This is a genomic window from Burkholderia sp. MSMB1835, assembly GCF_001526365.1.
In the GTDB taxonomy this organism is placed as follows: domain Bacteria; phylum Pseudomonadota; class Gammaproteobacteria; order Burkholderiales; family Burkholderiaceae; genus Burkholderia.
The window spans coordinates 1-55,248 of the sequence record NZ_LOYP01000029.1 but is presented as its reverse complement, the minus strand read 5'-3'; the positions used below and the strand labels follow the sequence as shown (position 1 = coordinate 55,248).

General features: G+C 62.7%; 60 protein-coding genes, 4 tRNA genes and 1 rRNA gene (1 of these 65 only partly in view). 6 read left to right on the top strand and 59 right to left on the bottom strand.

Going from position 1 to position 55,248, the window contains the following annotated elements; all coding sequences use genetic code 11:
• A protein-coding gene (locus WS96_RS12635; RefSeq protein ID WP_059832883.1) for a hypothetical protein crosses the window boundary here: on the bottom strand, positions 1-623 show its 5' portion. It extends 31 nt beyond the left edge of the window; 623 of the gene's 654 nt are visible here — the first part of the coding sequence; its start codon is at positions 621-623; the stop codon falls past the left edge of the window.
• On the bottom strand, positions 623-1,546 hold the full coding sequence (locus WS96_RS12630) for a hypothetical protein (RefSeq protein ID WP_059832880.1): 924 nt from the start codon (positions 1,544-1,546) through the stop codon (positions 623-625). The genes WS96_RS12635 and WS96_RS12630 overlap by 1 nt, the downstream gene beginning before the upstream one ends.
• Positions 1,547-1,772: 226 nt before the next feature.
• On the opposite strand from WS96_RS12630, the gene WS96_RS12625 reads away from it, so the two are divergent.
• Positions 1,773-4,160, top strand: a complete 2,388-nt coding sequence (locus tag WS96_RS12625) for a penicillin-binding protein 1A (protein ID WP_156443625.1) — start codon at positions 1,773-1,775, stop codon at positions 4,158-4,160.
• 81 nt (positions 4,161-4,241) lie between these two features.
• On the opposite strand, the gene cyaY is transcribed toward WS96_RS12625, so the two are convergent.
• Entirely contained in the window at positions 4,242-4,568 is a 327-nt protein-coding gene (gene cyaY, locus WS96_RS12620; RefSeq protein WP_059832877.1) for an iron donor protein CyaY, read from the bottom strand.
• Between the two features lie 36 nt (positions 4,569-4,604).
• Between cyaY and lptM the strand changes: the two genes are divergently transcribed.
• Positions 4,605-4,883 carry an LPS translocon maturation chaperone LptM gene (lptM, locus tag WS96_RS12615; protein WP_034209742.1) on the top strand — a complete coding sequence of 93 codons (279 nt, stop codon included), beginning with the start codon at positions 4,605-4,607 and terminating at the stop codon, positions 4,881-4,883.
• Positions 4,884-4,965: 82 nt separating this feature from the next.
• Here the strand turns inward: lptM and msrQ are convergent, their stop codons facing one another.
• The 5 genes from msrQ to WS96_RS12590 all read right to left on the bottom strand — a co-directional run bounded on the left by msrQ (position 4,966) and on the right by WS96_RS12590 (position 11,107).
• On the bottom strand, positions 4,966-5,652 hold the full coding sequence (gene msrQ / locus WS96_RS12610; protein ID WP_059832874.1) for a protein-methionine-sulfoxide reductase heme-binding subunit MsrQ: 687 nt from the start codon (positions 5,650-5,652) through the stop codon (positions 4,966-4,968).
• Positions 5,653-5,672: 20 nt separating this feature from the next.
• Positions 5,673-6,668, bottom strand: coding sequence for a protein-methionine-sulfoxide reductase catalytic subunit MsrP (gene msrP / locus WS96_RS12605; RefSeq protein ID WP_059827647.1), 996 nt, complete (start codon positions 6,666-6,668; stop codon positions 5,673-5,675).
• A gap of 159 nt (positions 6,669-6,827) precedes the next feature.
• Positions 6,828-8,018 (bottom strand): c-type cytochrome biogenesis protein CcsB, encoded by a 1,191-nt coding sequence (gene ccsB / locus WS96_RS12600; protein WP_059832871.1) that lies wholly within the window; start codon positions 8,016-8,018, stop codon positions 6,828-6,830.
• A gap of 4 nt (positions 8,019-8,022) precedes the next feature.
• Positions 8,023-10,236 carry a cytochrome c biogenesis protein ResB gene (locus tag WS96_RS12595; protein ID WP_059832868.1) on the bottom strand — a complete coding sequence of 738 codons (2,214 nt, stop codon included), beginning with the start codon at positions 10,234-10,236 and terminating at the stop codon, positions 8,023-8,025.
• 217 nt (positions 10,237-10,453) lie between these two features.
• On the bottom strand, positions 10,454-11,107 hold the full coding sequence (locus tag WS96_RS12590) for a c-type cytochrome (protein ID WP_011546640.1): 654 nt from the start codon (positions 11,105-11,107) through the stop codon (positions 10,454-10,456).
• Between the two features lie 214 nt (positions 11,108-11,321).
• On the opposite strand from WS96_RS12590, the gene yihA reads away from it, so the two are divergent.
• A complete protein-coding gene (yihA, locus tag WS96_RS12585) occupies positions 11,322-11,981 on the top strand; it encodes a ribosome biogenesis GTP-binding protein YihA/YsxC (protein WP_034209737.1) in 660 nt (219 codons plus the stop codon).
• Positions 11,982-12,234: 253 nt separating this feature from the next.
• Positions 12,235-13,233: a porphobilinogen synthase gene (gene hemB / locus WS96_RS12580; RefSeq protein WP_034209736.1), complete on the top strand. Its 999-nt coding sequence runs from the start codon at positions 12,235-12,237 to the stop codon at positions 13,231-13,233.
• Positions 13,234-13,363: 130 nt separating this feature from the next.
• Here the strand turns inward: hemB and dsbD are convergent, their stop codons facing one another.
• The 36 genes from dsbD to recQ all read right to left on the bottom strand — a co-directional run bounded on the left by dsbD (position 13,364) and on the right by recQ (position 37,213).
• Complete coding sequence (gene dsbD / locus WS96_RS12575) at positions 13,364-15,208, bottom strand: protein-disulfide reductase DsbD (protein WP_059832866.1); 1,845 nt, start codon at positions 15,206-15,208, stop codon at positions 13,364-13,366.
• Complete coding sequence (gene cutA / locus WS96_RS12570; RefSeq protein ID WP_059832863.1) at positions 15,201-15,527, bottom strand: divalent-cation tolerance protein CutA; 327 nt, start codon at positions 15,525-15,527, stop codon at positions 15,201-15,203. The genes dsbD and cutA overlap by 8 nt, the downstream gene beginning before the upstream one ends.
• 202 nt (positions 15,528-15,729) lie before the next feature.
• The gene (gene rplQ, locus WS96_RS12565) at positions 15,730-16,125 is read right to left on the bottom strand and encodes a 50S ribosomal protein L17 (protein ID WP_006477175.1); all 396 of its coding nucleotides are present in this window, start codon (positions 16,123-16,125) and stop codon (positions 15,730-15,732) included.
• Positions 16,126-16,274: 149 nt separating this feature from the next.
• Positions 16,275-17,252, bottom strand: a complete 978-nt coding sequence (locus WS96_RS12560; RefSeq protein ID WP_006477176.1) for a DNA-directed RNA polymerase subunit alpha — start codon at positions 17,250-17,252, stop codon at positions 16,275-16,277.
• Positions 17,253-17,376: 124 nt separating this feature from the next.
• On the bottom strand, positions 17,377-18,000 hold the full coding sequence (gene rpsD, locus WS96_RS12555) for a 30S ribosomal protein S4 (protein ID WP_006477177.1): 624 nt from the start codon (positions 17,998-18,000) through the stop codon (positions 17,377-17,379).
• Positions 18,001-18,154: 154 nt separating this feature from the next.
• Positions 18,155-18,556 carry a 30S ribosomal protein S11 gene (gene rpsK / locus WS96_RS12550; protein ID WP_004197937.1) on the bottom strand — a complete coding sequence of 134 codons (402 nt, stop codon included), beginning with the start codon at positions 18,554-18,556 and terminating at the stop codon, positions 18,155-18,157.
• Positions 18,557-18,584: 28 nt separating this feature from the next.
• Complete coding sequence (gene rpsM / locus WS96_RS12545) at positions 18,585-18,950, bottom strand: 30S ribosomal protein S13 (RefSeq protein ID WP_006400641.1); 366 nt, start codon at positions 18,948-18,950, stop codon at positions 18,585-18,587.
• 38 nt (positions 18,951-18,988) lie between these two features.
• Positions 18,989-19,105 (bottom strand): 50S ribosomal protein L36, encoded by a 117-nt coding sequence (rpmJ, locus tag WS96_RS12540; protein ID WP_004199844.1) that lies wholly within the window; start codon positions 19,103-19,105, stop codon positions 18,989-18,991.
• 20 nt (positions 19,106-19,125) lie between these two features.
• Complete coding sequence (infA, locus tag WS96_RS12535; protein ID WP_004521905.1) at positions 19,126-19,344, bottom strand: translation initiation factor IF-1; 219 nt, start codon at positions 19,342-19,344, stop codon at positions 19,126-19,128.
• A 7-nt stretch (positions 19,345-19,351) separates the two neighbouring features.
• Entirely contained in the window at positions 19,352-20,701 is a 1,350-nt protein-coding gene (gene secY / locus WS96_RS12530; RefSeq protein ID WP_006482915.1) for a preprotein translocase subunit SecY, read from the bottom strand.
• Positions 20,702-20,743: 42 nt separating this feature from the next.
• Positions 20,744-21,178: a 50S ribosomal protein L15 gene (gene rplO, locus WS96_RS12525; RefSeq protein ID WP_006482880.1), complete on the bottom strand. Its 435-nt coding sequence runs from the start codon at positions 21,176-21,178 to the stop codon at positions 20,744-20,746.
• Positions 21,179-21,204: 26 nt separating this feature from the next.
• The gene (gene rpmD, locus WS96_RS12520; protein ID WP_006400644.1) at positions 21,205-21,387 is read right to left on the bottom strand and encodes a 50S ribosomal protein L30; all 183 of its coding nucleotides are present in this window, start codon (positions 21,385-21,387) and stop codon (positions 21,205-21,207) included.
• Positions 21,388-21,402: 15 nt separating this feature from the next.
• On the bottom strand, positions 21,403-21,921 hold the full coding sequence (gene rpsE, locus WS96_RS12515) for a 30S ribosomal protein S5 (RefSeq protein WP_006752931.1): 519 nt from the start codon (positions 21,919-21,921) through the stop codon (positions 21,403-21,405).
• A 14-nt stretch (positions 21,922-21,935) separates the two neighbouring features.
• Entirely contained in the window at positions 21,936-22,301 is a 366-nt protein-coding gene (rplR, locus tag WS96_RS12510) for a 50S ribosomal protein L18 (RefSeq protein WP_006477183.1), read from the bottom strand.
• A 12-nt stretch (positions 22,302-22,313) separates the two neighbouring features.
• Entirely contained in the window at positions 22,314-22,844 is a 531-nt protein-coding gene (rplF, locus tag WS96_RS12505) for a 50S ribosomal protein L6 (RefSeq protein WP_006477184.1), read from the bottom strand.
• An 18-nt stretch (positions 22,845-22,862) separates the two neighbouring features.
• Positions 22,863-23,258, bottom strand: coding sequence for a 30S ribosomal protein S8 (gene rpsH / locus WS96_RS12500; protein WP_006477185.1), 396 nt, complete (start codon positions 23,256-23,258; stop codon positions 22,863-22,865).
• A 14-nt stretch (positions 23,259-23,272) separates the two neighbouring features.
• The gene (rpsN, locus tag WS96_RS12495) at positions 23,273-23,578 is read right to left on the bottom strand and encodes a 30S ribosomal protein S14 (protein ID WP_006482884.1); all 306 of its coding nucleotides are present in this window, start codon (positions 23,576-23,578) and stop codon (positions 23,273-23,275) included.
• A gap of 7 nt (positions 23,579-23,585) precedes the next feature.
• On the bottom strand, positions 23,586-24,125 hold the full coding sequence (gene rplE, locus WS96_RS12490; RefSeq protein WP_006482882.1) for a 50S ribosomal protein L5: 540 nt from the start codon (positions 24,123-24,125) through the stop codon (positions 23,586-23,588).
• A gap of 16 nt (positions 24,126-24,141) precedes the next feature.
• Positions 24,142-24,450 carry a 50S ribosomal protein L24 gene (gene rplX, locus WS96_RS12485; protein WP_006477187.1) on the bottom strand — a complete coding sequence of 103 codons (309 nt, stop codon included), beginning with the start codon at positions 24,448-24,450 and terminating at the stop codon, positions 24,142-24,144.
• Positions 24,451-24,459: 9 nt separating this feature from the next.
• Entirely contained in the window at positions 24,460-24,828 is a 369-nt protein-coding gene (rplN, locus tag WS96_RS12480; RefSeq protein WP_006482918.1) for a 50S ribosomal protein L14, read from the bottom strand.
• Positions 24,829-25,137: 309 nt separating this feature from the next.
• Positions 25,138-25,410 carry a 30S ribosomal protein S17 gene (gene rpsQ / locus WS96_RS12475; protein ID WP_006477189.1) on the bottom strand — a complete coding sequence of 91 codons (273 nt, stop codon included), beginning with the start codon at positions 25,408-25,410 and terminating at the stop codon, positions 25,138-25,140.
• Positions 25,407-25,601: a 50S ribosomal protein L29 gene (gene rpmC / locus WS96_RS12470; RefSeq protein ID WP_006400652.1), complete on the bottom strand. Its 195-nt coding sequence runs from the start codon at positions 25,599-25,601 to the stop codon at positions 25,407-25,409. The genes rpsQ and rpmC overlap by 4 nt, the downstream gene beginning before the upstream one ends.
• A gap of 9 nt (positions 25,602-25,610) precedes the next feature.
• Complete coding sequence (gene rplP / locus WS96_RS12465; RefSeq protein ID WP_006482873.1) at positions 25,611-26,027, bottom strand: 50S ribosomal protein L16; 417 nt, start codon at positions 26,025-26,027, stop codon at positions 25,611-25,613.
• A 2-nt stretch (positions 26,028-26,029) separates the two neighbouring features.
• A complete protein-coding gene (rpsC, locus tag WS96_RS12460; protein WP_006482899.1) occupies positions 26,030-26,830 on the bottom strand; it encodes a 30S ribosomal protein S3 in 801 nt (266 codons plus the stop codon).
• Between the two features lie 11 nt (positions 26,831-26,841).
• Entirely contained in the window at positions 26,842-27,171 is a 330-nt protein-coding gene (gene rplV / locus WS96_RS12455; RefSeq protein WP_004199272.1) for a 50S ribosomal protein L22, read from the bottom strand.
• Between the two features lie 12 nt (positions 27,172-27,183).
• Entirely contained in the window at positions 27,184-27,459 is a 276-nt protein-coding gene (gene rpsS, locus WS96_RS12450) for a 30S ribosomal protein S19 (protein ID WP_004199273.1), read from the bottom strand.
• Between the two features lie 10 nt (positions 27,460-27,469).
• A complete protein-coding gene (gene rplB / locus WS96_RS12445) occupies positions 27,470-28,297 on the bottom strand; it encodes a 50S ribosomal protein L2 (RefSeq protein WP_034209733.1) in 828 nt (275 codons plus the stop codon).
• Positions 28,298-28,299: 2 nt separating this feature from the next.
• On the bottom strand, positions 28,300-28,614 hold the full coding sequence (rplW, locus tag WS96_RS12440) for a 50S ribosomal protein L23 (protein WP_004199275.1): 315 nt from the start codon (positions 28,612-28,614) through the stop codon (positions 28,300-28,302).
• A complete protein-coding gene (gene rplD, locus WS96_RS12435) occupies positions 28,611-29,231 on the bottom strand; it encodes a 50S ribosomal protein L4 (protein ID WP_006477192.1) in 621 nt (206 codons plus the stop codon). The genes rplW and rplD overlap by 4 nt, the downstream gene beginning before the upstream one ends.
• Positions 29,231-29,881, bottom strand: coding sequence for a 50S ribosomal protein L3 (gene rplC, locus WS96_RS12430; protein ID WP_006482922.1), 651 nt, complete (start codon positions 29,879-29,881; stop codon positions 29,231-29,233). The genes rplD and rplC overlap by 1 nt, the downstream gene beginning before the upstream one ends.
• A gap of 178 nt (positions 29,882-30,059) precedes the next feature.
• Positions 30,060-30,371, bottom strand: coding sequence for a 30S ribosomal protein S10 (gene rpsJ / locus WS96_RS12425; RefSeq protein ID WP_004199280.1), 312 nt, complete (start codon positions 30,369-30,371; stop codon positions 30,060-30,062).
• 284 nt (positions 30,372-30,655) lie between these two features.
• Positions 30,656-31,846: an elongation factor Tu gene (tuf, locus tag WS96_RS12420; protein ID WP_006482910.1), complete on the bottom strand. Its 1,191-nt coding sequence runs from the start codon at positions 31,844-31,846 to the stop codon at positions 30,656-30,658.
• A 42-nt stretch (positions 31,847-31,888) separates the two neighbouring features.
• Entirely contained in the window at positions 31,889-33,991 is a 2,103-nt protein-coding gene (fusA, locus tag WS96_RS12415) for an elongation factor G (RefSeq protein ID WP_034209731.1), read from the bottom strand.
• Between the two features lie 123 nt (positions 33,992-34,114).
• The gene (gene rpsG / locus WS96_RS12410; RefSeq protein ID WP_034209730.1) at positions 34,115-34,585 is read right to left on the bottom strand and encodes a 30S ribosomal protein S7; all 471 of its coding nucleotides are present in this window, start codon (positions 34,583-34,585) and stop codon (positions 34,115-34,117) included.
• 172 nt (positions 34,586-34,757) lie between these two features.
• Positions 34,758-35,138 (bottom strand): 30S ribosomal protein S12, encoded by a 381-nt coding sequence (gene rpsL / locus WS96_RS12405; RefSeq protein ID WP_006400662.1) that lies wholly within the window; start codon positions 35,136-35,138, stop codon positions 34,758-34,760.
• Positions 35,139-35,365: 227 nt separating this feature from the next.
• A complete protein-coding gene (recQ, locus tag WS96_RS12400; protein WP_059832860.1) occupies positions 35,366-37,213 on the bottom strand; it encodes a DNA helicase RecQ in 1,848 nt (615 codons plus the stop codon).
• A 299-nt stretch (positions 37,214-37,512) separates the two neighbouring features.
• Here recQ and WS96_RS32285 point away from each other — a divergent pair, with 299 nt between their 5' ends.
• A complete protein-coding gene (locus WS96_RS32285; protein ID WP_230624983.1) occupies positions 37,513-37,704 on the top strand; it encodes a hypothetical protein in 192 nt (63 codons plus the stop codon).
• A 95-nt stretch (positions 37,705-37,799) separates the two neighbouring features.
• On the top strand, positions 37,800-38,093 hold the full coding sequence (locus tag WS96_RS12395; RefSeq protein WP_059832858.1) for a hypothetical protein: 294 nt from the start codon (positions 37,800-37,802) through the stop codon (positions 38,091-38,093).
• 576 nt (positions 38,094-38,669) lie between these two features.
• Here the strand turns inward: WS96_RS12395 and WS96_RS12390 are convergent.
• The 15 genes from WS96_RS12390 to rrf all read right to left on the bottom strand — a co-directional run bounded on the left by WS96_RS12390 (position 38,670) and on the right by rrf (position 55,191).
• Positions 38,670-38,864, bottom strand: coding sequence for a hypothetical protein (locus tag WS96_RS12390; RefSeq protein ID WP_059832855.1), 195 nt, complete (start codon positions 38,862-38,864; stop codon positions 38,670-38,672).
• 312 nt (positions 38,865-39,176) lie between these two features.
• Complete coding sequence (gene rpoC, locus WS96_RS12385) at positions 39,177-43,418, bottom strand: DNA-directed RNA polymerase subunit beta' (protein ID WP_034209727.1); 4,242 nt, start codon at positions 43,416-43,418, stop codon at positions 39,177-39,179.
• A 21-nt stretch (positions 43,419-43,439) separates the two neighbouring features.
• A complete protein-coding gene (rpoB, locus tag WS96_RS12380; protein WP_034209726.1) occupies positions 43,440-47,546 on the bottom strand; it encodes a DNA-directed RNA polymerase subunit beta in 4,107 nt (1,368 codons plus the stop codon).
• 381 nt (positions 47,547-47,927) lie between these two features.
• Entirely contained in the window at positions 47,928-48,302 is a 375-nt protein-coding gene (rplL, locus tag WS96_RS12375) for a 50S ribosomal protein L7/L12 (protein ID WP_006482911.1), read from the bottom strand.
• A gap of 63 nt (positions 48,303-48,365) precedes the next feature.
• Entirely contained in the window at positions 48,366-48,863 is a 498-nt protein-coding gene (gene rplJ, locus WS96_RS12370; protein ID WP_059832853.1) for a 50S ribosomal protein L10, read from the bottom strand.
• Between the two features lie 304 nt (positions 48,864-49,167).
• Positions 49,168-49,866, bottom strand: coding sequence for a 50S ribosomal protein L1 (gene rplA / locus WS96_RS12365; protein WP_034209724.1), 699 nt, complete (start codon positions 49,864-49,866; stop codon positions 49,168-49,170).
• On the bottom strand, positions 49,867-50,298 hold the full coding sequence (rplK, locus tag WS96_RS12360) for a 50S ribosomal protein L11 (protein WP_006477201.1): 432 nt from the start codon (positions 50,296-50,298) through the stop codon (positions 49,867-49,869).
• 141 nt (positions 50,299-50,439) lie between these two features.
• Complete coding sequence (gene nusG, locus WS96_RS12355) at positions 50,440-50,997, bottom strand: transcription termination/antitermination protein NusG (protein ID WP_006400672.1); 558 nt, start codon at positions 50,995-50,997, stop codon at positions 50,440-50,442.
• Position 50,998: 1 nt separating this feature from the next.
• Complete coding sequence (secE, locus tag WS96_RS12350; protein WP_006753590.1) at positions 50,999-51,379, bottom strand: preprotein translocase subunit SecE; 381 nt, start codon at positions 51,377-51,379, stop codon at positions 50,999-51,001.
• 42 nt (positions 51,380-51,421) lie between these two features.
• A tRNA-Trp gene (locus tag WS96_RS12345) sits at positions 51,422-51,497 on the bottom strand.
• A 59-nt stretch (positions 51,498-51,556) separates the two neighbouring features.
• The gene (gene tuf, locus WS96_RS12340; RefSeq protein ID WP_006482910.1) at positions 51,557-52,747 is read right to left on the bottom strand and encodes an elongation factor Tu; all 1,191 of its coding nucleotides are present in this window, start codon (positions 52,745-52,747) and stop codon (positions 51,557-51,559) included.
• Between the two features lie 66 nt (positions 52,748-52,813).
• Positions 52,814-52,888: transfer RNA gene (locus WS96_RS12335), tRNA-Thr, on the bottom strand.
• 22 nt (positions 52,889-52,910) lie between these two features.
• A tRNA-Gly gene (locus WS96_RS12330) sits at positions 52,911-52,984 on the bottom strand.
• 47 nt (positions 52,985-53,031) lie between these two features.
• Positions 53,032-53,117: transfer RNA gene (locus WS96_RS12325), tRNA-Tyr, on the bottom strand.
• 1,961 nt (positions 53,118-55,078) lie between these two features.
• Positions 55,079-55,191, bottom strand: a 5S ribosomal RNA gene (rrf, locus tag WS96_RS12320).
• Positions 55,192-55,248 lie beyond the last annotated feature (57 nt).

The following is a 55,248-nucleotide window of genomic DNA, read 5'->3' as shown; positions in this document are numbered from 1 at the left end:
GACATCGCGTCGTGCCAGCGCAACTGCACCGAGAAAAGGAACGGCATCCCGGCCGCGGAAGCCGGCGCATCCGACGCAGGCTTCAACGTCTCGATATCGATCCGCCAGTCGCGCTGCTCGCGCGCCATCGCGGCGAGCCACCGCGCAGCCGCCCGGTAACTCGCGGCGCGCGCGTCGAGCACGGCGCCGGTCGTCGTCATGCGCAGTGCGTCGAGCCGGACATGATCGGCGCGCACTTGCTTCAGGGTCGCCAGCAACCCTGCCACGCGCCGGTAAGGCGCGGCCAGCGCAGCCGCCTGCGCTTCGCGCTGCGCGATGGCGGCGGCGGCATGGGCGGCGCGCGTCGCAACGGCCACTTGCGGCTGCAACTGCCGCAGCCGTGCCTCCACGCCGGCGCGCTCGGCGTCCACTCGCCACCGCGACAACACGGCGGCGCCCGTCCACAGGCCGGCGCCGAGCATGCCGAGCAGGATCGCCACACCGCACTGCGCGGCCCGACGGCGCCGTAACGCCTGCGCCAATCGTTCGCGGTACGGCAGCAGGTTGAAGTCGCCGAATATCGCCCGTCCCGCCTGCCCGGCCGCCACCGCCCCGCCTCCGTTCGCCGCCACGTGATCGGCCATCATTCCCACACCCCGCGCAACGCCAGCCCGACTGCGACGGCAAACGCCGGGCCGCCCGGCATGCCGGCGCGCGCGCACGGCTGGCCGTCCCAGCCCGTGCAGTCGAACGGGAGCGCCGCCGTGCCGAGCACGTCGCCGATCTCGGCGACGGACGTATCGAAGCGGGCGATAGATCGCTCGTCCCCGGCAACGAGTACGCACCGCACGGCCCCGAACACACGTCGGCGCAACGCATCGGGAAGTGCCTCCGGCAACGTGCCGGACAGCGCGAGCGCCGGGGTGGTCGACGGGCCCTCGATTCGCCAGCCGCGCACGCCCGTGTCGCAGAACCAGAGCGCCGCGTAGGCGCCCTGCGCGTCGAGTTCGAACTGCGCGGCATAGCGCAGCGCGCGCAGCACGGCGGCCGACTCGCCGTCGATCACCGTCAGGTCGATACCGGCCTGGGCGGCCACGTCGATCCGCCGCTCGAGCAGCGCCAGCGGCGCCACCGCCACCGCGATCTCGCCGGACCGCGCGCCGCCGTAGTGCCGCCAGTCGAACGCGAGACTGTCCGGCGCCAGCCCCGAGATGCGCTCGGCCGCCTGCCGCGCGGCATCCGGGATGTCGCCGCGCCCGGCCAGATCGAGCGTCGCGGTGCGCATCTCGTCGTCGTGCAGCGCCATCACGCCGTGCGCGTCGCACCGCACATCGGACGCCGACAGCCGCGCCACGGCTGCCGCCAGCGACCGCGCGACCGCCGCCCAGCGCGCGTCTTCCGGCCCGTCCGCCAACCCGACCGGTTCACGCTCGAGCCCCTCGACGCGCACGTCCGCGTCCCGGCCGCGCCGGCTCAGCACGGCCACCCTCACTTCGTGCGCACCGACGTCGATTCCCGTCGACCGATGCCTGCCCGGTGCAAACCGCGCCACCCATCGTCCTGCCATCCCAGCCTCCCGAGATCGTCGCGGCCCACGCCGCGTTTCCGAGACCTGATTCTGCAAAGCGACGCGTGCGGCCGACAGTCGGCCAGACGGCCAGTATCCGCTCGTGGCGGCCGCGCCCGGACTATGCTGACGGCACGCCGACCCGCGGCTTTCCGACGGGCGGCCCCCGCGTCAGGACCGGTCTTACCGGGCAGCTATAATCGCGGGACTGTTTTCCGGTATGCCTATGCAATCCACGACTCCTACGTCCCCGCCTCCCGCCCCGGAGCCGAAGAAGCGACCCTGGTGGCAAAAAGTCCTGCTCGGCTTCGCCGCGATGTGCGTGGCCCTCGTCGTGGCCGGCGGCCTCGTGCTCGGCTACGCGCTCGTCGTGGCGTGGCCGAACATGCCGTCGCTCGACGCGCTGACCGACTATCGGCCGAAGGTGCCGCTGCGCATCTATACGTCGGATCACGTGCTGATCGGCGAATTCGGCGAGGAGCGCCGCGACGTCGTCCATTTCAAGGACGTGCCCGACTCGCTGAAGAAGGCGATCCTCGCGATCGAGGACGCGCGCTTCTACGATCACGGCGGCGTCGATCTCACCGGCATCATCCGCGCCGGCTTCGTCGCGCTGACGAACGGCCACGCGTCGCAGGGCGCGAGCACGATCACGATGCAGGTCGCGCGCAACTTCTTCCTGTCGAGCGAGAAAACCTACACGCGCAAGATCTACGAGATGCTGCTCGCGTACCGGATCGAGCGCGCGCTGACGAAGGATCAGATTCTCGAGGTCTACATGAATCAGATCTATCTCGGCCAGCGCGCGTACGGCTTCGCGAGCGCCGCGCGGGTCTATTTCGGCAAGGACCTGAAGGACATCACGCTCGCGGAAGCCGCGATGCTCGCGGGGCTGCCGAAGGCGCCGTCCGCGTACAACCCGGTCGTGAACCCGAAGCGCGCGAAGGTGCGTCAGGAATACATCCTGCAGCGGATGCTCGAGCTGAACTTCATCACGCGCGAACAGTACGACGAAGCCGCCGCGCAGCCGCTCGTCGTCAAGGGGCCGGGCCGCGATTTCAGCGTGCATGCCGAGTACGTCGCCGAAATGGTCAGACAGATGATGTACGCGCAGTATCGCGAGGAAACCTACACGCGCGGCTTTAACGTCGTCACGACGATCGATTCCGCGGACCAGCAGGTCGCGTACACCGCGCTGCGCAAGGGCATCATGGATTACGAGCGCCGCCACGGCTATCGCGGGCCGGAGGGCTTCATCGAGCTGCCGGCCGGTGCCGACGATCGCGAACAGGCGATCGACGACGCGCTGCTCGAGCACCCCGACAACGGCGAGCTGATCGCCGCGGTCGTGACGGCCGCGAGCCCGCGCCAGATCACGGTTGCGTTCATCGACGGCAGCACGGCGACGATCGAGGGCGACAACCTGCGCTTCGCGTCGGGCGCGCTGTCCGCCAACGCGCAGCCGAACCGCCGCATCCGCCCCGGCGCGATCGTCCGTGTCGTGAAGAACGACGCCGGCAAATGGTCGATCACGCAGTTGCCGCAGGTCGAAGGCGCGTTCCTGTCGATCGTCCCGCAGGACGGCGCGATCCGCTCGCTCGTCGGCGGCTTCGACTACAACAAGAACAAGTTCAACCACGTCACGCAGGCGTGGCGGCAGCCGGGTTCGTCGTTCAAGCCGTTCATCTACTCGGCATCGCTCGACAAGGGCCTCGGGCCGGCCACCGTGATCAACGACGGCCCGCTGTATTTCAGCGCCGCGGAAACCGGCGGCCAGCCGTGGGAGCCGAAGAACTACGGCGGCGGCTTCGAGGGCCCGATGTCGATGCGCACCGCGCTGCAGCGCTCGCGCAACCTCGTTTCGATCCGGATCCTGAACCACATCGGCACGAAATACGCGCAGCAATACATCACGCGCTTCGGCTTCGACGCCGAGCGCCATCCCGCCTACCTGCCGATGGCACTCGGCGCCGGCCAGGTCACGCCGCTGCAGATGGCGGGCGCGTATTCGGTCTTCGCGAACGGCGGCTACCGCATCAATCCGTACCTGATCGCCGAAGTCACCGATCCGAACGGCGCGATCGTCGCGCGCGCGCAGCCGCTCGTCGCCGAGCAGAACGCGCCGCGCGCGATCGACGCGCGCAACGCCTACGTGATGAACAGCCTGCTGCAGAGCGTCGCGCAGCGCGGCACGGGCGCGCGGACCAACGTGCTGAAGCGCACCGACCTCGCGGGCAAGACCGGCACGACGAACGACTCGCACGACGCGTGGTTCGCCGGCTACCAGCACACGCTCGCCGCGATCGCGTGGATCGGCTACGACAATCCGCGCAGCCTCGGCGATCGGGAAACCGGCGGCGGCCTGTCACTGCCGGTCTGGATCGACTACATGGGTGCGGCGCTCAAGGGCGTGCCCGAGTTCAAGCCGACGGCGCCTGACGGCGTCGAATCGCTCGGCGGCGAGCTGTACTTCACCGAGTTCACGCCGGGTCACGGCTTCGTGTCGACGGTCGGCGTGCCGCAGGCGCCGGCCGCACAGAACGTCGACGAGGCCGTACCGCACGTCGACGAACAGGAAAAGCAGGACATCATGAACCTGTTCCGCGGCCACTGACCCGCGGCCCCGGCCATGAAAAAAGCGCCCCACGGGGCGCTTTTTCGTTGGGCACGACGTTGGGGGGCAGTGCCCCGGCCGTCACGCGCTGAACGTGATCGGCAGGCCGGCCTGCTGGGTCGCGTACTCGGTGAGCGCCGCGAAGAACTCGGTGCCCGTGCGCGTATCGCGCCATGCGCCGTCGATGAAACGGTAGTGGAATCCGCCCGCCTTCGCGGCAATCCACACTTCCTTCATCGGCGGCTGCAGGTTGACGATGATCTTCGAGCCGTTCTCGAACGTCAGCGTCAGCACGCTGCCGTTGCGCTCCAGGTCGATGTCGTGATCGCCGTCGTTCGCGGCGTCCACGGTACGCTCGACGGCCGCCAGCACGGCCTCTGCGCGGGCCAGGTATTCGGTATCGGACATGCTAAACTCTATCGGTTAAATTGTTCAGGGACGATCATGCGAGTCGTTTTCCGGATGAGCGCGATTGTAGCGGCTTTGGCGATTCTTGCCGGCTGCGGTCAAAGCGGCGCGCTCTATCTGCCCACCGTGCCGCCGATGCCCAAGCCGATCCAGCAACAGGACACGCCGCCGTCGGACGTGAAACCGACCGACGAGAACGCGTCGTCCGACGAGACGCCCGACACGTCCGGTTCGCCGCTCGCGCTATCGCCCGAGTTGTCGAGCAGTGCATCGACGCTGCCCGCCCCGGCATCGGGCCCGGCCGCCACGAAGTAACGCCGCGCTGCCGCCCGCGCGGCGCTCGAAACGAGGCGATGACCATTCGGTCATCGCCTTTTGCTTTTTCCGGGCCGCCCCGTCATGCGCGCACGCGCCGCCATCCCCACGCAACCAGTCGCCAGCCGAGCAACGCGGCGACGATCGCCGCGTAGAGCTTCGGCTGCGCGAGATCGTGCTTGCCGGCCCGCATCCACCAGAAGTGCAGCACGCCGAACAGCGCGATCGCATAGATCGCGCTGTGCAGCGTCGCCCAGTGGCGACCGAGCCGGCGCACCATCGCGCGCGGCGACGTCGCGGCGAGCGGAATCAGCAGCACGAACGCCGCGAAGCCGACCGTGATGAACGGGCGCTTGCCGACGTCCTTCAGGATCGCGACGACGTCGAACCACTTGTCGAACCACAGGTAGGTCGTGAAATGCAGCGTCGCGTAAAAGAACGCGAACAGCCCGATCATCCGGCGAAAGCGCAGCAGCGGCGCGAAACCCGTCATGCGCCTCACCGGCGTGACGGCAAGCGTGATGCACAACAGGACGAGCGTCCACAAGCCCGTCGAGCGCGTGACGAACTCGATCGGGTTCGCGCCGAGCCGATCGGTCAGCCCGAACAGCACGATGCGCGCGAGCGGATAGAGGCCGGCCGCGAACACCAGCACCTTGGCCGGTGCGACCCAGCGCGGCGCAATGGGGCGGCTCGCACCGGCCCGCGCCGTGCGCGCGGCCGGCCCGTCGCCCGCGGCGCGGGCAGACGTGAGCGTCGAAGGAGGCATGTCGTTTCTCACGGTCGCGCTCAGAAATTCTTCTTCAGGTCCATGCCCTGATACATCGACGCGACCAGATCGCCGTAGCCGTTGAACATCAGCGTCTTGCGCTTCGGCGTGAAGAAGCCGTCCTCGCCGATACGCCGCTCGGTCGCCTGGCTCCAGCGCGGATGATCGACGTTCGGGTTCACGTTCGAATAAAAGCCGTATTCGTTCGCCGCGTACGTGTTCCAGCTCGTCTTCGGCTGCTTGTCGACGAAGCGGATCTTCACGAGCGACTTCGCGCTCTTGAAGCCGTACTTCCACGGCACGACGATCCGCACCGGTGCGCCGTTCTGGTTGGGCAGCACCTGCCCGTAGACGCCCATCGTCAGCAGCGTCAGCGGATGCATCGCCTCGTCCATGCGCAGCCCTTCCGAATACGGCCAGTCGAGCACGGGCGTCGACAGGCCCGGCATCTGAGACGGATCGGCCAGCGTGACGAACTGCACGTATTTCGCGTTGCCGGTCGGCTGCACGCGCCTGATCAGCTCGGACAGCGGCACGCCGATCCACGGAATCACCATCGACCAGCCCTCGACGCAGCGCAGCCGGTACACGCGCTCCTCGAGCGGCGCGAGCTTCAGCAACTCGTCGAGATCGAACACCTTCGGGTGCTGCACCTCGCCTTCGACGCTCACGCGCCACGGGCGCGGCCGCAGCGTGCCGGCGTTCTGCGCCGGATCGCGCTTGTCGGTGCCGAATTCGTAGAAGTTGTTGTAGGACGTGATGTCCTTGAACGGCGTCACCTTGTCGATGGCGACGAATGTCGGGTTCGTTTTTGCCGCGAGCTTCGCCGCCCGCGGGTCGGGCGACGCATACGCGGCGAGCGCCGCGCCGCTGGCGCCGAACAGGCCGCCCGCGGCCGCGAGGCCGGCCGCCTGCAACACGCGCCGCCGGTTCTCAAATACCGCGCGCGGAGTGATCTCGCTCGGCGCGATATCCGCGCCGGTCAGTACGTTACGCAAAGGGCGTTTGATCCACATCGTGCAGTTCCTCCCGCATGCGCGGCGCGCATGCTTCATGAGCGTTCGACCCGGCCCGTCACGCGCCGTTCGACGCCCGGTTCGCCCGCCCGTTACAAAAGAAAACCGCCGGGCACGCAGTGCACCGGCGGTCGTAGGGTCGGACGAGCGGCGGAAATCTTACAGCTTGCCGTAGCTGTGCAGCCCGGACAGGAACATGTTGACGCCGAGGAACGCGAACGTCGTGACCAGCAGGCCGGTGAGCGCCCACCACGCGGCCACCGCGCCGCGCAGCCCCTTCATCAACCGCATGTGCAGCCACGCCGCGTAGTTCAGCCATACGATCAGCGCCCAGGTTTCCTTCGGGTCCCAGCTCCAGTAGCCGCCCCACGCTTCGGCCGCCCACAGCGCGCCGAGGATCGTCGCGATCGTGAAGAACGCGAAACCGACCGCGATCGACTTGTACATCACGTCGTCGAGCACTTCCAGCGTCGGCAGGCGATCGGCGAGGATCCCGCGCTCCTTCATCAGGTACGCGACCGACACCATCGCCGACAGCGCAAAGCTGCCGTAGCCGATGAAGTTCGCCGGCACGTGGATCTTCATCCACCAGCTTTGCAGCGCCGGCACGAGCGGCTGGATCTGCTGCGCATCGCGCGCGACCGAGTACCACATCAGGAAGCCGACCGCCGCACTGATGACCAGCAGCACGAACGCGCCGAGCGAGCGCGTGCCGTAGTGGCCTTCGTAATACAGATAAAGCAGCGCGGTGATCAGGCTGAACAGCACGAACACTTCATAGAGGTTCGACACGGGGATGTGTCCGACGTCCGCACCGATCAGGTAGGACTCGTACCAGCGCACCATCAACCCCGTGAAGCCCATCAGCACGGCGACCCACGTGAGCTTCTGGCCGATCGCGGCGCCCGTTTCGGAGCGGGCGAGCAGGCCGATCCAGTAGAAGATCGTCGCGAGCACGAACAGCGCGCTCATCCACAGGATCGCCGACTGGCTCGACAGGAAATACTTGAGGAAGAACGCCGAATCGGCGCGGGCGAGATCGCCCTGGTAGATCTGGATCGACAGCAGCGACAGCACGGCGATCGACGCCATCATCAGCCGCGCGGGCTTCCAGCGCCAGCCGAGCGCGACGAGCGCCGGCACGGTGCCGACCATCACCGCCTTGTCGTAGTAATCCATGTGCGCGTTGTAGTGCACGAGCGCATAGCCCGCGCCCGCCACCAGCGCCAGGGCGAACAGCCAGTCGAACAGCGACAGGCGCGCGAGGAACGGACGGTCGTCGAACAGCGGCGACGATGCCGGCGCCGCAGCCGGCGCCGTACGGGAAGAGGAAACTTGCGTGAGATCCATGATGTTACCGGGTGGAATTCTCGGAATCGGAACCGCCGCCGACAGGCGGACGGGCCGTCGACGCCGCACCGGCGGGCGCGGCGTCGCGAGGTGCGGCGCGCAAGGCGCCGCCGGCCGCGTCGCGCGTCTGCACGAATTCTTTCTCGAAATCGAAGGTCTTGCGGGCCGTGGACATTGCCATCACCACATCGACGCCCGAACCGGCGTCCTTCAGCCAGAACCAGAGTCGCCGCTCGCGCACGTAGAACATCGAGAAGATGCCGGCGACCAGCAACAGGCTGCCAAGATACACCAGATTCTTGCCGGGTGCGCGCGTGAGCTGAAATACCGAAGCTTGCACCTGCTTGAACGAGTCAAGCTGCAAATAGACCGGCGATCCATACAAGAAGCTGTCGGATAGCGCATTGATCGCGTTCTGCACGAAGCGGATCGTGTCGGTGCCCTGCTGCGCCGCCGGCTCGCCGGCACGCTCGCGGGCGATCTGCCAGACCTCCCACATCGAGCCCTCGAGCATCCGCAGCAGCAGGCTCGCGGCCTTCTCCTGCTCGCCCTTCGGCACCGAGCGGTCGATGAAGGTCGCCACCGCCTGGAAGCCGCCGACCGGCTGGCCGTCCGCGCCGCGGCCGACGCTGTCGTCGCTCGCCGCAAAAAGGGTCAGCACCTTCGATGCACTGTCCTGCAGACGGCCGCGCAGCGACGCATCGCCCGGCAGCGAGCGCTGCGCGAAGCGTGCGGCGGCTTCCGTGCGCACGGCCGGATCCTCGAGCGCGGCGCGCAGGCGCATCCATTCGCCGATCGAATCCTGGCTGTCGGCCGGAATCCGCATGTAGCGGAACGGGTCGTTCGGGCTCGCGCGCACGCCGGCGAGGAACACGCGCTCGCCGTTCATGTCGACGGGCAGCATGTAGTTGTTGAATTCGCGCGCCTGGCCGTCCTTGCCGCGGATCTTGTACTGCACCGACGGGCCGATGTTGTGGAGCTGCGTCGGCTTCGACGTCTTCGCGCCCGAGCCGAGCCGCTCGTCGAACACTTCCTTCAGCGAACTCGTCGTCGCGACGCCGCGCACATCGGGCTTGCCGCTCGCGTCGGCCATGTTCTCGACGTTGATCGCGCGAAAATCGGAGAACTCGATCGTATCGCCGTCGGCGCCCGGGACCTGCAGCGGCGCCGAACTGCCGATCGTGCCCTTCACGGGGAAGGTCGCCGCGTGGCTGCCCGTCATCGGATAGGCCGTCATCTGCATCTGCGAGCCGCCGTCCTGGAAGCTCGACTGGTAGATCGACACGCCCTTGTACGTGAACGGCTTGTTGACCTCGACCCGCGCCGGGATCTTCCGGCCGGTCTCGCGATCGATCACGACGATGTCGCTCGCGAACAGCTTCGGCATGCCCGTCGTGTAGTAATCGACGATGAACTTGTCGAGCTGGATCGAGAACGGCAGATCCTGAATCAGCGAGCCGCTCGGCTGGTTCAGGATCGCGGTCGACACGAACTGGCCCTCCGGCACCCACGCATAACCGCGGAAGGTCGGGTTCGACGCGGACAGGCGATGGTCGGGCGAGATCTCGCTGATCGTCGCGCTCGTGTTGACCGGACTCTTGCCGAACATCCACATCTGGAATTTGATCGGCAGGTTGCTGTCGAGCAGACCGCCGATACAGATCACGACGATCGCGAGGTGCGCGGAGATGTAGCCCCACTTGGTCATCGCGCCGCGCTTCGCGGAGATCAGCGTCGCGCCGTCGGTTTCACGCACGACGTGCTTGTAGCCGGCCTTCGCGACGAACGTGGCGAGCGTGGCCGCGACGCTCGCGCGCGTGCCGGACGCCGTGTACTCGGCCTTGTGGTGGAATGCGCGCAGACTGCCTTCGCGGACCTTGTCCTTCCAGCTCTTCGCATCGGCGAGCATCTTCGGCGCGTTGCGGATCACGCACAGCGAGATCGACGCGACGAGGAAGATCAGGATCAGCATGAACCACCACGCGCTGTACACGTTGTACAGGCCGAGCGAGCGGAAGATGTCCGCCCAGAACGGCCCGAACTGGTTCACGTAGTTCGGATACGGATCGTCCTGGGTCAGGACCGTGCCGATGATGCTCGCAATCGACAGCACCACCAGCAGCGCGATCGCGAAGCGCATCGAGCTCAGCAGCTCGACCGCGCGTTTCGACGCACCCTGACTCGACTTCGACTGCAACCCCGACGTGGTAACGCTCATTCAAACTCCGACTAAGGGGAAACACCCCCCACGCTCACTATGTTCGCTTCGGGGGCGCAGCCCCCATCGCCGGCAAGCCGCTCCATCCGGCTCGGCCCGGCGAGTGCCGACAAAAAAGAAGGGCGAGGCAACCGCGACGGCGCGGCGCCCCACCCTTTTCTTGTTCTGACTCCGGTCGCCCTTCGGGCGCCCGGTCATTCCATTCGCGGCCGACCGCTCAACGCAGGCCCGCGATGTAATCCGCGACGGCCTTGATCTCGGTATCCGACAGCCGCGACGCGATCTGATGCATCGCCTCGTTGTTGTTGCGCGCACCGGCACCCTGCTGGAACGCGGTCAACTGCGCGACCGTGTAATCGGCCCATTGCCCCGACAGACGCGGATACTGGACCGGGATCCCCTGCCCCGTCGGGCCGTGGCAGCTCGCGCAGGCGGGTACGCCCTTTTCCGCGATGCCGCCGCGATAGATCTTCTGGCCGACCGGCACGGTCGCCGCATCGCGTGCGGTACCGAGCTTCGTCGTCTGCGACCCGTAGTACGCGGCGACGTTGCGCATGTCGTCCGCGCTCAACGCGCTCGCGAATCCGACCATCACCGCGTTGTTCCGCACCGGCCCCTTCGCGCCCGGCTGCGTCTTGAAGTCGTTCAACTGCTTGACCAGATATTCGGGATGCTGGCCGGCAAGCTTCGGGAAACTGCCCGACGCACTATTGCCGTCGGCGCCGTGACACGACGCGCAGACTTGCCCGGCAATCGCCTTGCCGCGGTCGAGATCCGGCTTGGCCGCATCTGCCGCGTTTGCCTCCGCTACGAAACCTACGAACCCTGCTGCAACCTGAAGCACCATCAGAGACTTGCACAGTCGATTCATTCGCACACCCTGTTTCGTCTTGTGGGAATTTGAGGTTCTGCAAAAAACGACGGCGTCCAGTCTACCGCAGAAGCCACATAAAAGCGCGAGGCAGGCGCCCGGTGGGCTTCGGTAAAACCGCCGTATTGTACAATATCGTGTTGAAAGCTCCCGCGCCTATCGGGGCTACCCCGCCTCCACCAAGCGGCTCGCGCCGCCCGTCCTTCCGGTTCCCATGGCCTTTCTGCTCCATCAAGCCCGCTTCTACACGACCGTCAACCATCTGCGCGACCTGCCGCCGACGGTTCAGCCGGAAATCGCGTTCGCGGGCCGCTCGAATGCCGGCAAGTCGACGGCGATCAACGTGCTCTGCAACCAGAAGCGGCTGGCCTTCGCGTCGAAGACGCCCGGCCGCACGCAGCATATCAACTACTTCTCCGTCGGCCCGGCCGCCGAGCCCGTCGCGAACCTCGTCGACCTGCCCGGCTACGGCTATGCGGAAGTGCCCGGCGCCGCGAAGGCGCATTGGGAAATGCTGCTGTCGTCCTATCTCGCGACGCGCTCGCAGCTTTGCGGCCTGATCCTGATGATGGATTCGCGCCGTCCGCTGACCGATCTCGATCGACGCATGATCGAGTGGTTCGCGCCGACCGGCAAGCCGATCCACACGCTGCTGACCAAGTGCGACAAATTGACGCGCCAGGAAAGCATCAACGCGTTGCGCAATACGCAGAAGGGGCTCGACGCGTATCGCGACCAGGGCGTGCAGGGCAAGCTGACGGTCCAGCTGTTCTCGGCGCTGAAGCGCACGGGGCTCGACGAGGCCCATGAACTGATCGAGAGCTGGCTGCGGCCGTCCGTCGCCGACGAAAAAAGCGAGCCTGTAGCACAATGAGCGGGCAACGCGCGGCTCGGATCGGCCGTGCGCACCTGACGGCACCTGCGGATTCGGCCGGCTCATAAAAAAACCCGCCGTCGAACGGCGGGTCAAACAGCCTAATCGAAAAACGACAGGCACCCGCTCAGGGAGGAGAAGCGGGGAGCTGCACGCAACGCGTACCGCTCGATCGCTATCATATACCAACGATCTCGAAAATGACCTAAGGGTTCCGTAAGGTCCTTCTTGCCCTGATTTCTGCCAAATCGCCATGAGCTTCCATCCGCTTCATCGTCCGCGCCGGATGCGCCGCGACGACTTCTCTCGCCGCCTGATGCGCGAAAACCGCCTGACCACCGACGATCTGATCTACCCGGTGTTCGTCGTCGAAGGCACCAACGAACGTCAGCCAGTCCCGTCGATGCCCGGCGTCGAGCGCGTGTCGGTCGATCTGCTGATGCACGTCGCCGAGCAGTGCGTCGAACTCGGCGTGCCCGTGCTGTCGCTGTTCCCGGCCATCGAGCCGTCGTTGAAAACGCCCGACGGTCGCGAAGCGGCCAATCCGGAAGGCCTGATCCCGCGCGCCGTGCGCGAGCTGAAGAAGCGCTTCCCCGAACTCGGCGTGCTGACCGACGTCGCGCTCGATCCGTACACGAGCCACGGCCAGGACGGCGTGCTCGACGAAAACGGCTACGTGATCAACGACGACACGATCGAGATCCTGGTCGACCAGGCGCGTGCGCAGGCAGAAGCCGGCGTCGACATCGTCGCGCCGTCGGACATGATGGACGGTCGCATCGGCGCGGTCCGCGAGATGCTGGAAAGCGACGGCCACATCCACACGCGGATCATGGCCTATTCGGCGAAGTTCGCATCGGCGTTCTACGGCCCGTTCCGCGATGCGGTCGGTTCGGCATCCAATCTGGGCAAGGGCAACAAGATGACCTACCAGATGGATCCGGCGAACAGCGACGAAGCGCTGCGCGAAGTGCGCCTCGACATCGACGAAGGCGCCGACATGGTGATGGTCAAGCCCGGCATGCCGTATCTCGACATCGTGCGCCGCGTGAAGGACGAGTTCCGCTTCCCGACCTACGTGTACCAGGTGAGCGGCGAGTACGCGATGCTGAAGGCGGCCGCGATGAACGGCTGGCTCGACCACGACAAGGTCGTGCTCGAATCGCTGCTCGCGTTCAAGCGTGCAGGCGCCGACGGCGTGCTCACGTACTTCGCGCTCGATGCCGCGCGTCTGCTGAAAGCGCAGCGCTGATCGCGCGCCGGCGGGCACCAGCGAAAACGGCGGGACACCTCGGTGTTCCGCCGTTTTTCGTTGACCGTCGATCGACACCGTCGGCCGGCCCCGAAGCCTCCGTTCGCCGGCTCGCGCCGGCCGGCCACCGTCATGCCGTCGGAACGACCGCCCGATCGAGGCTGCGCAGGAACGTGTCGGCCGCCTGATAGCCGACCACGCGGCCGATCTCGTTGCCATGGCGATCGAAGAAGATGATGCCCGGCGGCCCGAACAGGTTGAAGCGCTTGAGCAGCGCCTGATCGTCCGGATTGTTCGCGGTGACGTCCGCGCGCACGAGGTGAAGCTGCGCGAGCCGCGCCTGCACGCGCGCGTCGGTGAACGTCAGATGCTCCATCTCCTTGCAGCTCACGCACCAGTCGGCGTAGAAGTCGAGCATCACGGGCCGGCCCGACGTCTTCAGCAGCGTGTCGAGTTCGCCGCTGGAGCGCACCGGGGCGAACGCCGGGCCGTCCTGCGCGGCAGCCGCGCCGGCCGCCGCCGCACCGCCGGAGGCTGCCGTACGCGCCGCCAGCACGGCCAGCGGCTTGACGGGATCGGTCGAGCCCGCGGCCAGGCCGACGAGCAACGTCGCGGCCCAGATCGCGAGCGCGGCGCCCACGCCGCGGCCCAGGCGGCGCCAGACCGACGCAGCACCGGCATTCGGCGTGAACAGGCCGAGCGCCGCGGCCGCGATCAGCAGCCACAACGCCGCGAGCACCATCTTCAGCCCGGCCGCCAGCACCGGCCACACGATCCACAGTGCGGCCGCGAGCAGCACGATGCCGAAGAATACCTTGACGCCGTCCATCCACGCGCCCGCGCGCGGCAGCACCGTCCCGGCCCCGACGCCGACGACCAGCAGCGGCACGCCGAGCCCGAGCCCCATCGCGAACAGCGCCGCGCCGCCGAGCAACGCATTGCCGGTGTGCGCGATGAAAGCGAGCACGGCGAACAGCGGCGCCGTCATGCACGCGCCGACGACCAGCGCCGACAACGCGCCCATTGCCGCAACCGCGACGAAGTGGCCGCCCTGGCGCGCGCTCGATGCCTCGGCCGCGCCGTTCTGCCAGCGCGCCGGCAGCGCGATGTCCTTGCCCGAGATCAGCGACACCGCGAACGCGGTCAGCAGCACGCCGAACGCGCCGAGTACCCACGGGTTCTGCAGCCATGCGCCGAGGCTCTGGCCGACCAGCGCGGCCGCGATGCCGAGTACCGTGTAGACCAGCGCCATGCCGACCACGTAGGTCAGCGACAGCGCGAGGCCGCGTGCATGCGTCGCACGCGTGCCCTGGCCGATGATGATCGCGGACACGATCGGAATCATCGGGTACGAACACGGCAAGAGGCTCAGCACGACACCCGCGACGAAATAGAGCGCGACGATGGTGAAGAAGCCCTGGCCTTCGAGCAGCGACTGCGCGAAATCCGCGCTCGTGACCTTGTCGAACCAGTTGCCGGCGGCAGCCGTATCGCCGGACGACGATGCGGCGCCGAGCGCGGCGCCATCGACCTTCATCACGTGCTCGGCCGGCGGATAACAGATCCCTTCGTCCGCACACCCTTGCGACGTCACCGCGAGCTCGAACGGCCCGGCTGCCTGCTTCACCGGCACGTGAACGACGACTTCATCGCGATAGGTCTCGACGTTCTTCTGGAACGTCTGGTCGAATTTCACGTGGCCGGCCGGGAATTGCGGTTCGCCGAGCGTCGCCTGACCGCTCTTCACCGCGAACGCGAACCGCTCGCGGTACATGTAATAGCCGTTGGCGATCTTGAAACGAACGTCCACCTGCCCCGGCGATTCGCTCGCGCTGAACTTGAACGCAACCGCCGGATCGAGGAAATCGTCGGCCGCGCGCGCGACGGACAGGCCGCCCAGCATCACGAACGACAACAGGACCGCAACAAACCGCAGCGCACGCACGCGCATCGAAAGCGCCATACCGTTAAACATGAAATAGACGTTGAGTTTCGCCGGTCACCCATTGGCCATACGCCGCCGATGCCGTCGTCTGCCACGAGACGATTTCGGGTGTCTCGTAAGGATGATGCGCGAGGATAAATCGCTCCAGTTCGAGCGCCCGGACAGGGCTCGTCTTGAACAGCATCTGGATCTCGTCGGCCGTTTCGACCTTGCCCTGCCAGTGATAGCGCGACTTGATCGCACCGAGCTCCGACACGCACGCGGCAAGGCGCGCGTCGAGCGCGCCGTCGGCGAGCACCGCGGCCGTCGCCGCATCGGGTACCGTCGTCAGCATCAGCACCACTATCATCCGCGCCCTCCTCACTGGTCTGCCGGCCCCTGTCGGCGCCGGTTACCCGCTCGGCGACCGCACCGGTTGCCCGTATCGTAGCGCAGCCCGCGCAACGCTGCCGGCACCGGCCTGCGACAATCGATCGCAGCCGGCGTCTCAAAAACAAAAAGGGCCAAGCAAAACGCTCGGCCCCTTTCTGATCCTGCTGCGTACCGGAAGCTTACTCGGCTTCTTGCACGTTTTCCGTTTCGTCGACTTCCGGACGGTCGAGCAGTTCGACCAGTGCCATCGGTGCGTTGTCGCCCACGCGGAAGCCGAACTTCAGCACGCGCAGGTAGCCGCCCGGACGGTTCGCGAAACGCGGACCGAGCACGTCGAACAGCTTCGCGACCGAGTCACGATCGCGCAGGCGGTTGAACGCCAGGCGACGGTTTGCCAGCGACGGCTTCTTGCCGAGCGTGATCAGCGGCTCGACGACTTTACGGAGTTCCTTCGCCTTCGGCAGCGTCGTCTTGATGACTTCGTGCTCGATCAGCGAGTTGGACATGTTACGGAGCATAGCCAGACGGTGGCTGCTCGTGCGGTTCAGTTTCCGCAGACCATGACGATGGCGCATTTCAGTTTCCTTGATTCAAAGTTTTGGTCCAGCTCTTCTATCGCACCTCGGAGGGCGCACGGGCCGGTAACGAAAAAAAGCAAGATGCGGATTTTAAAGGAAAATCCGCATCTTTGCCAACTACGGCTATAGCCAGGCTACGCCCGGGCTTACTTGTCGAGACCAGCCGGCGGCCAGTTCTCGAGCTTCATGCCCAGCGTGAGACCGCGCGAAGCGAGCACTTCCTTGATCTCGTTGAGCGACTTGCGACCGAGGTTCGGCGTCTTCAGCAGCTCGTTTTCCGTGCGCTGGATCAGGTCGCCGATGTAGTAGATGTTCTCGGCCTTCAGGCAGTTCGCCGAACGAACCGTCAGCTCGAGATCGTCCACCGGACGCAGCAGGATCGGATCGATCTGCGGTGCACGCGACGGCGCTTCGGCCGCCGTTTCCGTGCCTTCCAGCGCCGCGAACACGGACAACTGGTCGACCAGGATGCGGGCCGACTGGCGGATCGCTTCTTCCGGCGTGATCACGCCGCTCGTCTCGATGTTCATCACGAGCTTGTCGAGGTCGGTACGCTGCTCGACACGCGCGCTTTCGACGGCGTAGCTCACGCGGCGAACCGGCGAGAACGATGCGTCGAGGACGATGCGGCCGATGATCTTGGCCGTGTCTTCGCCGTAGCGACGGACGTTGCCGGGCACGTAGCCGCGACCCTTTTCGATCTTGATCTGAACGTCGAGCTTGCCGCCCTTCGACAGGTGCGCAATCACGTGATTCGGGTTGATGACTTCGCAATCGTGGGCCAGCTCGATATCGCCGGCCGTCACGACGCCTTCACCTTCCTTGCGCAGCGTAACCGTCACTTCGTCGCGGTTATGCAGCTTGAACACCACGCCCTTCAGGTTCAGCAGCAGGTTGACGACGTCTTCCTGCACGCCATCCAGCGTCGAGTACTCGTGCACCACGCCTGCGATCGTGACTTCGGTCGGCGCGTAGCCCACCATCGACGACAGCAGCACGCGGCGAAGCGCATTGCCCAAGGTGTGGCCGTAACCGCGTTCGAACGGTTCCATGACCACCCTCGCGTGGTTCTCGCCCAGCGATTCCACGGCGATGATCTTGGGTTTCAGCAAACTGGTTTGCATGGGCTTTCCTTTTCAATACCCTCGGCTCGTTACACCGATAAGGCTGACCGGTAACAACCAGAAAATAAACAGCCGAGGCCCGTCCTTGCGCAACGCAATCGGGGTACCTCGGCCGTCAATCGGATTAACGCGAATACAATTCGACGATCAGGCTTTCGTTGATGTCGCCTGCGATTTCAGCGCGTTCCGGCATTTGCTTGAACGTGCCTTCGAACTTCTTCGCATCGACTGCAACCCAGCTCGGCATGCCGCCTTGCTCGGCCAGCGACAGCGCTTCGACGATACGCGCCTGCTTCTTCGCCTTTTCGCGGATCGCGACGACGTCACCCGCCTTCACTTGCTGCGACGGCACGTTTGCAACGACGCCGTTCACGGTGATCGACTTGTGGCTCACCAGCTGACGCGCTTCAGCGCGGGTCGAGCCGAAGCCCATGCGATACACGACGTTGTCGAGGCGCGACTCGAGCAGTTGCAGCAGGTTTTCACCCGTGTTGCCCTTGCGGCGATCGGCTTCAGCGAAGTAGCGGCGGAACTGACGTTCCAGCACGCCGTAGATACGCTTGACCTTCTGCTTCTCGCGCAGCTGCGTACCGTAGTCGGACGTACGTGCGCCCGAGGTACGGCCGTGCTGACCCGGCTTGCTGTCGAGCTTGCACTTGTCGGCGAGCGAGCGGCGTGCGCTCTTCAGGAACAGGTCGGTGCCTTCACGGCGGGAAAGCTTGGCTTTGGGGCCGATATAACGTGCCACTTTGCATTCCTTTATCAATCAGTCACGCGGATCGAAATCCGCGCTAGTCCGCTCCCTTTGGGGCGAACGGTGGGCTTAGTCAATCAAAAAAGCAACGCCCGTCGACGCTGAGCGGCGACAGGCAATGCGCTAGCACGAACGTGCCAGCACATCCTTAGATACGACGACGCTTCGGCGGACGGCAGCCGTTGTGCGGAATCGGGGTGACGTCCGAAATCGCGGTGATCTTGATGCCGAGGCCGTGCAGTGCGCGCACTGCCGACTCGCGGCCCGGGCCCGGGCCCTTGATCCGCACTTCCAGATTCTTCACGCCGTATTCCATCGCGACGCGGCCAGCCGACTCGGCTGCGACCTGAGCAGCGAACGGCGTCGATTTGCGCGAGCCCTTGAAGCCCTGACCGCCCGACGTCGCCCATGCCAGAGCGTTGCCTTGGCGATCGGTGATCGTGATGATCGTGTTGTTGAACGACGCGTGAACGTGAACCACGCCTTCAGCGACGTTCTTCTTAACCTTCTTGCGAACGCGTTGCGCCGCGGTGTTCGAAGCCTTAGCCATTACGTTTTCCTGTAACTGTCAGTTCCGCTTACTTCTTCAGCGCTTGCGCTGCACGACGCGGACCCTTGCGGGTACGTGCGTTCGTACGCGTACGCTGACCGCGCATCGGCAGGCCCTTGCGATGACGGACGCCACGGTAGCAACCGAGGTCCATCAGGCGCTTGATGTTCATCGTCACTTCACGGCGCAGATCGCCTTCGACGACAAACTTGCCTACTTCTTCACGCAGCTTTTCCAGGTCTGCGTCGGTCAGATCCTTGACCTTCTTCGAAAAATCGACGCCAGCTGCCACGCAGATGCTGCGCGAACGGGTGCGGCCGATACCGAAGATAGCCGTCAGGCCGATCTCGGTATGCTGGTGATTCGGGATGTTAACCCCTGCGATACGAGCCATTGTTTTTCCTCAAACAAAAAGCGCAAACAAACGCGCGGTCAGCCTTGGCGCTGCTTGTGGCGCGGATCCGAGCTGCAGATCACGCGAACGACGCCTTTGCGCTTGATGATCTTGCAATTGCGGCAAATGCGCTTAACCGATGCCATCACTTTCATGATAATACCCTTTTTTCAAATCACTTCGCCCGGAACACGATCCGCGCACGAGACAGATCGTAAGGCGTCAATTCAACCGTCACCTTGTCGCCCGGCAGGATGCGGATGTAGTGCATCCGCATCTTCCCGGAAATATGCCCCAACACGACATGGCCGTTTTCCAGCTTCACGCGGAAGGTCGCATTCGGGAGGTTTTCGATTACCTCACCCTGCATCTGGATTACATCGTCTTTGGCCATAGTCCTTTCAACGCATCGGGATGTTGCCGCCCTTGAAGTTAGCCTTCTTGAGCAGCGACTCATACTGTTGCGACATAACGTACGACTGCACCTGCGCCATAAAGTCCATCGTGACGACGACAATGATCAGCAGCGACGTTCCACCAAAATAAAACGGCACGTTCCAGCGCAGCACCAGGAATTCCGGCAGCAGACACACGAAGACGATGTAGATCGCACCGGCCAGCGTCAGACGCGTGAGGATGCGGTCGATATATCGTGCGGTCTGATCGCCCGGACGGATGCCCGGAACAAACGCGCCGCTCTTCTTCAGGTTGTCTGCGGTCTCCCTGCTGTTGAACACCAGTGCGGTGTAGAAGAAGCAGAAAAACACGATTGCCAGCGTGTACAGCAGCACGTAGACCGGCTGGCCCGGCTTCAGCGCTTCCGCAACGTTATGCAACGTATTGGAAATCCAGCTTCCTGTCGGCTGACCGGTACTGAACCAGCCGAGAATCGTTGCCGGGAACAGAATGATCGACGATGCAAAGATCGGCGGAATCACGCCCGACATGTTCAGCTTCAGCGGCAGATGCGACGACTGCCCACCGTAGATCTTGTTGCCGACCTGACGCTTCGCGTAGTTCACGAGGATCTTGCGCTGACCGCGTTCGATGAACACGACCAGGTAAGTCACCGCGGCGATCAGAACGACGATGATGATCGCCGAAATGATGCTCATCGAACCCGTACGCACCAGCTCGAACAACCCACCCACGGCATTCGGGAACCCTGCTGCGATCCCGCCGAAGATGATGATCGAGATACCGTTGCCCAGACCACGCTCGGTAATCTGCTCGCCGAGCCACATCAGGAACATCGTGCCCGTAACCAGCGTCACGACCGTCGTCAGACGGAACAGCATGCCGGGATCGGTGACGAGGCCCGGCTGGTTTTCCAGCGCAGCCGCGATACCGAATGCCTGGAAGGTCGCGAGCACCACGGTGAAATACCGCGTGTACTGCGTGATCTTCCGTTGCCCTGCCTGCCCTTCCTTCTTCAGCGCCTCGAGCTGCGGCGAAACGATCGCCAGCAACTGCATGATGATCGACGCCGAGATGTACGGCATGATCCCCAGCGCAAAGATCGTGAAGCGGGAAAGCGCGCCACCCGAGAACATGTTGAACATGCCCAGGATGCCGCCCGCCTGGCTCTGGAACAGCTTAGCCAGTTGATCCGGATCGATGCCCGGCACGGGAATGTGCGCGCCGATGCGATAGACGATCAGCGCCAGGAGCAGGAACATCGCTCGCCGGCGCAGATCGCCGAATTTCGCCGTGCTTCGACCGGGTTTTGCAAGACTCGGGCTGTTAGCCAAGTACCTTCTCCGATGAATGCAAGTGACGACGCGCTACGCGTGTCACTCGGCGAACGAACCGCCAGCCGCTTCGATCGCAGCGCGCGCACCCTTGGTGGCACCGAGACCCTTCACGACGATCTTGCGCTTCAGTTCGCCCGTCGCGATGATCTTTGCGCTCTTCGTCAGCTCGCCGACCAGGCCGGCTTGCTTCAGTGCGAGCAGATCGATCTCGTCGACCGGCAGCTTCTCGAGGTCGCCCAGGCGCACTTCACCGACGAATTCCTTCGTCAGCGACGTGAAGCCGCGCTTCGGCAGACGACGTTGCAGCGGCATCTGACCGCCTTCGAAACCGACTTTGTGGAAGCCGCCCGAACGCGATTTCTGACCCTTGTGACCACGGCCAGCCGTCTTGCCGAGGCCCGAACCGATGCCACGACCGACGCGACGCTTGGCGTGCTTGGCGCCAGCGGCCGGCTTCAGGTTATTCAATTCCATATCAACTCCTTGATCCGTAGGGCCGCTTACGCGATGACCTTAACGAGGTACGAGACCTTGTTGATCATGCCGCGGACCGCCGGCGTGTCCTGCAGCTCGCTAACCGAGTTGAGTCGGCGCAGGCCCAGGCCACGCACGGTTGCGCGGTGCGATTCGCGGGTCCCGATCAGGCTCTTGACGAGCTGAACCTTGACAGTTTTTTCAGACATGGTGACCACCCGGGCTTAGCCCAAAATATCTTCGACGGACTTGCCGCGCTTCGCCGCGATGTCTGCCGGGGTCGACTGCTTGCGCAGACCGTCCAGCGTGGCGCGAACGAGGTTGTACGGGTTCGTCGAACCGTGGCTCTTCGCCACGACGTTCTGAACGCCCATCACGTCGAACACGGCGCGCATCGGGCCGCCGGCGATCACGCCCGTACCTGCCTTCGCCGGAGCGAGGAGGACAGCGGATGCGCCATGCTTGCCGTGCACTTCGTGCTGCAGCGTGCCGTTCTTGAGCGGCACCTTGAACATGTTGCGGCGAGCTTGTTCCATTGCCTTCTGGACAGCGACCGGCACTTCCTTCGCCTTGCCCTTGCCCATACCGATGCGGCCATCACCGTCGCCGACCACGGTCAGTGCGGCGAAGCCGAGAATACGGCCACCCTTCACGACCTTGGTCACGCGATTGACCGAAATCATCTTTTCGCGAAGGCCGTCGTCGCGCTCGTCAGCCTGAACTTTCGCTTGCATCTTTGCCATGACGAATTCCTTCCTTAGAACTTGAGCCCAGCTTCGCGAGCTGCCTCAGCCAGCGCCTTGACGCGGCCGTGGTAGCGGAAGCCCGAGCGGTCGAAGGCGACGGATTCGATGCCGGCAGCCTTTGCCTTTTCGGCAATACGCTTGCCGATCAGCGTCGCAGCATTGACGTTGCCGCCCTTGCCCGACTTGTCGGCCAGTTCTGCGCGCACTTCTGCTTCGAGCGTCGACGCGCTGGCGAGCACCTTGGTGCCGCACGGCGAGAACACTTGAGCGTAGATGTGCGTGTTCGTGCGATGCACGGCGAGACGCGCGACCTGCAGCTCAGCGATCTTGATACGCGTCTGGCGAGCGCGGCGCAGGCGAGATTGAGTCTTATCCATGATTGCGCACCCTTACTTCTTCTTCGTTTCTTTGAGGATCACAACCTCGTCGGCATAACGCACGCCCTTGCCCTTGTAGGGCTCCGGCGGACGGTAACCGCGGACTTCCGCAGCCACTTGACCGACTTGTTGCTTGTTGATCCCCTTGATCACGATTTCGGTTTGCGTCGGGGTTTCAGCCTTGACGCCTTCCGGCATCTGGTGCACCACCGGGTGCGAGAAACCCAGCGACAGGTTCAGCTTGTCGCCTTGCGCTTGCGCACGGTAACCGACGCCAACCAGCGTCAGCTTGCGCTCGAAACCCTTGGTCACGCCGTGCACGGCATTCGCGATGATCGCGCGCATCGTGCCCGACAGTGCATTTGCTTCGCGGCTTTCGTCGACCGGCGACAGATTCAGCGTGCCGTCGTTGTTCGCCACGTTCACGAGCGGATTGATCGCTTGCGTGATGGTGCCCAGCGGGCCCTTGACGGTGATCGCACCGTCGGCCAGCTTGACTTCCGCGCCTTGCAGCGCGATCGGGCTCTTACCTACTCGAGACATGTTTCTCTCTCCTCGGCTTTAAGCGACGTAGCAGATGACTTCGCCGCCGACGCCGGTAGCGCGCGCCTTGCGGTCGGTCATCACGCCCTTCGGCGTCGACACGATTGCCACACCCAGGCCGTTCATGACCTGCGGAATGTCGTTACGGCCGCGGTACACGCGCAGACCAGGCTTCGACACGCGCTCGAGGCGTTCGATGACCGGGCGACCTGCGTAGTACTTCAGCGCGATATTCAGTTCGGACTTCGCACCTTCCGCCTTCACGGCGAAATCGTCGATATAGCCTTCGTCCTTCAGGACTTGCGCGATTGCAACCTTGACCTTCGACGAGGGCATCGCGACCGATACCTTCTCGACCATCTGCGCGTTGCGGATGCGAGTCAGCATATCGGCGATAGGATCACTCATGCTCATTTACGTTTCTCCTATTACCAGCTCGCCTTGGTCAGGCCAGGAATCTCGCCACGGAATGCGATTTCACGAATCTTGTTACGCGCGAGGCCGAATTTACGGAACGTGCCACGCGGACGGCCCGTGATCGCGCAGCGGTTACGCTGGCGGGTCGGGTTTGCGTTGCGGGGCAGTTGCTGCAGCTCCAGGCGTGCTTCGTAGCGCTCTTCTTCCGACTTGCTTTGGTCTTCGACGATCGCCTTCAGCGCTTCGCGCTTTGCTGCGAACTTCGCGACCAGGCGGGCGCGCTTCTTTTCACGTTCGATCAGTGCCAGTTTAGCCACGGTAACCTCAGTTTCTGAACGGGAACTTGAAGCTGGCGAGCAGAGCCTTTGCTTCGTCGTCGGTCTTCGCAGTCGTCGTGATGCTGATGTTCAGCCCACGCAGTGCGTCGATCTTGTCGTAATCGATTTCGGGGAAAATGATCTGCTCTTTCACACCGATGTTGTAGTTGCCACGGCCATCGAAAGCACGACCCGACACACCGCGGAAGTCACGCACGCGGGGCAGGGCAACCGTCACGAAACGGTCGAGGAATTCGTACATCGCGCGGCCACGCAGCGTCACCATCGCGCCGATCGGGTAACCCTGGCGGATCTTGAAGCCTGCGATTGCCTTGCGGGCCTTCGTGACGACCGGCTTCTGGCCGGCGATCTTCGTGAGGTCGCCAACGGCGTTCTCGATGATCTTCTTGTCAGCGATCGCTTCGCCAAGACCCATGTTCAGCGTGATCTTGGTGATGCGCGGCACTTCCATGACCGACTTGTAACCGAACTTCTCGATCAGGCCGGGCACAACCTTTTCTTTGTAAAACTCTTGAAAACGAGCCATTTTTTACTCCGCTGCGTCAGGCGCTCAGTACGGCACCGGTCGTCTTCAGGAAGCGAACCTTCTTGCCTTCCTCGACCTTGATGCCAACACGCGACGCCTTGCCATTCGCGTCGACCAGTGCGACGTTCGAAATATGCAGGGGCATCGTCTTCGCTTCCACGCCGCCCGTCGTACCCTTCATCGGGTTCGGCTTCACATGCTTCTTGACGAGGTTGATACCTTCAACCGTCACATGTTCAGCACCGACAGCCAGCACGACGCCGCGCTTGCCCTTGTCCTTGCCAGTGACGACGATGACTTCGTCACCTTTGCGAATCTTGTTCATCGCGACTCCTTACAGCACTTCCGGCGCCAGCGAAACGATCTTCATGAATCGTTCGCTACGCAGCTCACGCGTCACCGGCCCGAAGATACGGGTGCCGATCGGCTCGAGCTTGTTATTCAAAAGCACAGCGGCGTTGCCGTCGAACTTGATCAGCGAGCCGTCTTGACGGCGCACGCCCTTGGCGGTGCGGACCACCACGGCGTTGTAAATTTCGCCTTTCTTCACGCGCCCGCGCGGCGTTGCCTCTTTGACGCTCACCTTGATGATGTCGCCAATGCCGGCATAACGACGCTTCGAGCCGCCGAGCACCTTGATGCACAGGACTTCACGTGCACCCGTGTTGTCGGCTACTTCGAGCCGAGATTCGGTCTGGATCATGGTTTGTCTTTCCCAACTTAATCCGGATGCACCACCATGATGCATTCGGTCAGTCTTGGTCCCGTCAGCCAATCGGCTGCTTGGGTTGGAACAGCAGCGACGGCAAACGAAACCCGCCATCGCAATTCGGTGAATCTTTCGGACAGGCAGGCGCCAGTCCGCTTCCCCCACCAACTTCGCCCGCGACGGGGCTCCCATAAAGAGGGAAGACCGGGATTATAACAAATAATCCCGGTCACGCAACCAAAAACTTTGCGATTTCAAGCACTTCGTGGAGAAGTGCCCGTTACTGCCTACTGCGCTGCCCGCTTAGATGACGCGAGCGGCTTCGACGAGGCGCGACACCGTCCAGGCCTTCGTCTTCGAAACAGGACGCGTTTCCTGGATTTCGACGAGATCGCCTTCGTTGTAGGTGTTCGCTTCATCGTGCGCGTGGTACTTCTTCGAACGCACGACATACTTGCCGTAGATCGGATGCTTGACGCGGTGCTCGATCAGCACGGTGACGGTCTTGTCCATCTTGTTGCTGACGACCCGACCGACCAGCGTCCGCTTCAGCGAGGTTTTCACGCTATCGTTCATTTCTGGTTCGCCTTCTGAGTCATGACGGTCCGCACACGTGCGATGTCGCGACGAACCTTCTTCAGCTGGCTCGTGTTCGTGAGCTGCTGGGTCGCGAGTTGCATGCGCAGGCCGAATTGCGCCTTCAGCAGGTCCGCCAGCTCCTTGTTGAGCGCGGCCTGGTCTTTCTGGAGAAGTTCGGAAGCCTTCATGTTTTCTCCTTAGGCGCCGAGCTGGCGCACGATGAATGCCGTCTTGAGCGGCAGCTTGGCTGCAGCCAGACGGAACGCTTCGCGTGCCAGTTCTTCGGTTACGCCGTCCATTTCATAGAGCATCTTGCCCGGCTGAATCTCGGCGACGTAGTACTCCGGGTTACCCTTACCGTTACCCATACGCACTTCGGCCGGCTTCTGCGAAATCGGCTTGTCCGGGAAGATCCGGATCCAGATGCGGCCGCCACGCTTGATGTGACGCGTCATTGCACGACGCGCCGCTTCAATCTGACGTGCGGTCAAACGACCGCGACCGATCGCCTTCAGGCCGAATTCACCGAACGACACTGCGTTGCCGCGCGTCGCCTTGCCGGTGTTACGACCCTTCTGCTCTTTACGATACTTTCTGCGTTTCGGTTGCAGCATCGTTATTCTCCAGTCTTGCCGTCTTCGGGCTTGCCGGCGCCACGGCGCGGTGCGCCACGACGAGCACCCGGAGCGCCGCCTTCGCCGTCACGGCGCGGACGACGGTCGCCCGGACGCGCATTGCGACGCGGACGCTTGTCTTCGGCTACTTCTTCCACCACCGGTGCATCGTTGCGGCCGAGCGTATCGCCCTTGTAGACCCACACCTTGACGCCGATGATCCCGTAAGTCGTCTTCGCTTCCGAAGTCGCGTAGTCGATATCAGCACGCAGCGTGTGAAGCGGCACGCGACCTTCGCGATACCACTCCGTACGAGCGATTTCGATACCGTTCAGACGGCCTGCGCTCATGATCTTGATGCCTTGGGCACCCAGACGCATCGCGTTCTGCATCGCACGCTTCATCGCGCGACGGAACATGATCCGGCGCTCGAGCTGTTGCGTGATCGAGTCAGCGATCAGCTGAGCATCGGTTTCCGGCTTGCGGATTTCCTCGATGTTGACGTGAACCGGCACGCCCATGCGGCGTTGCAGTTCCGTCTTCAGCTGTTCGATGTCCTCGCCCTTCTTGCCGATGACCACGCCCGGACGCGAGCTGTAAATCGTGATGCGCGCGTTCTTCGCCGGACGCTCGATGACCACCCGACCGACCGAAGCGTTCTTCAGCTTCTTCTTCAGGTATTCACGAACACCGATGTCTTCCTGCAGCATCGCCGCGAAATTGTTGTTGTTCGCGTACCAACGCGAAGCCCAATTGCGGCTGACAGCCAGGCGGAAGCCAGTCGGATGAATTTTCTGTCCCATCGTATGGCTCCTTAATTCCCGACCGTCACAGTGATGTGACAGGATTGCTTCTCGATGCGGTTACCGCGGCCCTTGGCGCGCGCGGTGAAACGCTTGAGCGATGCAGCCTTGTCGACGTAGATGCTCTTGATCTTGAGCTCGTCGATATCAGCGCCTTCGTTGTGCTCCGCATTCGCGATTGCCGACAGCACAACCTTCTTCACGATGCCAGCCGCCTTCTTCGGCGAGAACGTCAGAACGTTCAGCGCCTTGTCGACCGGCAAACCGCGGATCTGGTCAGCCACAAGGCGCGTTTTCTGCGCCGAGATGCGGGCACCGCGATGAATTGCTTTCACTTCCATCTTGATTGCCCCTTATTTCTTGGCCTTCTTGTCGGCTGCGTGACCCTTGAACGTACGGGTCAGTGCGAACTCGCCAAGCTTGTGGCCGACCATGTTTTCCGAGATGTACACCGGAACGTGTTGACGGCCGTTGTGAACGGCGATCGTCAGGCCGATGAAATCCGGCAGAATCGTCGAGCGACGCGACCAGGTCTTGATCGGCTTTTTGTCGCGCGAAGCTGCAGCCGCCTCAACTTTCTTCAGCAAATGGGCGTCGCAGAACGGACCTTTTTTTACAGAACGTGCCATTGCCTACTCCTTAACGCTTGTGACGGCGCTGGACGATCATCGTCGTCGTGCGCTTGTTGCTGCGGGTGCGGTAACCCTTAGCCGGCGTACCCCACGGGCTCACCGGGTCGCGACCTGCAGCCGTCTTGCCCTCACCACCACCGTGCGGGTGATCGACCGGGTTCATCGCAACGCCACGCACCGTCGGGCGGATACCGCGCCAGCGGTTCGCGCCAGCCTTGCCGATCTGGCGCAGGCTATGCTCTTCGTTGCCGACTTCACCGATCGTTGCACGGCACTCGATGTGCACGCGGCGGATTTCGCCCGAACGCAGGCGAACCTGCGCGTAGACGCCTTCACGCGCCAGCAGCATGGCCGACGTGCCAGCCGAACGCGCCATTTGCGCGCCCTTGCCCGGCAGCATCTCGATGCAGTGGATCGTCGTACCGACCGGAATGTTGCGGATCGGCAGCGTGTTGCCTGCACGGATCGGCGCTTCCGAACCCGACATCAGCTGTTGGCCGACGGTCAGGCCCTTCGGGGCGATGATGTAGCGACGTTCGCCGTCTGCGTAGAGCACCAGCGCGATGTTCGCGCTGCGGTTCGGGTCGTACTCGAGACGCTCGACCTTTGCCGGGATGCCATCCTTCGTGCGACGGAAATCGACGATACGATAGTGCTGCTTGTGACCACCACCCTTGTGACGCGTGGTGATACGGCCGTTGTTGTTACGGCCGGCGGTCGAGCTCTGCGAGTCGAGCAGTGCCGCGTACGGCTTGCCCTGGTGCAGATTCTTGTTGACCACCTTGACCATCGCGCGGCGACCCGGCGATGTCGGCTTAACTTTAACGATTGCCATGATTACTTGGCCTCCGCTTCAAAGTTGATTTCCTGGCCGGGCTTCAGGCAGACGTACGCCTTCTTCACGTCCTTGCGGCGGCCCATCGAACGGCCGAAGCGCTTTTGCTTGCCCTTCTGAACCAGCACGTTGACCGAATCAACTTCAACCTTGAACAGCAGCTCGACAGCCGCCTTCACTTCCTGCTTCGTGGCATCCGGTGCGACTTCGAACACGACTTGCTCGTTCTTGTCGGCAACCAGCGTCGCCTTTTCGGAAATCACCGGTGCGAGCAGGACCTGCATCAAACGATGATCGTTCTTGCGAATCTCGCTCATGACAGCAACTCCTCGATCTGGGCGACCGCAGCCTTCGTGACCAGCACTTTCTTGAAGTAGATCAGCGACAGCGGGTCAGCGTAGCGCGGCTCGACAATTGCCACGTGCGGCAGGTTGCGCGATGCCAGGTACAGGTTTTCGTCAACCGTGTCGGTGATGATCAGCACGGAGTCGAGACCCATGGTCTTGAATTTGTCGGCCAGCAGCTTGGTCTTCGGCGCTTCGAGGATGATGTCCTCGACGACCGACAGACGGCCTTCGCGGGCCAGCTGCGAGAAGATCGAGCAGAGGCCTGCGCGATGCATCTTCTTGTTGACCTTGTGCGAGAAGTTTTCTTCCGGCGAATTCGGGAAGATACGACCACCGCCACGCCACAACGGGCTCGACGACATACCGGCACGAGCGCGGCCCGTACCCTTCTGGCGCCACGGCTTCTTGGTCGTGTGCTTGACTTGCTCGCGGTCCTTCTGTGCGCGGTTACCCTGGCGAGCATTCGCCTGGTAAGCGACGACGACCTGGTGGATCAGCGCTTCGTTGTAGTCACGACCGAACACGACGTCCGATGCGTTGACCACTGCACCTTCCTGACCATTTTCGTTCAGGAGCTTGAGTTCCATTATTTCGCCCCCTTGGTCTTGACGGCCGGCGTCACGAAGACCTTGCCGCCCTTCGCGCCCGGAATCGCACCCTTCACGAGCAGCAGCTTGCGCTCTGCGTCGATACGGGCGATTTCGAGGTTCTGCACCGTCACCGTCACGTCACCCATGTGACCCGTCATGCGCTTACCCGGGAAAACACGACCCGGATCCTGCGCCATACCGATCGAGCCCGGCACGTTGTGCGAGCGCGAGTTACCGTGCGTGGCACGGCCGGAGGAGAAGTTGTAACGCTTGATCGTACCGGCGTAGCCCTTACCGATCGACACGCCTTGCACGTCGACCTTCTGGCCCACTTCGAAAAGATCTGCACCGACCACGGCGCCATTCGACAGCTCGGCTGCCTTGGCCGCGTCAATGCGGAATTCCTTGAGGATTTCACCGGCTTCGACACCGGCTTTGGCGAGATGACCTGCCAGCGGCTTCGTCACGCGCGATGCGCGGCGGGAGCCGAATGCAACCTGCACGGCCGTGTAGCCGTCGGTTTCAACAGTCTTGATCTGCGTCACGCGGTTGTCCGACACGTCCAGCACGGTGACGGGAATCGAATCCCCTTCAGCCGTGAAGATACGGGTCATGCCAACCTTGCGACCTACGAGTCCAAGGCTCATCATTTTCTCCATTCCCGACTGCGATTGGTCGGGGCTGATTTACAAAATGCCGGGCACGCAAGGCCCAACTTTTTTACGCGAATACGCGAAAAGCCAAGCAGTATAGCCCGACTTCTCGATTTCCGCAAGCAATACAAAGACTTAGCACCATCCGGCACGCCGGCCGGCGCTGGAAGCCTTACTGCAGCTTGATTTCCACGTCGACGCCAGCCGGCAGGTCGAGCTTCATCAGCGCGTCAACGGTCTTGTCCGTCGGGTCGACGATGTCCATCAGGCGCTGGTGGGTGCGGATTTCGAGCTGATCGCGCGACGTCTTGTTGACGTGCGGCGAACGCAGGATGTCAAAACGCTGAATGCGCGTCGGCAGCGGCACCGGGCCACGGACGATTGCGCCAGTCCGCTTCGCGGTATCGACGATTTCGGCAGCCGATTGATCGATCAGACGATAGTCGAATGCCTTCAGGCGAATGCGGATTTTCTGTTGCTGCATGACGATTCCTTGAAAAGAGCGAGGCGATGTTGCATCGCCGGACACTAAAAGAACGTGAAACATGACGCCAGCGGGGAGCGAAGCATCAGGTTCCGGGCGGTACTTCCACTGCTAAGCCCGCGATTCTACACGAAAATTCGCGGCGGTGGGCGTTTGTCAATAGAGCGGTTCGCACGCCACAAAGAAAAACCGGGTGCCAGATCGAACTGGACACCCGGTTTCTGCGGTACGCAGTTGCTTACCGTGGAATCGCGGACCCCGCCGGGATCCGCGGATCGTCGATATTACTCGATGATCTTGGCGACGACGCCGGCGCCGACCGTACGGCCGCCTTCGCGGATGGCGAAGCGCAGACCTTCTTCCATCGCGATCGGAGCGATCAGCTTCACCGTGATCGACACGTTGTCGCCCGGCATCACCATTTCCTTGTCCTTCGGCAGCTCGATCGAGCCCGTCACGTCCGTCGTACGGAAGTAGAACTGCGGACGGTAGTTGTTGAAGAACGGCGTGTGACGGCCGCCTTCGTCCTTGCTCAGCACGTACACTTCAGCCGTGAAGTGCGTGTGCGGCGTGATCGAACCCGGCTTCGCCAGAACCTGGCCACGCTCCACGTCTTCACGCTTCGTGCCGCGCAGCAGGATACCGACGTTGTCGCCTGCTTGACCTTGGTCCAGCAGCTTGCGGAACATTTCAACGCCCGTGCAGGTCGTCTTCACCGTCGGCTTGATACCGACGATTTCGATTTCCTCGCCGACCTTCACGATGCCGCGCTCGACACGACCCGTCACCACCGTACCGCGGCCCGAGATCGAGAACACGTCTTCCACCGGCATCAGGAACGCGCCGTCAACCGCACGCTCCGGCGTCGGGATGTACGTGTCCAGTGCGTCTGCCAGGCTCATGATCGCCACTTCGCCCAGCTCGCCCGTGTCGCCTTCCAGCGCCAGCTTTGCCGAACCCTTCACGATCGGCGTGTCGTCGCCCGGGAAGTCGTACTTCGACAGGAGTTCGCGAACTTCCATCTCGACCAGCTCGAGCAGTTCCGCGTCGTCCACCATGTCGCACTTGTTCAGGAACACGATGATGTACGGAACGCCAACCTGACGTGCCAGCAGGATGTGCTCGCGCGTTTGCGGCATCGGGCCGTCTGCTGCCGAGCAAACCAGGATCGCGCCGTCCATCTGCGCTGCGCCCGTGATCATGTTCTTCACATAGTCAGCGTGGCCCGGGCAGTCGACGTGTGCGTAGTGGCGGTTAGCCGTTTCGTACTCGACGTGTGCCGTGTTGATCGTGATGCCGCGCGCCTTTTCTTCCGGTGCCGCGTCGATCTGGTCGTACGCCTTAGCTTCGCCGCCGAACTTCTTCGTCAGAACCGTCGTGATCGCTGCCGTCAGCGTCGTCTTGCCGTGGTCAACGTGACCAATCGTACCAACGTTCACGTGCGGCTTGGTCCGCTCAAACTTTTCTTTTGCCATGATTCTCTTCTTTCAAAAAATAATCGATTGGTAGCTAAAGATTTACTTCGACTTCGCGCTGATGATCGCTTCGGCAACGTTGCGCGGAGCTTCAGCGTAGTGCTTGAACTCCATCGTGTACGTTGCACGACCTTGCGTCAGCGAGCGCAGCGACGTCGAGTAACCGAACATTTCCGACAGCGGCACTTCGGCGCGCACGATCTTGCCGCCGCCAACCATGTCTTCCATGCCCTGGACGATACCGCGACGGCCCGACAGGTCGCCCATCACGTTGCCCATGTAGTCTTCCGGCGTCTCGACTTCGACAGCCATCATCGGCTCGAGCACGACCGGGTTCGCCTTGCGCATCGCTTCCTTGAACGCCATCGAACCGGCCATGCGGAACGCGTTTTCGTTCGAGTCAACGTCGTGGTACGAACCGAACGTCAGGTGAACCTTCACGTCGACGACCGGGAAGCCAGCCAGCACGCCCGACTTCAGCGTGTCCTGGATACCCTTGTCGACCGCCGGGATGTATTCACGCGGAATCACACCACCCTTGATCTCGTCGAAGAACTCGTAGCCCTTGCCTTGTTCGTTCGGCTCGAGCGTGATGACCGCGTGACCGTACTGGCCGCGACCACCCGACTGCTTGACGAACTTGCCGTCGACGTCCTTCGCCGTCGAGCGGATCGTTTCGCGGTACGCAACCTGCGGCTTGCCGACGGTCGCTTCCACGCCGAATTCACGCTTCATCCGGTCGACCAGAATTTCGAGGTGGAGCTCGCCCATGCCCGAAATGATGGTCTGGCCCGACTCTTCGTCGGTCTGCACGCGGAACGACGGGTCTTCCTGAGCCAGACGGTTCAGTGCGAGGCCCATCTTTTCCTGGTCGGCCTTGGTCTTCGGCTCGACCGCCTGCGAAATCACCGGCTCCGGGAACACCATGCGTTCGAGAACGATCGGGTTCGCCGGGTCGCACAGCGTGTCGCCCGTGGTGGCTTCCTTCAGGCCGACCGCTGCAGCGATGTCGCCTGCGCGGACTTCCTTGATTTCTTCACGCTGGTTCGCGTGCATCTGCAGAATACGGCCGAGGCGCTCCTTCTTGCCCTTGGTCGAGTTCAGCAGCGTGTCGCCCGAGTTGACGACGCCCGAGTACACACGGAAGAAGATCAGCTGGCCGACGAACGGGTCGGTCATGATCTTGAACGCGAGCGACGAGAACTTCTCTTCGTCCGATGCCTTGCGCTCTGCTTCTTCGCCGTTTTCGAGCTCGCCCTTGACCGGCGGGATGTCGACCGGCGACGGCAGGAAGTCGATCACGGCGTCGAGCATACGCTGCACGCCCTTGTTCTTGAACGCGGTACCGCACAGCATCGGCTGGATTTCGCACGCGATCGTACGATCACGCAGCGCCTTGACGATGTCGGCTTCCGGCAGATCGCCTTCTTCCAGGTACTTGTTCATCAGGTCTTCGCTGGCTTCGGCAGCCGCTTCGACCATCTTTTCGCGCCATTCCTTGCAGGTCTCTGCGAGTTCGGCCGGGATGTCGACGTAGTCGAACTTCGTGCCTTGCGACGCTTCGTCCCAAATGATCGCCTTCATCTTGATCAGGTCGACCACGCCCTTGAAGTTTTCTTCCGAGCCGATCGGCACCACGACCGGAACCGGGTTCGCCTTCAGGCGCAGACGGAGCTGGTCGTAGACCTTGAAGAAGTTCGCGCCGGTACGGTCCATCTTGTTGACGAACGCGAGACGCGGCACCTTGTACTTGTTCGCCTGGCGCCACACCGTTTCCGACTGCGGCTGCACGCCGCCCACTGCGCAGTACACCATGCACGCGCCGTCGAGCACGCGCATCGAACGCTCCACTTCGATCGTGAAGTCGACGTGGCCCGGGGTGTCGATGATGTTGATGCGGTGTTCCGGATAGTTGCCGCCCATGCCCTTCCAGAAGGCCGTGGTAGCAGCGGACGTGATCGTGATGCCACGTTCCTGTTCCTGCTCCATCCAGTCCATCGTGGCTGCGCCGTCGTGGACTTCACCGATCTTGTGGTTCACACCGGTGTAAAACAGAATGCGCTCGGTCGTCGTCGTTTTGCCGGCGTCGATGTGAGCGCTAATACCGATATTGCGGTAGCGCTCGATAGGAGTCTTGCGAGCCACTTTGATCCTCTACTGGGATGACGTGATGCAGCCCTGCTGCATCACGCCTCAACACAAACGGGCGAGGCGCCTGAAAAGCGCACCCGCCCGGAATTTATTTCCGCAAACAGCCCAGCCAGGCGCTTAGAAACGGAAATGCGAGAACGCGCGGTTGGCTTCTGCCATGCGGTGAACTTCATCGCGCTTCTTCATCGCGCCGCCACGGCCTTCGGCCGCTTCGGTGAGTTCGCCTGCCAGACGCAGAGCCATCGACTTCTCGCTGCGCTTCTTCGCAGCCTCACGCAGCCAGCGCATCGCCAATGCCATACGACGCGACGGGCGCACTTCGACCGGAACTTGATAGTTGGCACCACCAACGCGGCGGCTCTTCACTTCGACCACCGGCTTCACGTTGTTGAGCGCAACCGTGAACACTTCCAGCGGGTCCTTGCCACCCTTGGTCTGGATTTGTTCGAATGCGCCATAAACGATGCGCTCTGCGACCGACTTCTTGCCGGACAGCATCAGCATGTTCATGAACTTGGCAACATCAACGTTACCGAACTTCGGATCCGGCAACACTTCCCGCTTGGGGACTTCGCGACGACGCGGCATGATTCTTCCTTTACTTGTTCAGTTGGAGCTGCAACCAGCTCCGCGGCCACCAACAAACCCGATCACATCTTCACGACTAACCAGCTTGGCCGGGTGACCACTTACTCGACAGCACCGGCAATCCGGCACTCCCGCCTTGACCGCCCTGCGGCGATCCCTGATCAAAAACTGCTTACTTGGCAGCCTTTGCACGCTTCGCGCCGTACTTCGAGCGCGCTTGCTTACGGTCCTTGACGCCCTGGGTATCCAGCGAGCCGCGAACCATGTGGTAACGCACACCCGGCAAGTCCTTCACACGGCCGCCGCGGATCAGCACAACCGAGTGCTCCTGCAGGTTGTGGCCTTCACCGCCGATGTACGAAATCACTTCGAAGCCGTTCGTCAGACGAACCTTGGCGACCTTACGGAGTGCCGAGTTCGGCTTCTTCGGCGTCGTCGTGTACACACGGGTGCACACGCCGCGACGCTGGGGGCAGTCCTGCAGGGCCGGGCTCTTGCTCTTCGTCGTTTCCGACTGACGGCCTTTGCGAACCAGTTGGTTGATGGTTGGCATTGTTTATTCCTGAAATTGAACAAAATCTGCGCATCGATTTCGGGCAAAGCGAGAATCGGCGCACAGTTGACTTCCGAACTGGCGAGACGGACACGAACCTTCGAACGCGACTCGGCCCACCGAATACCGGAACCCAACATGATATTCCGGAAATACCAACGAAGTCAACGGCTTGCGTGATGTGCCGACCGACCGCGCGGTTTCCAGAAGGGAGCGGAACACCAGTGTCAGGCCGATTCGACGACGTCGATGATCTCGTCGCCGAAGCGTTCGAGCTTGCGCACGCCCATGCCGGGGATGTGGCGCAGGTCGTCGATCGTCTCCGGCGCGTTGCGCGCGATTTCGGCGAGCGTCGCGTCGTGGAAAATCACGTAGGCCGGCACGCCGTCGGTCTTCGCGGTTTCCGCTCGCCATGCGCGCAGCGCATCCCACCGGGCGCGCTCGCGGGCGCCCATGCCAGCCGTCGGATCGACGCGCGTGGCGCTGCGGCTCGACGACTGACGCGTGCGCTGCGGCTTCACATAGCGGCGCAGCGTGACCTTTTCCTCGTTCTTCAGCACGGGTTTCGCGGCCTCGGTGAGCATCAGCGCGCCGAAGCCGCCATGGTCGACGGCCAGGTAGCCGTATGCGACCAACTGCCGGAAAATCGCGCGCCACTCGGGCTCGGACAGCGCCGCGCCGATGCCGAACGTGCTGAGCTGATCGTGGCCGCGCTGCAACACCTTCTCGGTGCGCCCGCCGCGCAGGATCTCGATCAGATGGCTCGAGCCGAAGTTGAAGCCGCTCGCGCGCTGCGCGCGGAACACGCACGACAGCGCCATCTGCGCCTCGCGCGTCGCGTCCCACGACGCGGGCGGCTCGAGGCACGTGTCGCAGTTGCCGCACGGCTGGCTCGCCTCGCCGAAGTAGTTCAGCAGCCGCACGCGGCGACACGAGATCGTCTCGCACAAGCCGAGCAGCGCATCGAGCTTCGACGTCTGCACGCGCTTGTGCGCGTCGTCCGCATCGGACTCGTCGATCATCTTGCGCTGCTGGACGACGTCGCCGAGGCCATACGCCATCCACGCGTTCGCCGGCAGCCCGTCGCGGCCCGCGCGGCCGGTTTCCTGGTAGTAGCCTTCGACGCTCTTCGGCAAATCGAGATGCGCGACGAAACGCACGTCGGGCTTGTCGATGCCCATGCCGAACGCGATCGTCGCGCACATCACGATGCCTTCCTCGCGCTGGAACATTTCCTGGTGCTTCTGCCGCACCTCGAACTCCATTCCCGCGTGGTACGGCAGCGCGCGCACGCCCTGCGCCTTCAGCCATTCGGCCGTTTCCTCGACCTTGCGGCGCGACAGGCAATAGACGACACCCGCGTCCGTCGTGCCGTCGGCATTCGTGTGCTCGGCGCGAATGAAATCGAGCAGCTGCGCGCGCGCGTTGTCCTTTTCGACGATCCGGTAGCGGATGTTCGGCCGGTCGAAGCTCGACACGAACACGCGTGCGTCGTCGAGCGCGAGACGATGGATGATCTCGTCGCGCGTGATCGCATCGGCCGTGGCGGTGAGCGCGATGCGCGGCACCGACGGGAAGCGCTCGTGCAGCACCGACAGCTGGATGTATTCCGGGCGGAAATCGTGCCCCCATTGCGACACGCAGTGCGCTTCGTCGATCGCGAACAGGCCGATCTTCGCGCGCTCGAGCAGCTCGAGGAAGCGCCCCGTCATCAACCGCTCCGGCGCGACGTACAGCAGGTCGATTTCGCCCTCGCGCAGCGCGCGCTCGGTGGCCGCCGCCTCGGCGCCCGACAGCGTCGAATTCAGATAGGCCGCGCGCACGCCGACTTCGCTCAACGCGGCAACCTGGTCCTGCATCAGCGCGATCAGCGGCGACACGACGATGCCGGCGCCCTGCCCGGCCTCGCGGCGCAGCAGCGCGGGAATCTGGTAGCACAGCGACTTGCCGCCGCCGGTCGGCATCAGCACGAGACAATCGCCGCCGCCGGCGACGTGCTCGACGATCTCGCCCTGCTGGCCGCGAAAGGCGGAATAACCAAAGACTTCGTCGAGTATTTCGAGGGCGCGGGACATGAATGAAGAGGTGGAAGACTGCTGACGGCGACGATCCGGATTCTAGCAATCTTTGCGTCGCGCGAAGCCGATTCGCGCGGAGTTAGCCACTCGGACAATGTTCTCTCGATGGATTGCAACCGAGTCCCGGCGAAAAATCCGCGGCATCCGCCGACGTCCGTCGCTGGGCGGCTTCGGTGAAAACCGTGAGAAATTCCATATTTCTTTATAGGAGAGCCGTCGATACAATCGGTTTCGAGGTTGAGCCCGGCACCGGCGAATCGAGCCATAGATTCAACCTTATTCCATTAGGAGAACCGATGATGCGTGAACTTGTAGCGAATGAAGTGAAGCAAGTCAGCGGCGCGTTCTCGTGCGCACTGAATCCAGCACCGATCAATTGGGCGGCGGTTGGCGGCGCGGCTCTGGTCGGCGCTGTTCGCGGCCCGCTCGGCGCCTTTTTGGGCGGCGCCGGGAGCTATCTTGGCCAGAGCTGGAACTGTAGATTTTGATCGTTGACAGGCGATTTCAGCTGCAAACATGAGCGAGCATCTGTCGATGCTCGCTCATCGATATTTCGTACCGCATTGACACGCAACGGGGAAGCATGCGATTGAAAGACTCGCGCAGTGCGATCAAGAAGTTCCTGCTTTACGGTCCGTTCCCTGCTCCGCTCAGCACACGATATGGCGGCGGCTGGCGCGGCATCTTGCTGGGAGCGGTAATCCGGGCATTGCCCGACGGAGTTCTGGTGGCCGTGTTGTATCTCGTCGTGCCTCGGGTACGCTCTTTCGCGTACGTAACGCTCATCCTCGCGTTGGCGGTGATGCACAGCCTGTTTCTGGAGTGGCATTTGACTCGCCAGTTCGAGCGTCAGTCGAAGCCATCCCGGGAAGCGTAGCCGGGCGTCCGATCGGGCATGCCACCGCGCCCCACGAAATCGGGATCGAGGCAACCGTCACGTGTTCGTTGGCGGAAGACGTCGTTTCACGTCCGCGACCGCCTGCGGCACGACTCGCGACCGCGCGCGTCCATGTCACACGCACCAAAAAAACGCCCGGTGAACCGGGCGGTTTCGATGACAGCCTGACGACGCGGCTCGCGCCGCTCGCTTACTCGGCTGCCGGGTGTTGCGGCTCTTCCGCGATTCGGTCGGGATACGTGAGAGCACTTCACCGACTTGCACCTACTGACCGTCCTTCACTGTGATCAGTGCGCCAGATACGCGGCGCGCACGCCGATTTCGCTCAGCGCCGCGAAACGCGGAATAACCCAAGACTTCGTCGAGAATTTCGAGGGCGCGAGACATGAACGATGGGAACGAGCGCAGCGGAATGATGACCGAGGTTCTAACAACCCGCGCGCGCAGCGCACGGTGAATAACGCAACGTTGGCCGTACGGATAACGGGACGGCGCACGTGACGTGCCAACCGTTACCCGGGGCACTCACGCCCGGATAGCCGATGCCTCGGCGGCTCAAGGCCTGTCAAATTCCGGCCGCGCATCCAGATGCACCGGAACGAACCGTCGTGAGTCGCCGACGTAGAACACCGCGAGATTCGAAAAGTCGGACACGCGGCCGCAAAAAACGATCGCAACGTCGTCGCGCTGCACGCTCGCTTGTGCGGCTTCGCTATTTGCCGTCAAAAACGGCGCCTGGCGCTCCATCATCGCGCCTATCCCACTGCGATCGACGGCCGGGACGTCACCGTATGGCGGCTTTTCCCGGCAGTACCCATTCGGGTAACGATGTAACGGCATTAGCCGTTGCGGCGAATGGGTCGCGAGCGTGGACGGAAATCGACTCCAGCATCGCGTCCATCTCGAAACAACGAAACGCACATCGTGCGCGTTAGCCATTCAACAAAGAAAAACACCCTGCAGGCGAATCCGCCTCCAGGGTGTCGTGGCCGCCTCGCTTACCGTCCGGTTGAAATCGGACGGTAAGCGACAGCGATGCAACGCGGCTTGCGCCGCCCGCACTTACTCGGCTGCCGGGTGTTGCGGCTCTTCCGCCGGCGCGCTCGGCGTGCCGAAGTCGAATGCCTCTTCCGCTGCGATCTGGTCGAAACGCTCGCGATCCGACGATTCCTTCGCCTTGCGTGCCTTGTGGAACGCGAGACCCGTACCGGCCGGAATCAGACGGCCGACGATCACGTTTTCCTTCAGGCCGCGCAGATCGTCGCGCTTGCCCATGATCGCCGCTTCGGTCAGCACGCGGGTCGTTTCCTGGAACGATGCCGCGGAGATGAACGAGTCGGTCGACAGCGACGCCTTCGTGATACCGAGCAGCACGTTGTCGTACGAAGCCGGACGCTTGCCCTCGGCGATCATGCGATCGTTCTCGTCCAGCATGTCGGAGCGCTCGACCTGTTCGCCCGGGATGAAGCGCGTATCGCCGTTGTCGGTGATCTGCACACGACGCAGCATCTGGCGAACGATCACCTCGATGTGCTTGTCGTTGATCTTCACGCCCTGCAGACGGTACACGTCCTGCACTTCGTCCACGATGTAGCGCGACAGCGCCTCGATACCCTGCAGGCGCAGGATGTCGTGCGGATCGGCCGGACCGTCCACGATCATTTCGCCCTTGTTGACGACCTGGGCATCGTGAACCAGAACCTGCTTTTCCTTCGCGATCAGGAACTCGTGCTGGTTGCCTTCGAGATCCGTGATGACGAGACGCTGCTTGCCCTTCGTGTCCTTACCGAACGACGTCGTACCGGTGACTTCCGCGAGAATGCCGGCATCCTTCGGCGAACGCGCTTCGAACAGTTCCGCCACCCGCGGCAGACCGCCGGTAATGTCACGCGTCTTCTGCGCTTCGGTCGGGATACGTGCGAGCACTTCACCAACCTGCACCTGCTGGCCGTCCTTCACGGTGATCAGTGCGCCGACCTGGAAGCCGATCTGCACCGCGTGCTCCGTGCCCGGAATCTTCACTTCTTCGCCGTTCGCGTCGAGCAGCTTCACCTGCGGACGCACGCTCTTCGAAGCCTGCGAACCGCGGCGCTTCACGTCGATCACGACCAGCGTCGACAGGCCGGTCACGTCGTCGATCTGCTTCGCGACGGTCACGCCTTCCTCGACGTTCTCGAACTTCACCGTACCACCGTACTCGGTGATGATCGGACGCGTCAGCGGATCCCACGTGGCAAGCTGCGTGCCGGCCTTGATGGTCGCGCCGTCGAGCTGCAGCAGCGTCGCGCCGTACGGCACTTTGTGACGCTCGCGCTCGCGACCGAAGTCGTCGGTGATCATCGCTTCGCCCGAACGGGAAATGACGATCTGCTCGCCCTTCGCGTTCGTGACGTAGCGCATCGTCGCCGTGAAACGGACGATACCGTTGCTCTTCGCTTCGACCGACGAAGCCACTGCCGCACGCGATGCCGCACCACCGATGTGGAACGTACGCATCGTCAGCTGCGTGCCCGGTTCGCCGATCGACTGTGCCGCGATCACGCCGACTGCTTCGCCGACGTTCACCAGCGAGCCGCGGCCGAGGTCGCGGCCGTAGCAGGATGCGCACAGGCCGTAACGCGTTTCGCAGGTCAGCGGCGTGCGCACGCGCACTTCGTCGATGCCGAGGCGTTCGATTTCCTCGACTGCCGTTTCGTCGAGCAGCGTGCCCGATTCGTACAGCGTTTCCTGCGTTTCCGGATTCACGACGTCCGCGACCGCGACGCGGCCGAGGATACGGTCGCGCAGCGCTTCGACGACTTCACCGCCTTCGACGAGTGCCTTCATCGCCACGCCGTTCGACGTGCCGCAATCGTCTTCCACCACGACCAGATCCTGCGTGACGTCGACGAGACGACGCGTCAGGTAACCCGAGTTCGCGGTCTTCAGTGCCGTATCAGCCAGACCCTTACGTGCACCGTGGGTCGAGATGAAGTACTGCAGCACGTTCAGACCTTCGCGGAAGTTCGCGGTAATCGGCGTCTCGATAATCGAGCCGTCCGGCTTCGCCATCAGGCCGCGCATACCGGCCAGCTGACGAATCTGAACCGCCGAACCCCGGGCGCCCGAGTCGGCCATCATGTAGATCGAGTTGAACGACTCCTGGCGCGTCTCGTTGCCGTCGCGGTCCGTCACCGGCTCCGTCGACAGCTGCTCCATCATCGCCTTGCCGACCGCTTCCGACGTTGCCGACCAGATGTCGACCACGTTGTTGTAGCGTTCCTGCGCGGTGACGAGACCCGACATGTACTGGCGGTCGTACTCCTTCACCTTCTTCGCGGCGTCGCCGACGATCGTTTCCTTCTGCGGCGGCACGAGCATGTCGTCCACGCAGATCGAGATGCCGGCGCGCGTCGCGAGACGGAAACCCGACTGCATCAGCTGGTCGGCGAACACCACCGTCGCACGCAGACCGCACTTGCGGAACGCCGTGTTGATCAGGCGCGAGATTTCCTTCTTCTTCAGCGGCTTGTTCAGCACCGAGAACGGCAGGCCGTGCGGCAGGATCTCCGACAGGATCGCGCGACCGACGGTCGTCGCGTACAGCGTGATCTTCGGCACGAACTCCGGCGCGCCTTCCGACGTGTCCTCGTTGCGGACCATTTCGGTGATCCGGACGTTGACGCGCGAGGCCAGCTCGACTTCCTTGTTCTCGTACGCGCGGATGACTTCCGACACGCCCGTGAACGACAGGCCTTCGCCCTTGCCGTTGATCGCTTCGCGGGTCGCGTAGTACAGACCCAGCACGATATCCTGCGACGGCACGATCGACGGATCGCCGTTGGCCGGGAACAGCACGTTGTTCGACGCGAGCATCAGCGTGCGCGCTTCCATCTGCGCTTCGAGCGACAGCGGCACGTGAACGGCCATCTGGTCACCGTCGAAGTCGGCGTTGAACGCCGCACAGACGAGCGGGTGCAGCTGGATTGCCTTGCCTTCGATCAGCACCGGCTCGAACGCCTGGATACCGAGACGGTGCAGCGTCGGCGCACGGTTCAGCATCACCGGGTGCTCGCGGATCACCTCTTCGAGGATGTCCCACACCACCGGTGTCTGGTTCTCGACTTCCTTCTTCGCAGCCTTGATGGTCGTCGCAACGCCCATCACTTCCAGCTTGTTGAAGATGAACGGCTTGAACAGTTCGAGCGCCATCAGCTTCGGCAGACCGCACTGGTGCAGCTTCAGCGTCGGGCCGACCACGATGACCGAACGGCCCGAGTAGTCGACGCGCTTGCCCAGCAGGTTCTGACGGAAACGGCCGCCCTTGCCCTTGATCATGTCGGCGAGCGACTTCAGCGGACGCTTGTTCGCGCCCGTCATCGCCTTGCCGCGACGACCGTTGTCGAGCAGCGAGTCGACGGCTTCCTGCAGCATCCGCTTTTCGTTGCGGACGATGATTTCAGGTGCCTTCAGCTCGAGCAGGCGCTTCAACCGGTTGTTACGGTTGATCACGCGGCGATACAGGTCGTTCAGGTCCGACGTCGCGAAACGGCCGCCGTCCAGCGGCACGAGCGGACGCAGTTCCGGCGGCAGCACCGGCAGCACTTCGAGGATCATCCACTCGGGCTTGATGCCCGAGCGCTGGAATGCCTCGAGGACCTTCAGGCGCTTCGCGTACTTCTTGATCTTCGCTTCCGAGCCGGTGTTCTTCAGCTCGGTGCGCAGCGTCTCGACCTGCTCGTCGATGTTGATCGCGCGCAGCAGTTCACGCACGCCTTCCGCGCCCATCTCGGCACGGAATTCGTCGCCGTATTCCTCGACCTTGTTGTAGTAATCCTCTTCGGTCATGATCTGCCGCGCCTTCAGCGGCGTCATGCCCGGTTCGATCACCACGTACGCTTCGAAGTACAGCACGCGCTCGATGTCGCGCAGCGTCATGTCGAGCACCATGCCCAGACGCGACGGCAGCGACTTCAGGAACCAGATGTGCGCGACCGGCGAGGCCAGCTCGATGTGGCCCATCCGTTCGCGACGCACCTTCGCCAGCGTCACTTCGACGCCGCACTTCTCGCAGATCACGCCACGGTGCTTCAGGCGCTTGTACTTGCCGCACAGGCACTCGTAGTCCTTGATCGGCCCGAAGATCTTCGCGCAGAACAGACCATCGCGTTCCGGCTTGAACGTACGGTAGTTGATGGTCTCCGGCTTCTTCACTTCGCCGAACGACCACGAACGGATCTTGTCGGGCGAGGCCAGACCGATCTTGATCGCGTCGAAAACTTCTTCCTGTTGGACTTGCTTGAATAGATCGAGCAGAGCTTTCATTGCTTTCTCTCCGTAGTCCGATTAATTGCGGTCGAGATCGATATCGATACCGAGCGAGCGGATTTCCTTCACGAGCACGTTGAAGGATTCCGGCATGCCTGCATCGATCACGTGATCGCCCTTGACGAGGTTTTCGTACACCTTCGTCCGGCCGGTCACGTCGTCCGACTTCACCGTCAGCATTTCCTGCAGCACGTAGGACGCGCCGTACGCTTCGAGTGCCCACACTTCCATTTCACCGAAACGCTGGCCGCCGAACTGCGCCTTACCGCCCAGCGGCTGCTGCGTGACGAGCGAGTACGGGCCCGTCGAACGCGCGTGCATCTTGTCGTCGACCAGGTGGTGCAGCTTCAGGTAGTGCATGTAGCCGAGCGTCACGCGACGTTCGAACATTTCACCCGTGCGGCCGTCGTACAGGCGGACCTGGTTCTTCGACGGGTTCATGCCGAGCTGTTCGGCGATGTCGTCCGGGAACGCGAGGTCGAGCATCTTGCCCATTTCTTCCTCGGTCGCACCGTCGAACACCGGCGTTGCGAACGGCACGCCTTCGCGCAGGTTCTTCGCGAGTTCGAGGATCTCGTCGTCGGTGAAGCTTTCCAGATCTTCCTGGCGGCCCGACTCGTTGTAGATCTTCGTCAGGAACGCGCGCAGCTCCTCGATCTTCGCCTGACGCTGCAGCATTTCGCCGATACGCCAGCCGAGGCCCTTCGCGGCCCAGCCGAGGTGCACTTCCAGAACCTGACCCACGTTCATCCGCGACGGCACGCCGAGCGGGTTCAGCACGACGTCTGCCGGACGGCCATCGGCCATGTACGGCATGTCTTCGATCGGGACGATCTTCGACACGACACCCTTGTTACCGTGACGGCCTGCCATCTTGTCGCCAGGCTGCAGACGGCGCTTCACCGCCAGGTACACCTTGACCATCTTCAGCACGCCCGGCGGCAGTTCGTCGCCTTGCGTGAGCTTCTTGCGCTTCTCTTCGAACGCGAGGTCGAACTGGTGACGCTTTTCCTCGATCGAGTTCTTGATCGCTTCGAGCTGCGCCGCTGCTTCGTCGTCCGCGAGGCGGATGTCGAACCAGTGGTAATGGTCGAGGTCTTCCAGGTAAGCCTGGTCGATCTTCGTGCCCTTCGCGAGCTTCTTCGGACCGCCGTTCGCGACCTTGCCCACGAGCATGCGTGCGAGACGCTGGAACGCGTCGCCTTCCACGATGCGCAGCTGGTCGTTCAGGTCGAGGCGGTAGCGCTTCAGTTCGTCGTCGATGATCTGTTGCGCACGCTTGTCGCGCTGGATGCCTTCGCGCGTGAACACCTGGACGTCGATCACGGTACCGCTCATGCCCGACGGCACGCGCAGCGACGTGTCCTTCACGTCCGACGCCTTCTCGCCGAAGATCGCGCGCAGCAGCTTCTCTTCCGGCGTCAGCTGGGTCTCGCCCTTCGGCGTGACCTTGCCGACCAGCACGTCGCCCGCTTCGACTTCGGCACCGATGTACACGATGCCCGATTCGTCGAGACGGCCGAGCTGGACTTCCGCCAGGTTCGAGATGTCGCGCGTGATTTCTTCCGGCCCGAGCTTCGTGTCGCGTGCAACGACGTTCAGCTCTTCGATGTGGATCGACGTGTAGCGATCGTCGGCAACGACCTTCTCCGAGATCAGGATCGAGTCCTCGAAGTTGTAGCCGTTCCACGGCATGAACGCGATCAGCATGTTCTGGCCGAGCGCGAGCTCGCCCAGGTCCGTCGAGGCGCCGTCGGCCAGCACGTCGCCGCGCGAGACCTTGTCGCCCATCTTCACGATCGGACGCTGGTTGATGTTCGTGTTCTGGTTCGAACGCGTGTACTTGATCAGGTTGTAGATGTCGACACCGACTTCACCCGCGACCGCTTCGTCGTCGTTCACGCGAATCACGATACGGCCTGCGTCGACGTAGTCGACCACACCGCCGCGGAACGCCTGGACCGTCGTACCCGAGTCGACCGCGCAGGTGCGCTCGATGCCCGTCCCGACGACCGGCTTTTCCGGACGCAGACACGGCACGGCCTGACGCTGCATGTTCGAACCCATCAGTGCACGGTTCGCGTCGTCGTGCTCGAGGAACGGGATCAGCGACGCTGCGACCGACACGATCTGCGACGGCGCGACGTCCATGTACTGGATCCGGTCCGGCGTGACCATCATCGTTTCGCCGGCTTCACGCGACGACACGAGTTCGTCGATCAGTCGGCCGTCTTCGTCGATCGCGGCGTTCGCCTGAGCGATCATGTAGCGGCCTTCCTCGATCGCCGACAGGTAGTCGATCTGGTCGGTCACCTTGCCGTCCACGACCTTGCGGTACGGCGTCTCGAGGAAGCCGTACTCGTTCAGGTGCGCGTACAGCGCGAGCGAGTTGATCAGGCCGATGTTCGGACCTTCCGGCGTTTCGATCGGGCACACGCGGCCGTAGTGGGTCGGGTGCACGTCGCGGACTTCGAAGCCTGCGCGCTCGCGCGTCAGACCGCCCGGGCCCAGTGCGGAAACACGGCGCTTGTGCGTGATTTCCGACAGCGGGTTGGTCTGGTCCATGAACTGCGACAGCTGCGACGAACCGAAGAACTCGCGGATCGCCGACGAAATCGGCTTCGAGTTGATCAGGTCGTGCGGCATCAGGTTTTCGCTTTCGGCCTGGCCGAGGCGTTCCTTGACCGCGCGCTCGACACGCACGAGGCCCGCGCGGAACTGGTTTTCCGCCAGTTCGCCGACGCAACGCACGCGACGGTTGCCGAGGTGGTCGATATCGTCCACTTCGCCCTTGCCGTTGCGCAGCTCGACGAGGATCTTGATCGTCGCGAGGATGTCGTCGTCCTGCAGCGTCATCGGGCCGACGATCTCGTCACGGCCGACGCGGCGGTTGAACTTCATGCGGCCGACCTTCGACAGGTCGTACGCTTCTTCGCTGTAGAACAGACGGTTGAACAGGGCCTCGACCGCTTCTTCGGTCGGCGGCTCGCCCGGGCGCATCATGCGGTAGATCGCGATGCGCGCGGCCGTCTTGTCGGTCGTTTCGTCGACACGCAGCGTCGACGAGATGTACGGACCCTGATCCAGATCGTTCGTGTAGAGCGTCTGGATGTCCTTGATACCCGCTTCGCGCAGCTTCTCGAGCACGCTTTCCGTGACTTCGTCGTTCGCGCTCGCGATCACTTCGCCGGTGTCGCCGTCGACGACGTTCTTCGCCAGCACGCGGCCGAGCAGATAGTCTTCCGGCACCGAGATGAACTTGGTCTTCGCGGCTTCGAGGTCGCGAATGTGCTTCGCGTTGATCCGCTTGTCCTTCTGGACGATGACCTTGCCGTCGCGATCCGTGATGTCGAAACGCGCGACTTCGCCACGCAGACGCTCAGGCACGAACTCGAGTTGCGCGCCTTCGTCCATCAGCGTGAAGTTGTCGAACACGAAGAAGTTCGCGAGGATCTGTTCCGGCGTCAGACCGATGGCCTTCAGCAGGATCGTGACCGGCATCTTGCGGCGACGGTCGACGCGGAAGTACAGGATGTCCTTCGGATCGAATTCGAAGTCGAGCCACGAGCCGCGGTACGGAATGATCCGTGCCGAGAACAGCAGCTTGCCCGAGCTGTGCGTCTTGCCCTTGTCGTGTTCGAAGAACACGCCCGGCGAACGATGCAGCTGCGAGACGATGACACGCTCGGTGCCGTTGATGACGAACGAGCCCGTCGGCGTCATGAGCGGAATTTCGCCCATGTACACTTCCTGCTCCTTCACTTCCTTGACGACCGGCTTGTTCGGCGATTCCTTGTCGAGGATGACGAGGCGGACCTTCGCGCGCAGCGCGGAGCAGTACGTCAGGCCACGCTGCTGGCATTCCTTGATGTTGAATGCAGGCGAGGACAGCGCATAGCTCACGAACTCGAGGCGCGCGAAACCGTTGTGCGAAACAATGGGAAATACCGATGTGAACGCGGCCTGCAAACCTTCAGGCTTGCGTTGCGTCGCCGGCACATCGGCTTGCAGAAACGTGCTGAATGATTCAAGCTGAGTAGCCAGCAAGAACGGAACTTGGTGAACGATGGGGCGCTTCGCGAAACTCTTGCGAATGCGCTTCTTCTCGGTGAAGGAATATTGCATACGATCTCCGAATCACGGCGGGTGCTATCGAGGCGGAATACCTGGACGTTTCAAACCCGAGTGTTCACCGACTGAGACCCGATGGCCGTTCGACGGCTTGAACGAGCCGAGAAGCTTGGTGGTTGGCCGCTACCAACCGCTGGCTGACGGCAGCGGATGCCTGTGTTGCCCGCTACCCGACCAAACTTGCCTTCTGCAGTCGCTTCAGAAGACAAAGAGAACCGCCAATCGTGCGTGATGCATCACAACGATCAGGCGGTTTTCTTTGGCTTCTGGGGCCGATTATTCGGGCTCCCGAATGAGTGCCAGAATAACGTCCCCACAAAGCACAAAAAGGCCGGCGGTGAAAATACCGCCAGCCTTCGCACAGCGCGCCGAAACTTACTTGACTTCGACCTTCGCGCCAGCTTCTTCCAGCTTCTTCTTGGCTTCTTCAGCAGCAGCCTTGTCGACGCCTTCCTTGATGGGCTTCGGTGCACCGTCAACCAGGTCCTTCGCTTCCTTCAGGCCCAGGCCCGTCAGTTCGCGAACGGCCTTGATGACCGAAACCTTGTTGGCGCCGGCTTCAGCCAGGACGACCGTGAATTCGGTCTTCTCTTCTGCTGCAGCAGCTGCGCCGCCGCCTGCCGGGCCAGCGACTGCCACTGCAGCTGCCGACACGCCAAACTTCTCTTCGAACGCCTTGACCAGTTCGTTCAGTTCCAGAACGGTCATCCCTTCGACTGCTGCCAGGATGTCTTCTTTTGCGATTGCCATTTGAAATACTCCTAAATTGAATTCGGATACAGCCAGCGATCAGTAACGCTGATGCACGTTCGCTTACGCAGCTTCTGCTTGCTTCTTCTCGGCCAGCGCGGCCAGAGCGCGCGCGAAGCCCGAAACAGGCGATTGCATAACGAACAGCAGCTTCGAGAGCAGTTCTTCGCGGCTCGGGATGCTTGCCAGCGCTTGCACGCCAGCCTTGTCCATCACCTTGCCATCGAACGAACCAGCCTTGATGATCAACTTGTCATTGCTCTTGCTGAAGTCGTTGACGACCTTAGCAGCGGCAATTGCATCTTCCGAGATGCCGTAGATCAGCGGACCAGTCATCTGCTCTGCCAGCGGAGCAAACGGGGTACCTTCAACGGCGCGACGCGCCAGCGTGTTCTTCAACACGCGCAGGTACACCTGTTTCTCACGCGCTTGCGCGCGCAGCTTGGTCAGATCGCCAACCGCAATTCCACGATACTCAGCCAGCACAACGGTCTGGGCCTTCGCGACTTGCGCGGAAACCTCAGCGACGACGGCTTGCTTGTCTTCTCTATTAAGCGGCACGGTTAGCCTCCAGAAACGATACGTTGGGCGCGACCGGCATGGTCGAAACCTCACGTACCTCGTTCAACAACGGCGTCCGACCTCGTTAGGAGTATTTCCACCTCACGCCGCGAATCGCTTCGCGGCCTGCGGCTTCACCACTGCAAAACTTTTTCGGGTTCGCCATCTGCGTTGGCTTGAATTAAGGGATCACCCGACTGCTGCGCCCCACCAACGGTCTTTGATAACCGGTTGTCCGCCCTGCTGCACGAACAACCGCCCAAAGCCCATGTAGGCCGCTTCGCGAACGAAGCGGCCCGAATACTTACTGTGCTGCCAGCGTAGCCTGGTCGACACGCACGCCGACGCCCATCGTGCTCGACAGTGCGATCTTGCGCAGGTACACGCCCTTGCTCGTTGCCGGCTTGGCCTTTTGCAGCGCGTCGATCAGCGCCGACAGGTTCGAACGCAGCGCGGTCGGCTCGAACGATGCACGGCCGATGGTCGCGTGGATGATACCGGCCTTGTCGACACGGAATTGCACCTGACCAGCCTTCGCGTTCTTGACGGCGGTTGCGACGTCCGGCGTGACCGTACCGACCTTCGGGTTCGGCATCAGGCCGCGCGGGCCGAGGATCTGGCCGAGCGTACCGACGATACGCATCGTGTCCGGCGAAGCGATCACGATGTCGAAGTCCATCTGGCCAGCCTTGATCTGCTCTGCCAGGTCTTCCATACCGACGATTTCCGCGCCTGCTGCACGAGCCTGCTCGGCCTTCTCGCCTTGCGCGAACACGGCAACGCGAACCGACTTGCCCGTACCTGCCGGCAGAACGACCGAACCACGCACGACTTGGTCCGACTTCTTCGCATCGATGCCGAGCTGGACTGCGACGTCGATCGACTCGTCGAACTTCGCGCTCGCGCATTCCTTCACGAGGCTCAGTGCGTCTTCGATCGCGTACAGCTTCTGACGGTCGACCTTGGCGGCAAATGCCTGACGGCGCTTGGAGATCTTAGCCATTTACACGCCCTCCACAGTGATACCCATCGAGCGTGCGCTACCAGCGATGGTGCGAACGGCTGCGTCCAGATCAGCTGCCGTAAGGTCCGGCATCTTGGTCTTCGCGATTTCTTCGGCTTGAGCGCGCGTGATCGAACCGACCTTGTCGGTGTGCGGCTTGCTCGAACCCTTGTCCACCTTCGCCGCCTTCTTGATCAGGACGGTCGCCGGCGGCGTCTTCATCACGAACGTGAAGCTCTTGTCAGCGAATGCCGTGATGACCACCGGCACCGGCAGACCCGGCTCCATGCCTTGAGTCTGCGCGTTGAACGCCTTGCAGAACTCCATGATGTTCAGGCCGCGCTGGCCCAGTGCCGGACCGACCGGCGGCGACGGGTTGGCTTTACCTGCAGGGATCTGCAGCTTGATAAAGCCGATAATCTTCTTTGCCATTTGAAACCTCATTGGAACGCCGGGGAAGGCGTTCGGTGAGTGATAACGCGCTTTCGCCGCTGGCTACTGACGCTCCTCAACGGCCATGACGCGGGCCGTAAGCGCGAAGGTGGGCAGCCTAGGCTGCCCACCGAATCGGGATCAAACTTTTTCGACCTGACCGAACTCGAGTTCGACGGGGGTGGAGCGGCCAAAAATGGTGACCGACACACGCACGCGCGATTTCTCGTAGTTGACTTCTTCGACGGTGCCGTTGAAGTCCGTGAACGGGCCTTCCTTGACGCGCACCATCTCGCCGACTTCGAACAGGGTCTTCGGGCGCGGTTTTTCGACGCCTTCCTGCATCTGCGACATGATCTTCTCGACTTCCTTCGGGGAAATCGGGGTCGGGCGGTTACGCGCCCCACCGACGAAACCGGTGACCTTCGCGGTGTTCTTCACGAGGTGCCACGTTTCGTCCGTCATTTCCATTTCCACCAGCACGTAGCCGGGGAAGAAACGACGCTCGGTCACAGCCTTGTGACCGCCTTTGACTTCAACCACTTCTTCGGTCGGGACCAGGATCTGACCGAATTTGTCCTGCATGCCGGCACGCTCGATGCGCTCTTGAAGCGCACGTTGCACGCTCTTCTCCATACCGGAGTAGGCGTGCACGACGTACCAGCGTTTTCCGCTCGGGGATGCCGGAGTATCGCTCATATCATTTCCAACCCAGAATCGCCGAGAAAATCACCCATTCGATCGATTTGTCGCTCAACCAGAGGAAAATCGCCATCACGAGCACGAAACCGAACACGACGAGTGTGGTTTGCGTTGCTTCCTTGCGGGTGGGCCATACGACCTTCCGGACTTCCTTGTACGAATCCTTGGCAAACGCGATGAGACCCTTGCCAGGGGCGGACATGAGCCCGACGGCCACGCCGGCGATGATACCTACCGCCAACGCGGCACCGCGGACATACCACTGCTGATTGGCCAGCCAGAAGAAGCCCACGAATCCGGCCAATACCAGCAATACGCCCAGGGCCAGCATCAGCTTATCGCCGGAGGTATTTACAGTTTCGACGGATGGATTCGCCATAACACCTTAAAACAAATGCCACGTAGGACACGTGGCGATTTTTGGCAGGGGCAGAGGGAATCGAACCCCCAACCTTCGGTTTTGGAGACCGACGCTCTGCCAGTTGAGCTATACCCCTAAACCATGCTGGGGCTGGCTGCTGCCAGCCCCAAAACTGTCGATCAACGAATAACTGGCTTACTCGATGATCTTGGCGACGACGCCGGCGCCGACCGTACGGCCGCCTTCGCGGATGGCGAAGCGCAGACCTTCTTCCATCGCGATCGGAGCGATCAGCTTCACCGTGATCGACACGTTGTCGCCCGGCATCACCATTTCCTTGTCCTTCGGCAGCTCGATCGAGCCCGTCACGTCCGTCGTACGGAAGTAGAACTGCGGACGGTAGTTGTTGAAGAACGGCGTGTGACGGCCGCCTTCGTCCTTGCTCAGCACGTACACTTCAGCCGTGAAGTGCGTGTGCGGCGTGATCGAACCCGGCTTCGCCAGAACCTGGCCACGCTCCACGTCTTCACGCTTCGTGCCGCGCAGCAGGATACCGACGTTGTCGCCTGCTTGACCTTGGTCCAGCAGCTTGCGGAACATTTCAACGCCCGTGCAGGTCGTCTTCACCGTCGGCTTGATACCGACGATTTCGATTTCCTCGCCGACCTTCACGATGCCGCGCTCGACACGACCCGTCACCACCGTACCGCGGCCCGAGATCGAGAACACGTCTTCCACCGGCATCAGGAACGCGCCGTCAACCGCACGCTCCGGCGTCGGGATGTACGTGTCCAGTGCGTCTGCCAGGCTCATGATCGCCACTTCGCCCAGCTCGCCCGTGTCGCCTTCCAGCGCCAGCTTTGCCGAACCCTTCACGATCGGCGTGTCGTCGCCCGGGAAGTCGTACTTCGACAGGAGTTCGCGAACTTCCATCTCGACCAGCTCGAGCAGTTCCGCGTCGTCCACCATGTCGCACTTGTTCAGGAACACGATGATGTACGGAACGCCAACCTGACGTGCCAGCAGGATGTGCTCGCGCGTTTGCGGCATCGGGCCGTCTGCTGCCGAGCAAACCAGGATCGCGCCGTCCATCTGCGCTGCGCCCGTGATCATGTTCTTCACATAGTCAGCGTGGCCCGGGCAGTCGACGTGTGCGTAGTGGCGGTTAGCCGTTTCGTACTCGACGTGTGCCGTGTTGATCGTGATGCCGCGCGCCTTTTCTTCCGGTGCCGCGTCGATCTGGTCGTACGCCTTAGCTTCGCCGCCGAACTTCTTCGTCAGAACCGTCGTGATCGCTGCCGTCAGCGTCGTCTTGCCGTGGTCAACGTGACCAATCGTACCAACGTTCACGTGCGGCTTGGTCCGCTCAAACTTTTCCTTGGCCATTTTCAACTCCCAAAAGGAATTTCACAGGTTGCGCCGCGCGCAAACAAGACACTGACTTTTTACTGCTGGTGCCCATGGGCAGGATCGAACTGCCGACCTCTCCCTTACCAAGGGAGTGCTCTACCACTGAGCCACATGGGCGCTACGCTTCAATTTAGCGGTCTGGAGCGGGTGAAGGGAATCGAACCCTCGTCGTAAGCTTGGAAGGCTTCTGCTCTACCATTGAGCTACACCCGCACGGGCCACTAACGATTCCTTACCGCTCGCTCACTGCGCTGATATCTTGGTGGAGGAGGTTGGATTCGAACCAACGTAGGCGTAAGCCAACAGATTTACAGTCTGCCCCCTTTAGCCACTCGGGCACCCCTCCGTAGAGAACTGACGATTATGGGGGTGCATCGCACTCCTGTCAAGCACATCCGGAAGATTATTTTCATTCTCTTCCCGACTTCCGCTTCCCACCGATCCCCGCCCTCGCCCGGCTAAGGCAAGCGCGAGATGTTGCCGATCGGCGCCACATCTTCGTCAGACTCCGTCTTCAACGCCGATCTGCATCTGCGCTAAAAACGAAAGACCGCCATCATACGGCCTCTTTCGCGCAATGCCAAGCGGTAGGCACAAAATTTCGGCAAATTTCGTGCCGGGCCGACCTGGCGGGCTGGCGCCGGTGGTTCGAGAGAGGTTCGATGGCGATTCCTGCACGAATCGCCCGCCCGCCTCCGCATGTGCCCGCTTGCTCCGGAACCGCATTCCTTTGTGGTCGCAACGGGACATTCCACGGCTTCGGCAGACTCCTGGTGCCGCTCGATACTGATCAGGTGATCCAACAGCAGCGTGGCTCACCGCTGAACTGCGGAACACCGAGGCGCGCCCGGCGCTCGGAGCGGCTCAACGGTCGCGATCGAAGCCCCGGGGCGCTTTTGGGGGTTTGGATGGGCGTCGAGTGCGCGCGGCACAACTGATGGACGGAGTGGGATGGCCCAACGACGTCTCGCGGGATGTATCCGGCGGTTCTGCATGCCTCGATGTGATGATGGCCGCTACCTGGTGACGACGAGCTCCCTGTTCCGGCCGCTCCATCCCTTGTCGCCGCATCGAATATTCCGCTGGTCGGCGCCGCCGCGTATCGTCGTGCAAGTCGCCCAGCGTCGTCGTCGGAGCGCCTTACCGCAGAGACTCGTCAGCGTACACGCAACCCCGCAACCGCTCGTACAGTGCCCGACTCGTCCAGCTGGGCGCAAATGCCGGCGCTGGGTTCGGCGCCAGTACCCTCGGCCATGCCTCCCACTTCCGAAGACGTCGGAAAGCCGATATGTGGCGCCGGAGCATCGACATCCGACGAGCACTGCCCGGCAATGCTCGAGCTGACCCGGAATCACGACCGGAACACAGCACACCATTCCCCGCTGCGGGAGGCCCTCCGTTCGACGATCCGAATACGACACATACAAGCCTCGCTCCAGGCGTCGACGCAAACAGCACGCCCTTCACACCGATGGGAAAAGCGCGAGGCCACGCAGGCGATGCTGCCACGCTCATCGAGAAAATTTACGCATGACGGGACGGTCCGCAGCTGACCGTCGAGAAGAACCGCGCCGACCTCTGATCTTCTTTGGCCCGCGATACGCACACGGCGCGGCCGGTCCTTGACTGGGGGCACCTCCTGCCCCGATGATTCAGGCGTGGGTCACACGCCGATACGCCTATTTAGATGTGAAATGCGGCGAATAGACTAAAAGTGGCGCTTGATAGCGACATCGTTCGTCTCTTGACGCAGTTCAGTCGCGTGGTTTCATGGGGAACGAACGTTTACCGGGGGCGACAAGAGGGCTGGGAGCGCCGACATTCTGCCCGTTCTTGCCAACTACGCGCGGGGGACAGAGCGAGCGCGAGACACATCCCGCTGCCAGACGATAGCCATAGCGTACCGAGGTAGAAGATGGGCCAAATACACCGGTGATCGACGCGCGCCGATCGATTATCGGATGGATGAGGAGAGCTCGCAACATCTCGTTGGCGTCGGTTCCGCGCAAGGGCCGGGCGGTGATTGCCACGGAGAAGTGCCAAGGCGATTTCTCGTTGCGCATCTGATGACCACCCACGCAAACGAGAAGTAAGAGGACCGTGTGTGCAGCAACACCCATTGCTGGCGTGCAGGCACCCCGAGAGGCAAGGTGCATTTGCGCCAATTTCGTGGAGGTGATTCCGATTTGAGCCGACACCTTCGATCGACATCCAGCTCCTGCCACAACGGCGCTTCTCCGCATGTTTTTTTGGGCGCCGAAATGCAAAAACCCCCGCCTGATCGGGCGGGGGTTTCTGGCTAAGGGAGCCTGACGATTACCTACTTTCACACGGGAATCCGCACTATCATCGGCGTAGAGTCGTTTCACGGTCCTGTTCGGGATGGGAAGGGGTGGGACCGACTCGCTATGGTCATCAGGCAAAGAGGGTTGTTGCGTTGCTTCGCAGCGCAACCAATCTTGGAAGAAGCAGTAATT

What these genes read in the sequence shown, in the direction of transcription:
- WS96_RS12630 (WP_059832880.1), bottom strand. Translation starts at nt 1,546, where the DNA reads ATGGCAGGACGATGGGTGGCGCGGTTTGCACCGGGCAGGCATCGGTCG.
- WS96_RS12625 (WP_156443625.1), top strand. Translation starts at nt 1,773, where the DNA reads ATGCAATCCACGACTCCTACGTCCCCGCCTCCCGCCCCGGAGCCGAAG.
- cyaY (WP_059832877.1), bottom strand. Translation starts at nt 4,568, where the DNA reads ATGTCCGATACCGAATACCTGGCCCGCGCAGAGGCCGTGCTGGCGGCC.
- lptM (WP_034209742.1), top strand. Translation starts at nt 4,605, where the DNA reads ATGCGAGTCGTTTTCCGGATGAGCGCGATTGTAGCGGCTTTGGCGATT.
- msrQ (WP_059832874.1), bottom strand. Translation starts at nt 5,652, where the DNA reads ATGCCTCCTTCGACGCTCACGTCTGCCCGCGCCGCGGGCGACGGGCCG.
- msrP (WP_059827647.1), bottom strand. Translation starts at nt 6,668, where the DNA reads ATGTGGATCAAACGCCCTTTGCGTAACGTACTGACCGGCGCGGATATC.
- ccsB (WP_059832871.1), bottom strand. Translation starts at nt 8,018, where the DNA reads ATGGATCTCACGCAAGTTTCCTCTTCCCGTACGGCGCCGGCTGCGGCG.
- WS96_RS12595 (WP_059832868.1), bottom strand. Translation starts at nt 10,236, where the DNA reads ATGAGCGTTACCACGTCGGGGTTGCAGTCGAAGTCGAGTCAGGGTGCG.
- WS96_RS12590 (WP_011546640.1), bottom strand. Translation starts at nt 11,107, where the DNA reads ATGAATCGACTGTGCAAGTCTCTGATGGTGCTTCAGGTTGCAGCAGGG.
- yihA (WP_034209737.1), top strand. Translation starts at nt 11,322, where the DNA reads ATGGCCTTTCTGCTCCATCAAGCCCGCTTCTACACGACCGTCAACCAT.
- hemB (WP_034209736.1), top strand. Translation starts at nt 12,235, where the DNA reads ATGAGCTTCCATCCGCTTCATCGTCCGCGCCGGATGCGCCGCGACGAC.
- dsbD (WP_059832866.1), bottom strand. Translation starts at nt 15,208, where the DNA reads ATGTTTAACGGTATGGCGCTTTCGATGCGCGTGCGTGCGCTGCGGTTT.
- cutA (WP_059832863.1), bottom strand. Translation starts at nt 15,527, where the DNA reads ATGATAGTGGTGCTGATGCTGACGACGGTACCCGATGCGGCGACGGCC.
- rplQ (WP_006477175.1), bottom strand. Translation starts at nt 16,125, where the DNA reads ATGCGCCATCGTCATGGTCTGCGGAAACTGAACCGCACGAGCAGCCAC.
- WS96_RS12560 (WP_006477176.1), bottom strand. Translation starts at nt 17,252, where the DNA reads ATGCAAACCAGTTTGCTGAAACCCAAGATCATCGCCGTGGAATCGCTG.
- rpsK (WP_004197937.1), bottom strand. Translation starts at nt 18,556, where the DNA reads ATGGCTAAGGCTTCGAACACCGCGGCGCAACGCGTTCGCAAGAAGGTT.
- rpsM (WP_006400641.1), bottom strand. Translation starts at nt 18,950, where the DNA reads ATGGCTCGTATCGCAGGGGTTAACATCCCGAATCACCAGCATACCGAG.
- rpmJ (WP_004199844.1), bottom strand. Translation starts at nt 19,105, where the DNA reads ATGAAAGTGATGGCATCGGTTAAGCGCATTTGCCGCAATTGCAAGATC.
- infA (WP_004521905.1), bottom strand. Translation starts at nt 19,344, where the DNA reads ATGGCCAAAGACGATGTAATCCAGATGCAGGGTGAGGTAATCGAAAAC.
- rplO (WP_006482880.1), bottom strand. Translation starts at nt 21,178, where the DNA reads ATGGAATTGAATAACCTGAAGCCGGCCGCTGGCGCCAAGCACGCCAAG.
- rpmD (WP_006400644.1), bottom strand. Translation starts at nt 21,387, where the DNA reads ATGTCTGAAAAAACTGTCAAGGTTCAGCTCGTCAAGAGCCTGATCGGG.
- rpsE (WP_006752931.1), bottom strand. Translation starts at nt 21,921, where the DNA reads ATGGCAAAGATGCAAGCGAAAGTTCAGGCTGACGAGCGCGACGACGGC.
- rplR (WP_006477183.1), bottom strand. Translation starts at nt 22,301, where the DNA reads ATGGATAAGACTCAATCTCGCCTGCGCCGCGCTCGCCAGACGCGTATC.
- rplF (WP_006477184.1), bottom strand. Translation starts at nt 22,844, where the DNA reads ATGTCTCGAGTAGGTAAGAGCCCGATCGCGCTGCAAGGCGCGGAAGTC.
- rpsH (WP_006477185.1), bottom strand. Translation starts at nt 23,258, where the DNA reads ATGAGCATGAGTGATCCTATCGCCGATATGCTGACTCGCATCCGCAAC.
- rplE (WP_006482882.1), bottom strand. Translation starts at nt 24,125, where the DNA reads ATGGCTCGTTTTCAAGAGTTTTACAAAGAAAAGGTTGTGCCCGGCCTG.
- rplX (WP_006477187.1), bottom strand. Translation starts at nt 24,450, where the DNA reads ATGAACAAGATTCGCAAAGGTGACGAAGTCATCGTCGTCACTGGCAAG.
- rplN (WP_006482918.1), bottom strand. Translation starts at nt 24,828, where the DNA reads ATGATCCAGACCGAATCTCGGCTCGAAGTAGCCGACAACACGGGTGCA.
- rpsQ (WP_006477189.1), bottom strand. Translation starts at nt 25,410, where the DNA reads ATGAACGATAGCGTGAAAACCTCGCTGAAGCGGACGCTGGTCGGTCGG.
- rpmC (WP_006400652.1), bottom strand. Translation starts at nt 25,601, where the DNA reads ATGAAGGCTTCCGAACTTCTCCAGAAAGACCAGGCCGCGCTCAACAAG.
- rplP (WP_006482873.1), bottom strand. Translation starts at nt 26,027, where the DNA reads ATGCTGCAACCGAAACGCAGAAAGTATCGTAAAGAGCAGAAGGGTCGT.
- rpsC (WP_006482899.1), bottom strand. Translation starts at nt 26,830, where the DNA reads ATGGGACAGAAAATTCATCCGACTGGCTTCCGCCTGGCTGTCAGCCGC.
- rplV (WP_004199272.1), bottom strand. Translation starts at nt 27,171, where the DNA reads ATGGAAGTGAAAGCAATTCATCGCGGTGCCCGCATCTCGGCGCAGAAA.
- rpsS (WP_004199273.1), bottom strand. Translation starts at nt 27,459, where the DNA reads ATGGCACGTTCTGTAAAAAAAGGTCCGTTCTGCGACGCCCATTTGCTG.
- rplB (WP_034209733.1), bottom strand. Translation starts at nt 28,297, where the DNA reads ATGGCAATCGTTAAAGTTAAGCCGACATCGCCGGGTCGCCGCGCGATG.
- rplW (WP_004199275.1), bottom strand. Translation starts at nt 28,614, where the DNA reads ATGAGCGAGATTCGCAAGAACGATCATCGTTTGATGCAGGTCCTGCTC.
- rplD (WP_006477192.1), bottom strand. Translation starts at nt 29,231, where the DNA reads ATGGAACTCAAGCTCCTGAACGAAAATGGTCAGGAAGGTGCAGTGGTC.
- rplC (WP_006482922.1), bottom strand. Translation starts at nt 29,881, where the DNA reads ATGAGCCTTGGACTCGTAGGTCGCAAGGTTGGCATGACCCGTATCTTC.
- rpsJ (WP_004199280.1), bottom strand. Translation starts at nt 30,371, where the DNA reads ATGCAGCAACAGAAAATCCGCATTCGCCTGAAGGCATTCGACTATCGT.
- tuf (WP_006482910.1), bottom strand. Translation starts at nt 31,846, where the DNA reads ATGGCAAAAGAAAAGTTTGAGCGGACCAAGCCGCACGTGAACGTTGGT.
- rpsG (WP_034209730.1), bottom strand. Translation starts at nt 34,585, where the DNA reads ATGCCGCGTCGTCGCGAAGTCCCCAAGCGGGAAGTGTTGCCGGATCCG.
- rpsL (WP_006400662.1), bottom strand. Translation starts at nt 35,138, where the DNA reads ATGCCAACCATCAACCAACTGGTTCGCAAAGGCCGTCAGTCGGAAACG.
- recQ (WP_059832860.1), bottom strand. Translation starts at nt 37,213, where the DNA reads ATGTCCCGCGCCCTCGAAATACTCGACGAAGTCTTTGGTTATTCCGCC.
- WS96_RS32285 (WP_230624983.1), top strand. Translation starts at nt 37,513, where the DNA reads ATGATGCGTGAACTTGTAGCGAATGAAGTGAAGCAAGTCAGCGGCGCG.
- WS96_RS12395 (WP_059832858.1), top strand. Translation starts at nt 37,800, where the DNA reads ATGCGATTGAAAGACTCGCGCAGTGCGATCAAGAAGTTCCTGCTTTAC.
- WS96_RS12390 (WP_059832855.1), bottom strand. Translation starts at nt 38,864, where the DNA reads ATGATGGAGCGCCAGGCGCCGTTTTTGACGGCAAATAGCGAAGCCGCA.
- rpoC (WP_034209727.1), bottom strand. Translation starts at nt 43,418, where the DNA reads ATGAAAGCTCTGCTCGATCTATTCAAGCAAGTCCAACAGGAAGAAGTT.
- rpoB (WP_034209726.1), bottom strand. Translation starts at nt 47,546, where the DNA reads ATGCAATATTCCTTCACCGAGAAGAAGCGCATTCGCAAGAGTTTCGCG.
- rplL (WP_006482911.1), bottom strand. Translation starts at nt 48,302, where the DNA reads ATGGCAATCGCAAAAGAAGACATCCTGGCAGCAGTCGAAGGGATGACC.
- rplA (WP_034209724.1), bottom strand. Translation starts at nt 49,866, where the DNA reads ATGGCTAAGATCTCCAAGCGCCGTCAGGCATTTGCCGCCAAGGTCGAC.
- rplK (WP_006477201.1), bottom strand. Translation starts at nt 50,298, where the DNA reads ATGGCAAAGAAGATTATCGGCTTTATCAAGCTGCAGATCCCTGCAGGT.
- nusG (WP_006400672.1), bottom strand. Translation starts at nt 50,997, where the DNA reads ATGAGCGATACTCCGGCATCCCCGAGCGGAAAACGCTGGTACGTCGTG.
- secE (WP_006753590.1), bottom strand. Translation starts at nt 51,379, where the DNA reads ATGGCGAATCCATCCGTCGAAACTGTAAATACCTCCGGCGATAAGCTG.
- tuf (WP_006482910.1), bottom strand. Translation starts at nt 52,747, where the DNA reads ATGGCCAAGGAAAAGTTTGAGCGGACCAAGCCGCACGTGAACGTTGGT.